The organism is Comamonas sp. w2-DMI (genome assembly GCF_040187735.1).
GTDB classification, from domain to species: Bacteria; Pseudomonadota; Gammaproteobacteria; order Burkholderiales; family Burkholderiaceae_C; genus Comamonas; species Comamonas terrae.
This window is the reverse complement of the sequence record NZ_JBANEL010000005.1, coordinates 1-56,236: the sequence shown is the minus strand read 5'-3', so window position 1 is coordinate 56,236 and position 56,236 is coordinate 1. Positions and strand designations below refer to the sequence as shown.

Below are 56,236 nucleotides of genomic sequence, written 5' to 3'. Positions count from 1 at the left end.
ACGCGGCGGCGGCAGCAAGGATTTCCACGGCCTCGCCCTGCAGGGCGAAGTGCTGGATACGCGCGCGCTGGCCGGCATCGTGAGCTATGAGCCCAGCGAGCTCGTCGTGACCGTCATGGCCGGCACGCCGCTGGCCGAGCTGGAGGCCGCGCTGGCCGCACAGGGCCAGTGCCTGGCTTTCGAGCCTCCGCATTGCGCTGCCGGGGCCACCGTGGGCGGCATGGTGGCTGCCGGCCTGTCCGGCCCGGCGCGCGCCAGCGTGGGCGCGGTGCGCGATTTCGTGCTGGGCCTGGAGATGGTCAACGGCCGCGGCGAGCTGCTGCGCTATGGCGGCCAGGTCATGAAGAACGTGGCCGGCTACGACGTCTCGCGCCTGATGGCGGGCAGTTGGGGCACGCTGGGCCTGATCACCGAGGTCAGCCTCAAGGTGTTGCCCGTGGCGCCGGCCGAGGCCACGCTGCGCTTTGCCTGCTCCCAGCAGCAGGCCCTGCAGTGGCTCAACCAGTGGGGCGGCCAGCCCCTGCCGCTGAATGCGAGCTGCTGGCTGCAGGAGCCCGGCCAAACCGAGGGCACGCTGTACCTGCGCCTGCGCGGCGCCCGGGCCGCGGTGCAGGCGGCCTGCCGGCGCTTGATCGGCGAGTGCGGCGGAGAACCGCTGCCCAACGACCAGGTGGCGGCCGACTGGGCGGCCTGCCGCGAGCAGGCCCTGCCCTGGTTTGCCGAGCGCTCTGCCGACTGCTGCCTGTGGCGCCTGTCGGTGCCGCAGACGGCGCCGGTGCTGGCGCTGCCTCCGGACTGCACGGGGCCGTTCATCGAATGGCACGGCGCACAGCGCTGGGTGCAGGCGCCGCGCGGCCTGGGCGCGCCGCTGCAGGCGCTGGCGGCTTCCGTCGGCGGTTCGGCGACGCTTTTCAGGGCTGAAAGTGCTGGCCAGATCAGCGCAGCCCCCGTTTTCGATGCCGCAGCGGGATCGGCCCTGGCCATCCTGCATCAGCGGCTCAAGCAGGCCTTCGATCCCGAGGGCATTTTCAACCGCGGCCGGCTGGCCAGCGCCTGGTAGGCGTCTTGCAGCCCTTGTCATCCCTGCCCATGCGCCGCCTGCACCTGCTGACCGACAGGCACCGCACCGGTGCCAGCAACCGCACCCTGGGCCTGCTGCTGGCCTTCAATGCGGGGGCGGTGAATGCCGGCGGCTTTCTGGTCGTGCATTTCTATACCTCGCACATGACGGGCGTGGTATCGCTGCTGGCCGACAACCTGGTGCTGGGCAACACGGCGCTGGTGCTGGGGGCCATCGGAACGCTGCTGGCCTTCATCTGCGGCGCGGCGGCGACGGCCGTGCTGGTCAACTGGGCGCGCCACCGCCAGCTGCGCAGCAGCTATGCGCTGCCCCTGCTGCTGGAGGCCGGCCTGATGCTGGTCTTCGGCCTGCTGGGCGCGGCCACGCTGGCCTGGTCCACGCCGTTCACCGTGCCGCTGACGGTGCTGCTGCTGGCCTTCATCATGGGCCTGCAGAACGCCACGGTGACCAAGATGTCGTCTTCCCAGATCCGCACCACGCACATGACGGGCGTGATCACCGACCTCGGCATGGAGCTGGGGCGCGCCATGTACTGGAACCGCAACGGCAGCCCGCCCGAGCGCCAGATCCATGCGAACAAGGCGCGGCTCAAGCTGTTCGCCGGCCTGCTGGGCATGTTCATGCTTGGCGGCGTGGCGGGGGCCGCGGGCTTCAAGCACCTGGGCTTCGTGTTCGTGGTGCCGCTGGCCGTGGTGCTGTGCGTGCTGTCGCTGCCGCCCCTGTGGGCCGACCGTGCCCGCCTGCCGCCGCCGCTGGGGCGGATGCCGCGATCCCGGTCCGAGCCGTCCAACCCATAACAAAGAACGGATCCCACCATGCAAACCCAACTCGCTCCCGAATACAGCGCCACGCCCGAAGGCCAGGAGGCCGAGGCCATTTTGCGCAAGTGCGTGCACTGCGGCTTCTGCACGGCCACCTGCCCGACCTACCAGATCCTGGGCGATGAACTCGACGGCCCGCGCGGCCGCATCTACCTGATCAAGCAGGTGCTCGAGGGGCAAAAGCCCACGCGTGCCACGCAGCAGCACCTGGACCGCTGCCTGACCTGCCGCAACTGCGAATCCACCTGCCCCAGCGGCGTGCAGTACGGCCATCTGGTCGACATCGGCCGCAAGATCGTGGACGAGCAGGTGGAACGTCCCTTGGGCGAGCGCGCGCAGCGCTGGGCGCTCAAGGAGGGCATGAACTCGCCGCTGTTCGCGCCGGCGCTGCAGCTGGGCCGTGCCGTGCGCGGCCTGCTGCCCGAAGCGCTGGCCGAGAAGGTGCTGCCCGCCCAGGAGACCGGCGCCTGGCCCGTGCGCGAGCATGCGCGCAAGGTGCTGCTGCTGGCCGGCTGCGTGCAGCCCGCGATGATGCCGCGCATCAACTACGCCACGGCCCGCGTGCTCGACGCCGTGGGCGTGCAGACCGTGATTGCCGACAAGGCCGGCTGCTGCGGCGCCGTGAAGTTCCACCTCAACGACCAGGACGGCGGCAAGGCCCAGATGCGCGCCAACATCGACGCCTGGTGGCCGCTGGTGGAAAGCGGCGCCGTGGAGGCCATCGTGATGAATGCCTCGGGCTGCGGCGTCACTGTCAAGGAGTACGGCCATCTGCTGCGCCTGGAGCCGCAATACGCCGACAAGGCCGCGCGCATCAGCGCGCTGACGCGCGACCTGAGCGAGCTGCTGCCGCAGATGCTGCCCGAGCTCGGCGAAAAGCTGCGGGGCCGCGTGCAGGCACCGTCCGCGCCCGTGGCCTACCACCCGCCCTGCACGCTGCAGCACGGCCAGAAGCTGCGCGGCGGCGTGGAAACGCATCTGCGCGCCCTGGGCTTCGACGTGCGCGTGGCGCGCACCGAGTCGCACCTGTGCTGCGGCTCGGCCGGGACGTACTCGGTGCTGCAGCCCGAGATCTCGCACCAGCTGCGCGACCGCAAGATCGCGGCGCTGGACGAGCCCTTCGCGCCCGAAAAGCCGGCGGCGATTCTCTCGGCCAACATGGGCTGCATCGTCCACCTGCAAAACGGCACCGACGTGCCGGTGCGCCACTGGATCGAGGTGCTCGACGAGGCGCTGATAGGCGTGTAACCGGCATCAGCATGCCAATGCTGGCATGATGCAGGGTTTTGTTTCCCCAAGCCCACGGGCTTTGCCATGACTGAAATCATTTCTGAACCACAAGAACAGAAGGCCGTGTCCGAAGGCCAGGCACAGGTCCAGGCTGCGGCGCAAGACCTGCCGCAAGGCGGCGAGGCCGGTGCCCGCCAGCGCGCGCGCCGCGGCGGCCGAGGCCGCAAGAACAATGCGCAGGGTGCGCCGGCACAGGCTGCCGCCGGCACCGCAGCCGCTGCGCGTCCCCCGCATCCCGTGCTGGCCCAGCTGGCCCAGTGGCATCCGGCACTGTTCGGCGAACAGCTGCTGCCGCTCAAGCGCGGCATCTTCGAGGACCTGCTGGCAGCCCATCCCGAGCTGGACAAGGAAGCGCTCAAGAGCGCACTGCAGCAGCACACGCGCTCCGGCCGCTACCTGGCCGCCATGGCCAGCGGCCAGCAGCGCCACGACCTGGACGGCAAGCCGGTGGAAGCCACCCTGCCCGAGCATGTGCACCATGCGCTGATCGAGGTGTTCCGCCGCCGCCAGCAGCGCTCGCCCGAAGACCTGACGCCCAAGCTGCGCAACCGCATCATCATGGCCTACGAGGCCTCGGGCCTGTCACGCGAGGAGTATGCCGAGCGCGTGCATGGCAAGGACGAAAAGACCAATGCACTGGTGGCCGAGGCCCTGGCCGAAGCCGATGCCCGCGCGGCCAAGGACGAAGCCCTGCTGCGCGCCTACACCCTCAGCGGCCAGTCTTCGGAAACCGCGTTTGCCGAGATGTACGGCATGAACCCGCGCCAGGTGGCGCAGCAGCTGGAACGGGCTCGCCGCCGCCAGCGCAGCTGAGCCCTGCGGCCGGGCTTGTCGGCATGCCCCTGCGGCGCGCCGGCAGCCATTCCACATCCGGCATGCATATGCAAGGCAAGAGTCTTTTGCCATAAGCAATGCATGCCGCCACATCCGGCCATGCGCCTGCGGGTGGAAAATCCCGCCCGCGTTGCAATGGATCGCTTCCATGCCGTCTGGCCCCCCTGCGGAGGCGCAGGCGGCTTTGCGCGTGGAGCAGGCGCGCATCTGGGAGCAAGAATCAATGTGGCTGGGTTTATCGCTGTTTTACGTCGGGGCCGTGCTGTTCCTGAACGGCCTGTGGATGCTGGGGCGCATCGCCGACAAGGAAATCTGGGTCATCAACATCTTCACGGGCGTGGTGTCCCTGTGCATAGGGCTGGCCAGCATTTTCGGCCCGGAAGCCAATGCAGAGACCGTCAAGAGCGGCGCGCTGACGCTGCTGTTCGCCTTCACCTATCTGTGGGTGGCGTTCAACCGCTTCACGGGGGCGGACGGCCGCGGCCTGGGCTGGTTCAGCCTGTTCGTGGCCGTCACGGCCGTACCGGTCGCGCTCGATACCCTGGCCGACGCCAGCACCGGCCTGGACTGGTGGATGGGCGTCAATTGGGCGGCCTGGGCCGTGCTGTGGGCGCTGTTCTTTGTCCTGCTGGCGCTGAGAAAGCCCATCGACCGCTTCACCGGCGTGCTGTGCATCGCCCAGGGCATTCTGACGGGGTGGGTGCCCGGCTATCTGATCCTGGCGGGAAGATTGGGCTGACCCCCTGAGGCGCTGCGCGCCTTGCCCCCTGGAAGGAGGCGACGCCCTTGCAGCGGGGCGCCCTTGCTCGGCGTCTCTGGTTGGGGTTGTGCCTGTTCAAGCTTGCCTTCTTCTGCCCAGGGCCGCCAGCAGCGCGGCGGCCATGATGCAGGCGCCGCCCAGCAGCGTGCGGGCCGACAGCGTCTCATGGGCGATCAGCACCGAGGACACGCTGGCGAACGCCACTTCCGAGAGCATGACCACCGAGGTCACGCTGGATGGCAGATGGGCCGCGCCGAACTGCAGCGCCCAGTTGCCCAGCATCAGCAGCACGGCCAGCGCCAGGGCAATGCCCAGCCAGTCCTGGCGCACGGCCGGAAAAGCCGGTACCAGGCCGGCGCCGTGGGCCGTCAGCGCCGTGCCAAGGCCCATGGCCATGCATCCGGCGAACATGACCAGCATGCGGGCCTGGCCCGGGATGGCATGCAGGCGGCGCAGCAGCACATTGGTCAGCGCAAACATGAAGCCGCCGAACACGGCCAGCGCATCGGCCAGGGACAGGCCTTGCATCAGCCCGGCCGGCGAGGCGTCGGCCGGCAGCAGCACCAGCAGCACGCCGCCGAAGGCCAGCACCAGGCGCAGCAGCGCCATCGGGGTGGGGCGCTCGCCCAGGATGGCCCAGGCCAGCAAAATGGCCCAGGCCGGCATCAGATAGAACAGCAGGATCACACGCACCACGTCGCCCACGGTCACGGCCCAGTTGAAGGCCACGTTGTTCAGGCCCGAACTGGCCGCCAGCAGCAGGAGCACGGGGTATTGCAGCGCCTGCCGTAGGCTGGACGGGCGCAGCGCGAGCAGGCCGACCAGCAGCAGGCAGTACATCAGCGCCGTGGCCCATAGCGGATGCAGGCCTGCGCCATGCATGGCGCGGAACGGCCACCAGGACAGGCCCCAGATGAAGGCATTGAACAGCAGTGCGAAGACGGGCAGCGGACTGTGCATAAAGCATGAAAAATGCATCCGGCGCTTGCCTGGCAAGCGCCGGATGCTATTGAATCGGAAGAGCGCGGCCCAAGCCGCGCCGGTCAGTGGCAGTCGCGGCGCGCGATGTCCAGCAGGCGCGCAACCTCCATCGGGTGCTCGCGGCAATTGCGGCGGTGCCAGATGCCGATCAGCAGCATGATGCCGGCCACCACCAGGCCGAACACGGTGATCGCGCCAAAGGCCGTGAGGCCGAACTTGGTCGAGAGGCTGTAGAACGCGCCCATGGCCAGGATGGCGGCCTGCTCGTTGAAGTTCTGCACGGCGATGGAGCGGCCCGCGCCCATGAGGTTGTGGCCGCGGTGCTGCAGCAGCGCGTTCATGGGCACGACCAGAAAGCCGCCCAGGCCGCCGAGCAGGATCAGGAAGGGCACGGCCACCCAGAGGCTGTGGATGAAGATCATGCACACCACCAGCAGGCCCATGCCGATGCCCAGCGGAATCACGCTGGTGGCCGTGTCCAGGCGCATGCGCATGGAGGCCACCACGGCGCCGATGGCCGTGCCGATGGCGACCACGCCGACCAGGGCCGAGGCCTGGGTGGTGCTGTAGCCCAGGGCGGCCGCGCCCCAGGCCAGCACGATGTAGCGCAGATTGCCCGAGGCGCCCCAGAACAGCGTGGTGGTGGACAGCGAGATCTGGCCCAGCTTGTCGGCCCACAGGCGCTGGCTGCAGGTCCAGAAGTCGGGCAGCAGGCCGACGATGTTGGCCGCCAGGCTCTTGTCCGGGTCCTGGCGCACCGGGCGCAGGGGCACGCCGGTCAGCGGAATGCGCAGGTTGAACCAGGCGGCGATGGCGTAGACGGCGATCAGCACCATGATCGCGGCTTCGGCCGGCGTATCGATGCCGGTGTCGATATAGGGGAAGTCCAGCGACAGCAGATGGTGGGAGATGGTCGGCCCCACGAGCTGGCCGCCGACCAGCACGCCCAGGATGATGGAGGTGATGGTCAGCCCCTCGATCCAGCCGTTGGCCTTGACCAGCTGCGAGGCCGGCAGCAGCTCGGTCAGGATGCCGTACTTGGCGGGCGAGTAGGCCGCCGCGCCCAGCCCGATGACCGCATAGGCGAGCAGCGGATGGTTGCCGAACAGCATCATCAGGCAGCCGATCATCTTGATGGCGTTGCTGATGAGCATGACGCGCCCCTTGGGCAGGGCATCGGCAAAGGCGCCGACAAAGGGCGCGAGCACCACATAGAACAGGGCGAACATGGGCACCAGGGCAGCACGTTGCCACTCGGGAGCGCCATTGGCTCGCAACAGCTCCACGGCGGTCACAAACAATGCGTTGTCTGCCAGCGAGCTGAAAAACTGCGCCGACATGATGGTGTAGAAACCGCGCTTCATGAATAAGCTGAAAGCGGCACCGGCAGGGCCGATGCCAGGGAGTATGGCAAGTGACTGGCGGTTATATCACGCAGGCTGCGGCCGGTGGTGCCAGAATCCCGTGGGTCCGACTGAGAAAAAAGCATGCCTCGCCCCATTACTGCCACCATCCACCCTGCAGCCCTGCGCCACAACCTGGAGCGGGTCCGCCACGCGGTACCCGACGCCAAATTGTGGGCCGTGGTCAAAGCCAACGCTTATGGCCACGGTATCGAAAACGTGTTCGAGGCGCTGCGCGCCGCGGACGGCTTCGCCATGCTGGACCTGGCCGAGGCGCAGCAGGTGCGCAGCCTCGGCTGGCGCGGCCCCATCCTGCTGCTGGAAGGCGTGTTCGAGCCGCGCGACCTGGAGGTATGTTCGCGCCTGGGCCTGTGGCATGCCGTGCACTGCGACGAGCAGATCGACTGGCTGGCCGCGCACAAGACCCAGGTGGGCCACCGCGTCTTCCTCAAGATGAACAGCGGCATGAACCGCCTGGGCTTCACGCCCGAGCGCTACCGCTCAGCCTATGCGCGCCTCAATGCGCTGCCGCAGGTCGACGAGATCTCGTTCATGACCCACTTCAGCGATGCCGACGTGGACCATGGGCTGGACCGGCAGCTGGCGGTCTTCCATGCCACCACGCAGGACCTGCCTGGCGAGCGCAGCATCAGCAACAGCGCGGCCACCCTGCTGCGCGGCGACGCGGCCGAGGTGCGCTGCGACTGGGTGCGCCCCGGCATCGTGCTCTACGGCAGCTCGCCCGACTTTCCCCGGCACGACATGGCCGGCTGGCAACTGCAGCCTTCCATGACGCTGTCCTCCAGGGTCATCGGCGTGCAGATGCTGGGCGCGGGCGATACCGTGGGCTATGGCTCGCGGTTCAGGGCCGAGGGCCCGCTGCGCATGGGCGTGGTGGCCTGCGGCTATGCCGACGGCTATCCGCGCCACTGCGACACGGGCACGCCGGTGCTGGTCGACGGCGTGCGCACGCGCACGCTGGGCCGGGTCAGCATGGACATGATGGCCGTGGACCTAACGCCCGTGCCCCAGGCCGGCATGGGCAGCGAAGTCACGCTGTGGGGCCGCGCTGCCGGCGGCGCGGTGCTGCCCATCGACGAGGTGGCCGCCGCTGCCGGCACCCTGGGCTACGAGCTGATGTGCGCCGTGGCGCCGCGCGTGGCCAAGGTGGTGGAAGGCGAAGGCCGCTGACTGCGGGCATGCCGCCTGCCCATTCCCTTGATCCATTGGAAAAAAAGCCGTGCGGCTGATGGCTGCACGGCTTTCCCGGTGGCGCCAACGCGGCGTCAGAACGCGTGAGAGACCCCGACGCCGAACGCGGTGCCCGAATCCGCGCCGCGCTCGTAGCTCTTGCGGCCCAGGCTGGCGTAGAGCGTGGTGCGCTTGGACAGCGCATAGTCCGCGCCCAGCGAGTAGAAATGGTTGGTCTGGTCGCCCGAGCCGCTCAGGCGCTGGCGGCCGTAGCCGGCCTTGAAGGTCGTGGCGCCCACCTGGTAGGTCGCGCCCAGCGTGGCGGCGCGCGCCTTGCTGATGCCGTCGGCCGTGCGGCTGTAGTCGTAGGCGGCCATCACGGCAGCCGCGCCGAAGCGGTATTTGCCGGCCACGAAACTGTCCTTGTCGCCGCTGCCGTTGCGCTCGAAGGCGAGCATGCCGGCCAGCGCGCCCTGGTCGTAGTTGAGCGAGGCCGAGTAGCCGCGGCCCTGGTGGCCCGTGGCCTCGGTGCGCTCGGGCGAGCCGCTCAGGTGCAGCGTGAAGCCGGCCACCGTGGGCGAATCGTAGAAGATGCCGTTGGCCATGCGCCCGTACTCGGCAAAGCCGTTGTTGCTCGCGCGGTCCGTCGGGGTCAGGTAGTGCCACTGGTACCAGGCGGGCGAGGAGATGCGGTTGAAGTTGGCCCAGGGGTCGAACTGCCAGTCCTGCGACCACATGGCCGACAGTGCGCGGCCGATGCGCACATGGCCGAAGCCGCCCTGCAGGCCCACGGTGGACTCGTCATGCCAGAAGGGCTTCTTGCCGAAGTCCTCGGTCAGGCCGGTGTCCAGGTCGAAACGGGTGCTCAGCCGGAACGTGGCCTTGAGGCCGCCGCCCAGATCTTCCGTGCCGGCAATCGCCAGATTGCTGCGTTGGATGGTGCCCAGCTCGCTGGTCTTGTCAAAGCTTCTGAACACGCCGGCATCGAGCAGACCGCTGATGCTGACCTGGGATTGGGCCGAGGCGGGCAGGGCCGTGGAAAGAAGGGTGGCACAACCGAGAGAGAGGCAAATACTCCAACGCATCCTGGGAAAACTCCTTGATGGAAATGGCGGCATGGCAGCAGCGCAGCCTGCGCGGCGCGGCCTGTGCGCATGCCTGTGGCGATGATGGATGCCGCCGGTCAGCGACTGCGGCGGCGAGGGAAGGGCGTGGCTTTCCGGGAGGAAAGGCCAGCCCGCAAGGCAACCGGGGCATGCAAGGCGCGGCCGCTGGCTGCGCTCCCCGGTCAAAAAAGTACGCCCCTGCAAGAGGGGCGGTGCGACCGATTATAGAGAGCAGCTGCTCACATCGTCATGGGCACAGACCCTAGGGCTGTGCGCGGGCGTGCCGCTGACCTCGGGATACAGCCGGCGCCGCGCCGGCCCTGCGGTTGCGGGGAAACCCCGTTGACCCCTGGCAAGGCGTTTTCTACATTGGCTGCAAATGAAATACAAATTTCATAAAAATGAGTCAATGAAATTTGGATGTCATCCAGCGGGGTATCACCCCTTCCTCTGCGTCCCAACCCAGGAGTTGCCATGGCTGGCCCCGCACTTTCCTCCGGACCTGATTCCCCCCGCGTCGCCGAGCTCGACCGGGCGCTCGACCAGATCGGCGTCACCCGATCGCACCACACCATCATCTTCCTGATCCTGATCGGCTGCCTGTTCGACGCGTTCGAGCAGAACGCCGTCGGCATCGTCGGCCCCATGCTGCGCGAGCAATGGGGGCTGACGGCCGCCGACATCGGCATGCTCAACACGGCCACCTTCGCCAGCGCGGCCGTCGGCCGCATCCTGTCGGGCCTGATCGCCGACCGCTGGGGCCGCCGCACCATGCTGACGGTCGACCTGCTGCTGTTCACCATCGGCGCGGGCATCTGCGCCGCGGCGCCCAACCTCACGGTCATGGCGCTGGGCCGCGTGGTCGTGGGCTTCGGCCTGGGCGGCGAGATCGCCATCGCCGTCACCATGCTGGCGGAGTTCTGCTCCACCAAGTTCCGCGGCACGGCCGTGGGCCTGGTGAACGTGGGCGCCGGCGGCCTGGGCAACTTCCTGGCCCCCGGTTTCGGCCTGCTGGTGTTCACGCTGTTCCCCGGCGACAACGCCTGGCGCTGGCTGTTCGTCGCGCTGATGGTGCCGGCGCTGCTGGGCGCCTTCTACCGCCGCTACATCCCCGAGACGCCGCGCTTTTTGCTGTCGCAGGGCCGCATCCGCGAAACCAACGTGGTGCTGTCCAAGCTGGCCTGCGGCCGCCTGTCGGCCCGGAACACGCCGGTGACGCCCTTCCTCACCGACGACGGCAAGGCCCCCTCCGCGGCCGCCAAGGCCAAGGTGCGGGTGACCGAGATCTTTCGCGGCGCGCTGGCGCGGCGCACCATTCCGCTGTGTGTCACGATCTGGATGGCCTATGGCGCACAGATCTCGGTGCTCACGCTGATGCCCACCATTCTCGTCAGCCTGGGCTATACCGTGTCCAAGAGCCTGCTGTTCACCATGATCATGCAGGGCGGCAGCCTGCTGGGCGCCATCGCGGCCTCGGCGCTGGGCTTCAAGTTCCCGCGCAAGCGGGTGCTGACGGCCGGCGCGGTCTGCGCCGGCGTGGCGGCCCTGGTCATCGGCTTCGCGGCCAAGAGCATCGCCATGCTGCTGGTGGCCGGCGCCATCTTCCAGTTCTTCGTGCTGCTGCTCAACACCACCATCTGGATCTTCGCCCCCGAGCTGTACCCGACGCGCGTGCGTGCCTTCGGCACGGCCTTCATCCTGGCCACCGGCACGGCCGCCGGCGCCTGCATGCCGCTGGTGGCGGGCCGCCTGCTCGAGAGCGCAGGCATAGCCGGCGTCTTCGGCATGGTCGCCGTGATGTACGCGGTCTTCGTGCTCAGCATCCAGAGCGTGCCCGAAACCTACGGCCGCTCGCCCGATGCCGAGCCGCTGCTGGCCGAGGAACCCGACGCCGCTCCGCGCACCGCCTGATTCCCGGCTTACTGACGACTTTTGCCCATGCCCAATATTTTGCTCATCAACCCGAACTCGTCCCAGGCCACCACCGACATGATGGTGCGCATCGCGCAGGCCGATGCGCCTGCGGGCTTCACCGTCGTCGGCATCACCGCCAACGGCGGCCCGTCGATGATCGTGAACGAGGCCGAGTTGGCCGCCGCGGCCGTCGAGGTCGAGCGCGCCTGGCGCAGCGCCGATGTGCCGCATGCCGGCGTGATCATCAGCGCCTTCGGCGATCCCGGCATCGACCAGGTGCGTGCGCTCAGCGGCGCCACGCCCGTGGTCGGCATCTGCGAGGCCTCGATGCTGGAGGCCGCCGAGGGCGGCCGGCGCTTCGGCGTCGCGACGGTGACGCCCGACCTGGTCGATGCCATCGATGCCAAGGCCCGCCAGCTGGGCCTGGGCGAGCTCTATACCGGCGTGCAGCTCACGCCCGGCGATCCGCGCGCCCTCGCGGCCGAGCCCCGCATCCTGGAGGACGCGCTGGCCATGGCCACGCAGGAGTGCCTGGACGACGGAGCGCAGGCCGTGATCATCGGCGGCGGCCCCCTGGGCCAGGCCGCGGTCAGCCTGGCCCGGCGCTTCGACATGCCGCTGGTTGCGCCGATCAGCGCCGCGGTGCGCCGGCTGGGCCGGCAACTGGCCGTCAGCGCCTGAGGCTATTTCGCGGCTGGCGCCGCGTGCGCCGGCACTTCAGCTTTTTTCAAGCCGTGCCGCCGCCCAGACGCGGTTCATCTCGTTGCAGAACGGCTGGGCGCAGGGCGCGCGGCCCTGGTACTGGCAGCCTTCGGTGGTGCACAAATGGGTGCGGTGCTCGCCCAGCGGGCGGCGCTCGCCGGGCACGGCGTTGGCGGCCTGGGCGGCTGCCATCATCAGCCACGGATCGCTCTTGTTCTGCAGCAGCTGCTGCACTTCCTGTGCCAGCGCCGGCGCTGGAGCGAACAGCGGCAGGCCCGCACTGCCCGGCGCCATGGGCGTGGCGATGTTCGCGGATGCTGCCCCCACGGGCGCGGACTGGAACTCCAGCCATAGCAGCGCACTGGTACGCGCGCCCGCCGGATGGTCCTGGGGCTGCAGCACCAGGGCCATGGGGCCCGAGGCCGGCAGCGGCGTGCCTTCGGGCCAGGGCAGGCGCAATGCGGGTGCCGTTGCTGCTGCCTGCGGCGCGCTGTCTGCAGGCGTTGCTGCCCCCATGGACAGGGCCCAGGCCGGGGGCACCTGCAAGGTCAGCGAAAAGCCGCGCTCGCCCTGAGGGGTGAGCAGCGTGCCCTGCTGCACCCACCAGTTCTGCAGCGGCGGCATGGCAGGCGCGGTAGGGGCTGCAGCGCAAGAAGAGGGCGCGGCGGCGGCCTGCAGCGCAGCCGCCAGTGTGGGCGACAGTGCCGCGGCCGTGCGCAGCGCCGAGGCCTGGGCGGCACCGCCGGACTCGGGGCCTTGCTGCGCCGCCGCCTGGGTCTGCGCCTGGGCGAGCGCCTGTATCAGCGCCGCCGAGCCGGGCTGGGCCGCGAGCAGCTGCAGCGGCTGGCCCTGCACGGCGATCTGCTGCAGCAGGACCTGCAGCCATTGCTGCAGCGGGGCGGAGAGGCCTTGCGCGGGCCAGGCCGGAGCCAGGGGCTGGCCCGGTGCCTGGATCTGCAGCGCAAGCTGGGCGATCAGCTGCTCGAAGGCCTGCAGGCGCAGCTCCTGCAGCGCCTGGGCCGACCATTGGACGCTGGTGGCCGCAGGCATGGCGGCGGGGGCAGAAGCCGGCGCCGGTACGGCCGCGGCCGGCGGCACCGTGCCCGCCACGGGCGTGGCCGCGGCAGGCGCAGCGGGGTCAGGCACATTCCCCAATCCGGCGGGCAGCGCGGTCGCGGGTGCAATGGGGGTGCTCATGTATCGAAACCGATAGCTGCTTGCGCTTGTACTGCCTGGGCTGCAGGCCTTTTTGGCCTGAAATCAGGCCTCGGCCGGGTAGAACAGCCGGCGCGTGGGCGTGCTCTGCACGGCCTTGGCGATGGCGCCGATGTGGTCGGGCGTGGTGCCGCAGCAGCCGCCGACGATGTTGACCAGGCCTTCGGCCGCGAACTCGTGCACCAGGCGGCTGGTGACCTCGGGCGTCTCGTCGAAACCGGTGTCGCTCATGGGATTGGGCAGGCCGGCGTTCGGATAGCAGCTGATGAAGGTCTCGGGCGCGGCCTTGTTCAGCTCCTGGATGTAGGGGCGCATCAGCGCCGCGCCCAGCGCGCAGTTCAGGCCGATGGACAGCGGCTGCGCATGGCGCACGCTGTGCCAGAAGGCCGTCACGGTCTGGCCCGACAGGATGCGGCCCGAGGCGTCGGTCACCGTGCCGCTGATCATGATGGGCAGCACCTCGCCGGTCTGCTCGAAGGCCTCGTCCACCGCGAACAGCGCGGCCTTGGCGTTGAGCGTGTCGAAGATGGTTTCGACCAGGATCACGTCGGCCCCGCCCTCGATCAGCGCCAGCGTCTGCTCCAGGTAGGCGGCGCGCAGCTGCTCGAAGCTCACGTTGCGCGCGCCGGGGTCGTTCACGTCGGGGCTGATGGAGGCCGTCTTGGGCGTGGGGCCCAGGGCGCCGGCCACATAGCGCGGGTGCTCGGGCGTGCTGTACTTGTCGCAGGCCGCGCGCGCGAGCTGGGCGCTCTTGAGATTCATCTCGTAGGCCAGGTCGGCCATGTGGTAGTCCTCCTGCGCGATGCTGGTCGCGCCGAAGGTATTGGTCTCGATCAGGTCGGCGCCCGCGGCCAGGTACTTCTCGTGGATGTCGCGGATCACGTCGGGGCGCGTGAGCGACAGCAGCTCGTTGTTGCCCTTGACGTCGTGGGCGAAGTCCTTGAAACGGTCGCCCGCGCCGTCGGGGCCGCCATAGCCTTCGCCGCGATATTGGGCCTCGCCCAGCTTGAAGCGCTGGATCATGGTGCCCATGGCGCCGTCGAGGATGACGAGGCGCTTGGCAAGAGTGGCGGGCAGTTCTCGGGCCCGGGTGTAGGCGGGCTTGCGGGCGGAAAGGGTATGCGGCTGGCTCATAGCCTGCCATTGTAGGAAAGCAGGCCGCCGGTACGCCTTCGTTGTGGGTAAACCAGTTGTGCCCGGCAGGATGGCTACGGCTGCTCCGCCGGATAGCGGGCCTTGGCCATGCGGAAGGTCAGGTTCCAGCGTTCGCTGCCCAGCAGCGGGTGCAGGCCGTCCCTGAGCGGGCCGACGCCGTGGTAGGCCAGGCGCGTGGGCCCGCCCCAGACCACCACATCGCCGTGGGCCAGCGCCAGGCGCCGCACCGGGTCCTGGCGCCTGAGGCCGCCCCAGAGGAACGTGCAGCCCAGGCCCAGCGACACCGACACAATCGGCGCGGCGAAGTCGGCTTCGTCCTGGTCGCGGTGCAGCCCCATCCTGGCGCCGGGCCGGTAGCGGTTGATCAGGCAGGCATCCGGCGCAAAACCCGCATAGCCGGCCGCATGCGCCGCCGCCCGGGCCTGGCCTGCAAGAAACGCGGGCATGGCGGGCCAGGGCTGCCGGGTCAGCGGGTCCACGGCGCTGTAGCGGTAGCCGCCGGCATCGCTGATCCAGCCCCAGTCGCCGCAGCTGGTCACGGCCACGGACATGGACTTGCCACCGGGCACCTGCATGATTCTGAACGGCGATGCGGCCTGCAGTGCTTGCACTTCGGCAATCCATTGCCCGGCCTGTGCCGTGGCAAAGCCGCGCAGCAGCAGGGCGCCCTCGTCCAGCCGTTCGGGGGCGCAGGGCTGGGCATCGGTATCGAACAACGGGAGAGTCATGAGGCTTGGACGGGTGGACGCCATGATTGTGCGCCGCCTAGAATGGCGGTCCTAGCGGGATAACCGAAGCTCTGCCTCGAAACCCGGTGTGTTCGACCACCACGGTCGGCCGCCGGGGCCTGCGGACCCGGTGCGCGGCCGGTTTCGCATGGAGCAATCATGAGCGCGCGCGTCTGGCTGCTGGCCCTGGCGACCTTCGTCACGGGGCTGGCTGAAAACATCACCGTCGGCATATTGCCGGCACTGGCCCAGGGCCTGCAGGCTCCGTTGGGCATCGCCGGCCAGCTGACCACGGCCTTTTCCTTGAGCTTTGCAGCGGTCGCGCCCCTCGCGTCCCGGTTCGCCAGCCGTTGGGAGCTGTGCCGCCTGCTGTGCGCGGCGCTGGGCTTTTTCATCGCCTGCAATCTTACCGCCGCGCTGGCAAACGGCTATGCGCTGCTGCTGGCCGCGCGCATCGGCATGGCCGCGGCCAGCGCACTCACGTGCCTGGTCGCCACGCTGATGGCCACGCGCATGGTGCCGCCGCGGCAACGGGGCCGCGCCATCGGCGTGATCTTCGTGGGCATCAGCGGTTCGCTGGTGCTGGGCGTGCCGGCCGGCATGCTGGTGTGCGAGTGGCTGGGCTGGCGGGCTGTGTTCGCGGGACTGGCGGCGCTGGTCGGCGCCATGCTGCTGCTGGCGCGGCCGGGCCTGCCGCGCTTTCGCGGCAGCGAACGCATTGCGGCTGCGGCCTATCTGCAGCATCTGCGCGACGCGCGGCTGGCCAGCGCGCAGGCCGTCTCCATCCTCATGATCGGCGGGCATTTCACGCTGTTTGCCTACCTGGCACCCTATGCGCAGCAGGTGGTGCAGATCCCTGCCGCCTGGCTGGCGCCGGTGTTCGGTGCTTTTGGTATCGCAGGCGTTGGGGGCGGCTATCTCGGCGGCTGGGTCGCCGATGCGCTGGGCCCGCGCCGCGCCATCGTGGCCGTGCCGCTGCTGTACCTGGCCAGCCTGCTGGCGCTGCCCTGGTGCGTTGGCACGTTACCGGGCTTCGTGCCCGCGATGATGGCCTGGGGCTGCGCGAGCTGGATGATTTCGCCCGTGGTGCAAAGCTATCTGGCTGCGAGCGGGCCCGAGACGGCCCAGGCCGGCATGGGCCTGAACCTGTCGGCCATGCACCTGGGCGTGGGGTTGGGCACGGCAGTGGGCGGCATGGTCATTGCCGCAGCGGCGCTGGAGCAGTTGCCGTGGGCCGGCGCCCTGCTGGCTGCGGCGGCGCTTGGCTGCGCGGTCTGGTCGGTGCGCCGGCCACAGCGCCGGGCACTGGCGGCCGGCTAGGCCGCCGCTGCCTTTTACCTGGCCTGTGCCTGGGCGAATGCCAGCATGGCCTGCAGCATGCGCTGCATGGTGGGCTGGATGCGCGCGGCGACTTCGGGCAGGTAGTCGAAGGGCATGTGCTCCTGCATGTAGCTGGACTGCGTCATCTCGAGCTGCACGGCATGGAAGCCCTGCTCGGGCTGGCCGTAGTTGCGCGTGATGTAGCCGCCCTTGAAGCGGCCGTTGAGCACGCTGGTGTGGCCGGGCGCCTGTTTCGCGATGTCCAGCAGCTGCTGGGCCAGCGCGGGATCGCAGCTCTTGCCGTCGGCCGTGCCCAGGTTCAGGTCGGGCAGCTTGCCCTCGAAGAAGCGCGGCAGCACTGAGCGGATGCTGTGCGCGTCCCACAGCATGGCCACGCCGTGCTCGCGCTTGATGCGGTCCAGCTCGGCGCGCAGCTGGCCGTGGTAGGGCTGCCACCAGGCCTCGCGGCGGCGTGCGATCTCGGCTTCGTCCGGCTCGTCGGCCTTGTTCGCATACAGCGGCGTGTCGTCGAAGGTGTCGACGGGGCACAGGCCCGTGACGCTCTGGCCCGGATAGAGGCTGGCGCCGTCGGGCGGACGATTGAGGTCGATCACATAGCGCGAATGCGTGGCCACGAGGAGGGATGCGCCCAGGGCCTTGGCGAAGTCGTAGAGCGCGGGCATGTGCCAGTCCGTGTCATGGACTTCGCGGCCCTCGGGCGTGAGCTTGGCGGCAATGTCGGCCGGCACATGGGTGCCGGTATGGGGCATGGAGACCAGCAGCGGGGCCGTGCCCTGGTGGAAGATGAAGGGGGGGGATGGATGGGCTCATGGGAGGAGCGTCTTTCTCGAAAAATCAGGCGGACTGTAGCAGCTGGCTGCGCGCCTGGATGAATGCATGCTTGGCGACTTCATGGCCGCTGTGGCGGCCCTGGCTCACGCGCTGGCAGCCGCCCACCCAGACATCGGCAATCGCCGAAGTGCGGTGGCTGGCGAACACATGGCCGGCATGGGCGCTGTCGGCCGGCAGGCCGGCCAGTGCCACATGCTCGGCGTCCAGCACGACGAAGTCGGCCTGCCGGCCCACGACGAGGCCGGCCACTTCACCCGGCGCCACGCGGCCCGAGGCCTGGGCGCCGCCGGCCACGGCCTGCAGCGTCATGGAGGTCGCCACCTGAGGCTGCAGCCCGCCGCCCAGCACATTGCGCTGGCGCAGGTGCAGGCGCTGGCTGTATTCCAGCATCAGCAGTTCCTCGGCCGCGTTCACCGTGGCATGGCTGTCCGAGCCCACGCCCCAGCGGCCGCCGTTCTTCAGCCACAGCGGCATGTCGAAGATGCCATCGCCCAGGTTGGCCTCGGTCGTGGGGCAGATGCCGGCCACGGCGCCGCTGCGGGCGGCGCGCGCATATTCGTCGGGCGTCATGTGGGTGGCGTGGATCAGGCACCAGCGCGCGTCGACCGGCGCATGCTCCATCAGCCACTGCACGGGGCGCCGGCCGCACCAGGCCAGGCAGTCGTCGACTTCCTGGGTCTGCTCGGCGATATGGATGTGCACGGGCGCCTGCGGCAGCATGGCGTGCAGGCCGGCCACGGCCGCCTGCAGGCTGTCGGGCGGCACGGCGCGCAGCGAGTGCGGGGCCAGGCCCAGGACAGCGCCCTGCGCATGCGTGGCGGGCGCCAGGTGCTGCAAAAGAGAGAGCATGCTGTCCGTGCTGCGGATGAAGCGCGCCTGGTCCTCGCGCGGCGGCTTGCCGCCGAAGCCGCTGGTCTGGTAGAGCACGGGCAGCAGCGTCATGGCGATGCCGGCCTTGCGGGCCGCGCGCAGCAGCGCCAGCGATAGCGTGGCGTCGTCCGCATAGGGCCTGCCGCCCGCGTCGTGGTGCACGTAGTGGAATTCGCAGACCGAGGTGTAGCCGGCCTCCAGCATCTCCAGGTACAGCCAGGTGGCAATCGCCTCCAGCGCCTCGGGTGTCATGCGGTTGGCAAAACCGTACATCAGGTTGCGCCAGCTCCAGAAGCTGTCCTGCGCCTGGCCGCGGAATTCGGTCAGTCCGCCGAACGCGCGCTGGAAGGCGTGCGAATGCAGATTGGGCATGCCCGGGATCACCGGGCCTGCGGCCCGGATCGCACCCTCGGCCTCGCCGGCCTCGCCGCTTTGCGCATCCACATCGGTAAGCACCTCGGTTAGGCGGCCGTTCTGGTCCCAGCTCAGCAGGACATTGCGCGCCCAGCCCGTGGGCAGCAGGGCGTCTTCGGCAAACAGGGTGCGCGGGGCGAAGGTGGATGCGGTCATGGCGGTCGGCTCGAAAGAGGGCGGTGAAAATCAGGCAGCAGCGGGTTCCGCCTGGGCCATGGCGGCCAGCAGGGCCTGGACAAAGCGCGCGTTGTCCTGCTCGGTACCGATGGACACGCGCAGGAAATGCTCGAAGCCCGGCTCCTTCCAGGGCTTGACGATCACGCCCTGGCGCAGCAGCGCCTCGGTCACGGGGCCGTTGGGCCGGCCGATGTCGAGGAACAGGAAATTGGCCACCGAGGGCGCGATGCGCAGGCCGCGCAGCGGGCCGCCGGGCGCGGCCAGGGCCTGCAGCTCGTGGCGCAGGGCCTCGCGCAGCGCCACCGTGGTCACCACGCCGGCGCGCATGTGCGTGGGGTCGCTCCAGGCCGCCAGTGCCGCGCGCTGGGCTGCCAGGTTCACGTTGAAGGGCGAGCGCACCTTGTCCAGCAGGCTGGCGAAGGCGGCGCTGTCGGCCATGCCGTAGCCCACGCGCAGCCCTGCCAGGCCCCAGGCCTTGGAAAAGGTGCGCAGCACGATCCACAGGCCCTGGCGCGCGGCCAGCATGGCCAGCACGTCGGGGTAGTCCTCGTCATGCAGCGCGTATTCGTAATAGGCCTCGTCCACCACCAGGATGGTGCTGGCGGGCGTGGCCTCCAGCACGCGCGCGAACTGCGCCACATCCATCATGCAGCCCACGGGATTGGACGGGTTGGGCAGGAAGGCGATCTTGGGCGCCCGGGCCAGGGCCGCGCACCAGGCATCGATGTCGAAGCCCAGTTCGGCGTCGAGCTCGAGCAGCTCCACCTGGGCGCCCATCATCTTCGGATAGATCTCGTGCAGGCCGAACACGGGGCGCTGGGTCACGACCCGGTCGCCGGGCGAGAGAAACACCTCGCAAAGAATCTTGATCAGGTCTTCCGAGCCGTTGCCGAACACCAGGCGGTTTTCCTCGATGTCCATGCGTGCGGCGATCGCCCGGCGCAGCGCCGTGCAATGGGCGTCGGGGTAGTTGCCCACATCGTCGGCCAGGCCGGCCAGGGCCTGGCGCACGGCCGGGCTGACGCCGAACGGGTTTTCGTTGCTCGCCAGGCGCGCGATGTCGGTCACGTCGTAGCGCGCGCGCACGGCTTCGTTGGACAGGCCTGCGTTGTAGGCGGGCAAGGGGCGCGCCTCGGGGCGCGCCAGGGAGGCGATCAGAGCGTCAGTCATCAGTCGAAAACCTTTCCTGGATTCATCAGGCCCAAGGGGTCCAGCGCCTGCTTGATGGCGCGCATCGCGGCCAGTTCCTCTTGCGTGCGGCTGGCTTGCAGATAGGGCTTCTTGTGCAGGCCTATGCCGTGCTCGGCCGAGACGCTGCCCTGGAATTCGCCCACCAGCCGGTAGAGCTCGGCCTCCACGGCCTCGATGGCTTCGGGCGTGCCGCCCACGGTCTTGCCGTCCACCGAGACGTGCAGGTTGCCGTCGCCCACATGGCCGAAGTACAGCGCATGCTTTTGCGGCCAGCGCGCGCTGAACGCGGCTTCGCAGGCCTGGGCGAAGCGGCCGATGTCGGCCTGGGGCAGGCTCACGTCGAAGTTGATGGCCGGATGCATGTTGTTGTTGAGCTCGGCCGGCGCCTCGCGCAGCTTCCACAGCGCCTGCGCCTGGGCCACGGACTGGGCGACGATGGCGTCCACGACTTCGCCGGCCTCCATGGCCTCTTCCAGCACCTGCTGCACGTCGCCCTGCAGCTGGGATTCGTTCTTGCCGTCCACGTTGATCAGGGCCAGCAGCGGATGGCGTTCGGCGAACGGCGCGCCGAGCTGCAGCCAGGACAGCGAGGCCTGCACAAAGCTGTCCCACATCAGTTCGTAGGCAGCCACGCCGTTGCCGAAGTGCGATTGCATGCGCGCCAGCACGGCCAGGGCCGCGTCGAAATCGGGCATGGCCACCAGCGTGGTGGCCGTGGCCTGCGGCGCGGCGCGCAGGCGCAGCAGCACGCGCGTGACCACGCCCAGCGTGCCTTCGGCGCCGATGAAGAACTGCTTGAGGTCGTAGCCCGTGTTGTTCTTGATCATGGGCCGCAGCATGGGCAGCACCGTGCCGTCGGCCAGCACCACTTCCAGGCCCAGCACCTGCTCGCGCATCATGCCGTGCTGCAGCACGCCGTTGCCGCCGGCATTGGTGGAGACATTGCCGCCGATCTGGCAGCTGCCGCGCGCGCCCAGATCCACGCCGAAGACCATGCCCGCGGCCACGGCCGCTTCCTGCACGGCCTGCAGCGTGACGCCGGCCTGCACCTGCATCAGGCCGGCGCGGGTGTCGGTGTTCTCGATGGCGTTCATGCGCTCCAGCGACAGGGCGATGGCGCCCTGGCTGGGCACGCCGGCGCCGGCCAGGCCCGTGAGCCCGCCCTGGGGCACGACGGCCACCTTGTGCACCGTGCACAGGCGCAGCGCCGCGCTGACCTCTTGCGTGCTGCGCGGGCGCACCAGGGCCAGGGGGCGCTGCGGCGGCGTGCCGCTCCAGTCCGTGTGGTAGCGCTCGGGCACGTCGGCGCCGCGCTGCGCCACGTCGGCGCCCAGGGTGGAAATCAGTTCATCGAGGAATTGTTCGTGTGACATCGGTCAGCCTTTCAGGCTCCCCGGATTCAGGCCTTGGCGCTGCTCTGGGCGACTATGCCCTGGCGCACCACGGTGCAATCGGGCTTTTGGCCGAACCAGTAGGCCAGCTCGGCCGCATGGCGCACCGGCCACAGCACGAAGTTGGCGGGCCGGCCCGCGGCGATCAGGCCCTGCTCGTGCTGCAGGCCCAGGGCCCGCGCCGCGTGGCGGGTAATGCCGGCCAGGGCCTCGGGCACCGTGAGCCTGAACAGCGTGCAGGCCATATTGGCCATGAGCAGCAGGCTCAGGGCCGGGGAGGTACCCGGATTGTGATCCGTGGAAACGGCCATCGGGACCTTGGCGGCCCTCAAACCGTCGATGGGCGGCACTTTTGTGTCGCGCAGCGTGTAGAAGGCGCCGGGCAGCAGCACGGCCACAGTGCCCGCATCCCGCATGGCGGCGATGCCGTTCTCGGACAGGTGCTCGATATGGTCGCAGGACAGAGCGCCATAGCGCGCGGCCAGCGCCGCGCTCTCCATGTTCGACAGCTGCTCGGCATGCAGCTTCACGGGCAGGCCCAGCGCCTGTGCGGCCTGAAAGACCTGCTCGGTCTCGGCCAGCGAAAACGCGATGCGCTCGCAGAACACGTCCACGGCGTCGACCAGGCCTTCGGCGGCCAGCGCGGGCAGCATCTCGCGGCAGACCAGGTCGATGTAGTCTTGGCTTCCTTGAGGTTTGCCAGCGTACTCGGGCGGCAGCGCATGGGCGCCGAGAAAGGTGGTGCGCACGGTCACGCCGCGCAGCTCGGCGAGGCGCCTGGCCACGCGCAGCTGCTTGCGCTCGTGCTCCAGCGAAAGGCCGTAGCCGGATTTGATCTCGATGGCGGTCACGCCCTCGGCCAGCAGCTGGTCCAGGCGCGGCAGGGCCTGGGCGATCAGCTCTTCCTCGCTGGCCTCGCGCGTGGCCTTGACGCTGGAGACGATGCCGCCGCCGGCCCTGGCCACTTCCTCGTAAGTGGCGCCGGCCAGGCGCATGGCGAATTCGTTGGCGCGCTCGCCGCCATAGACCAGGTGGGTATGGCAGTCGACCAGGCCCGGCGTGGCCAGGCGGGCGCCGCCCTCATGGGCGGGCAGGCCGGCGTAGATGGCGGGAACCTGGTCCTGCGGACCGACCCAGGCGATACGGCCCTGCTGCACCACGATGCAGGCCGGCTGCCCGTCGGCCACCGGCACATCGGCCGCGAACAGCTCGGGCGCCAGGCGCAGGTCCAGCCAGCGGCCATCGGCGGAAGTGGCGGGCGGGGCGGCTTGCATCATGGTGTGGATTCCTTTGTAGATTCTGAATTGATAGCTGCTGGCGCCTGCTGTATCCATATTTCAATATGGATTCGTACTGATTTGTACATCCTTCATGTATTGCCAGCTTCTGTTTGTATAGCGCTGCTGCTCTTTCAGCCGGCCTGCGCGAGGCGGACCAGCACCAGCCGGCTGGACGCATCGCAAGGCAGCAGGGCCAGGGCCTGCCCGGCGGCATCCCACCACAGGCCCTGTCCTGCATGCAGCAGCGTTTCGCCCTGGGCAAAGCAGCCCTGCAGCACCATGCACAGGCCGGCGGCGCTGCGGCCGGGCTGAACCTCGGCCTCATGGATGCCGACCTGGGCCGACCACTGGCCGCGCCGCGTCATGACGTTGAAATCGGTGGACGTGCCGCCCAGCAGGTGGCAGTCCAGCGCCGCATCCCCTGAAAACGCAAACGGCTGCCAGCGTTGCTGCAGCGCGTGATCGATGCCCGCCGCCGTGCTGACGAGCTGAACCCCGTCGCCGTCCAGCAGCATGATCTGCCGGTCTATGCCCGGGAAGGCCGAGAACGGCCCGTCCTGGGCAATCGTGGCCACGCTGATGCGCCAAGCAAAGCTGTCCATGCCCGCTCCCGGCGGAAAACACACGATCTCGCGCGTGCTGCCGCCCCCGTTCTTCCACGGGCTGGGCGCAATCTGGTTCAGGTCAAAACGTTGCATGGAAAGCAATTTGTAGAGGTGAGCTATAGATCAATCCACCTAAAACTGACGCGGCCTAGCTCAGAGACACCGAGCAAGAGCCGCCTCGCAGCGAAGGTGTCGTCCCCCTCCCGCGCAGCGAGAGAGGGGGAAGGCGCGTAAGCGCCTCAGGGGGTGACGTTACTTCACCATCGGCAGGTTCAGCCCGTGGCGCCTGGAAGCCTCCACCGCCATCTCGTAGCCCGCATCCGCATGGCGCATCACGCCCGTGGCCGGATCGTTCCACAGCACGCGGCCCAGGCGGGCGGCGGCCTCGTCGGTGCCGTCGGCCACGATGACCACGCCCGCGTGCTGGGAGTAGCCCATGCCCACGCCGCCGCCGTGGTGCAGGCTGACCCAGGTGGCGCCGCCGGCGGTGTTGAGCAGGGCGTTGAGCAGCGGCCAGTCGGAGACGGCATCCGTGCCGTCCTTCATGGCTTCGGTCTCGCGGTTGGGGCTGGCCACGGAGCCGCAGTCCAGGTGGTCGCGGCCGATGACGATGGGGGCCTTGAGCTCGCCGTTCCTGACCATCTCGTTGAAGGCCAGGGCCGCCTTGTGGCGCTCGCCCAGGCCCAGCCAGCAGATGCGCGAGGGCAGGCCCTGGAAGGCGATGCGCTCGCGCGCCATGTCCAGCCAGCGGTGGGTGTGCTTGTTCTCGGGGAACAGCTCCTTGATCTTGGCGTCGGTCTTGTAGATGTCCTCGGGGTCGCCCGACAGCGCCACCCAGCGGAACGGGCCCTTGCCCTCGCAGAACAGCGGGCGGATGTAGGCGGGCACGAAGCCGGGGAAGTCGAAGGCGTTCTTCACGCCTTCGTCGAACGCCACCTGGCGGATGTTGTTGCCGTAGTCCACCGTGGGAATGCCCATGGCCTGGAAGTCCAGCATGGCCTGCACATGCTGGGCGCAGCCTTGCGCGGCGGCTTTCTTCAGCGTGGCGTGCTGGGCGGGGTCGGCCGCGGCGGCGTTCCACTGCTCCACGGTCCAGCCCACGGGCAGGTAGCCGTTGATCAGGTCGTGGGCCGAGGTCTGGTCGGTCACGATGTCGGGACGGGGGCCGCCGGCCTTGGCGCGCCGGACCAGCTCGGGCAGCACTTCGGCGGCGTTGCCCAGCAGGGCGATGGAGACGGCCTCGCCCTTTTCGGTGTGGTGCTGGATCAGGGCCAGCGCGTCGTCGATGTCCCTGGCCTGCTTGTCCACATAGCGGGTGCGCAGGCGGAAGTCGATGCTGCTCTGCTTGCACTCGATGTTCAGCGAGCAGGCGCCGGCCAGGGTGGCGGCCAGCGGCTGGGCGCCGCCCATGCCGCCCAGGCCGGCCGTGAGGATCCACTTGCCGGTCAGGTCGTTGTTGTAGTGCTGGCGGCCGGCCTCGACGAAGGTCTCGAAGGTGCCCTGCACGATGCCCTGGCTGCCGATGTAGATCCAGCTGCCGGCCGTCATCTGGCCGTACATGAACAGGCCCTTCTGGTCCAGCTCGTTGAACTTCTCCCAGGTGGCCCACTTGGGCACCAGGTTGGAATTGGCCAGCAGCACGCGCGGTGCGTCGGGATGGGTCTTGAACACGCCCACGGGCTTGCCCGACTGGATCAGCAGCGACTCGTCGGCCTCCAGCTTCCTGAGCTGGGCCAGGATCTCGTCGAAGCATTCCCAGTTGCGCGCCGCGCGGCCGATGCCGCCGTAGACCACCAGGGCCTTGGGGTTCTCGGCCACGTCGGGGTCCAGGTTGTTCTGCAGCATGCGGTAGGCGGCTTCGGCCAGCCAGTTCTTGCAGTGCAGCGTGGAGCCGCGGGGAGCGCGGATGACGCGGCTGGCGTCGTAGCGGGGATCCTGTGCGGCTTGGAGGATGGCGTCGTTGGCGTTCATGGTCGTGTCCTTCAGGGAAAAGGTGGGATGGGGTCGGCCGGCCGGCGGGTTCAGGCGGCGGAGGCGGATTTCAGGTAGGCGGCATTGCGGCCGCTGGCGAGCGTGGGGGCGGGCTGTTCGGCCGGGTAGATCATGCGCTCGGGCACCTGCATGGTCTTCCTGGCCAGCGGGTAGTAGACGAGCGAGGTGACGACCAGGCTCACGATCCAGGAGATGTCGGCGCCGCCCATGGCCCTGGCCAGCGGGCCTTCGTACATGGCCTGGTTGATGAACGGGATCTGCACGACGATGCCCAGCACGTAGCTGAACAGGGCCACGCCGTTGTAGGCGCCGTAGCGGCCCTGGCTGTCGTAGAGCGCGGGAATGTCCACTTTCTCCCGGGACACCAGGTAGTAGTCCACGAGGTTGACGGCGCTCCAGGGCACGAACACGGTGAGCAGCAGCAGCACGAAGTTCTTGAACGTGGCCAGGAAGTGCGAGCTGGCCAGCAGGGCCACCAGCACCGTGACCAGCACGAAGCCCAGGATGTAGGCCAGGCGGGTGGCGGGCGAGAACTGCCGCTTGTCGTTGAAGGCGCTCACCGTGGTCAGCATGGTCATGAAGCCGCCATAGGCATTGAGGCAGTTCACCGTGAGCTTGCCGGTCACGATGACCAGGTAGATCACCACGGCCAGCGGGCCGGCCAGCTCGCCCAGGAAGCCGACCTGGTTCTTGATGAAATTGGCGCCCAGCGCCGCCACCAGCGCGCCGAAGCTCATGGCCAGCTGGGCGCTGATCACGCTGCCGCCGAAGGTGCTCCAGAAGGTGGCTGCGGCAGAGGTCTTGCTCGGCAGGTAGCGCGAGTAGTCGGCCACATAGGGCGCGAAGGTCATCTGCCAGCCGGCCGACAGGGCCATGGCGGTCAGGAAGCTGGTCCAGGTGAAGGGCTTGAGGCCGAAGGCGCTGGCCACCTCGTACTGGTGGCACAGCTGCCAGGCCAGGTAGCCGAAGCCCAGTATGCCGACCACGGTGGAGATGCGGCCCACCACGTGGATCAGCCGGTAGCCGACGATGGCGACCAGGGCCGTGAGCGCGCCGAAGATGGCGATGCCCGCGGCGGGGCTGGTGAAGCCGAACATCAGGTTGATGGCCTGGCCCGAGAGCACCGTGCCGGTGGCCGCAAAGCCCAGGTACATCAGGATGACCAGCAGCAGCGGCAGGGCCGCGCCCTTGACGCCGAACTGCACGCGGCTGGAAATCATCTGCGGCAGGCCCAGGCGCGGGCCCTGGGCCGAGTGCAGGGCCATGACGATGCCGCCGAGGATGTTGCCGACCAGCAGGCCGAGGATGGCGGTCAGCGCCTCGGCGCCGAAGACCACGGCCAGGGCGCCGTCGACCACGGCGGTGATCTGCATGTTGGCACCGAACCAGAGGGTGAACTGGCTGGAGGGCGAGCCGTGGCGCTCCCGTTCCGGAACCATGTCGATGGTTCTTGTTTCGATATGGCCGGTTGCCACCGGCGCGCTTGTCTCAATGCTCATGGGATGGATGCTCCGTCAGTCCCTCAGGTGCTTTTGTATGCATACAACTTCTAGGTAATTCATCTAGAGTTGTATAGACCAATTTTGTGTTTTACTCCGGGCACCGTCAATCGTCTATACCGCTTTTCTGATCCGAACAAACCCTATGCGTAGTCCTACTCGTGCGACCTCCCCGGCGGCCGTTCCGGCGTTCCAACGTATCAAAGACTATGTGCTGCAGCAGATCCAGAGCGGCACCTGGCAGGAGGGCGACGCCATTCCCAGCGAGGCGGCCCTGGCCCGGCAGTTCGAGGTGGCCCGCATGACGGTCAACCGCGCGCTGCGCGAGCTCAGCGACGAGCAGACGCTGACGCGCGTGCAGGGCTCGGGCACCTTCGTGGCCCAGCAGAAATACCAGTCCACGCTGGTCCAGCTGCGCAACATCGCCGACGAGATCGCGGCGCGCGGCCATGTGCATCGCGGGGAGCTGCACAGGCTCGAGCGCTGCCGCGCCGACGCGGCCCTGGCACGGCAGTTCGAGCTGTCCCCGGCCCAGCCCCTGTTCCATTCGGTGGTGGTGCACTTCGAGAACGACGTGCCCATCCAGGTCGAGGACCGCCATGTCAATCCCGCGGTCGCGCCCGACTACATGGCCCAGGACTTCGGCAGCCAGACGCCCAATGCCTATCTGATGCGCGTGGCGCCGCTGCAGGGCGTGCAGTTCTCCATAGAGGCCCGCATGCCCGCCGCCGACGTGGCCGAGCTGCTGCACATGGAGGTTGGCGAGCCCTGCCTGGTGCTGCGCCGCACCACGCGCTCCCAGGGGCAGGTGGCATCGGTGTCGGCGCTGTGGCATCCGGCCTCCCGTTATCGCTTTACCGGAAGTTTCTGAGCCGGCTTCAAGGCGCTGTGCTCGGCAGGATGCGCTGCAGCGCGGCGGGCCAGTCGGTTTCCAGCGCCCACAGGCGCATGGTCTCGATGTCGGGGGCCAGGTAGCGGTCCTTGTCCAGGTAGGCGACCTTGCTGCGGATCAGCGCGTACTGCGCTTCCATCAGCGCCGAGCTCTTGAGGCGGCGGTCGAAATCCATGCCCTGCACGGCGGCCATGGCTTCCACGCCCACGACCACGGCCGTGTTGCTGGCCATGTCGGCCAGGCGGCGCGCGCCATAGGTGGCCATGGAAACATGGTCCTCCTGATTGGCCGAGGTGGGCAGGCTGGTCACGCTGCTGGGGTTGGCCAGGCACTGGTTCTCGGCAGCCAGCGCGGCTGCCGTGACCTGGGCGATCATGAAGCCCGAGTTCACGCCGCTGTCCTCGATCAGAAAAGCCGGCAGGCGCGACAGGCCGGTGTCCAGCAGCAGGGCCATGCGGCGCTCGGAAATGGCGCCGATCTCGGCGATCGCCAGCGCGATGATGTCGGCCGCGAAGGCCACGGGTTCGGCATGGAAGTTGCCGCCCGAGATCACGTCGCCGTTGTCGAACACCAGCGGATTGTCGGAGGCGGCGTTGGCCTCCGTGGCCAGCACGCGCGCCGCATGGCTGAGGTTGTCCAGGCAGGCGCCCATGACCTGGGGCACGCAGCGGATCGAGTACGGGTCCTGTACGCGGCCGCAGTTGGGGTGCGACGGGTCGATGGCGCTGCCGTCCAGCAGCTCGCGCACCGCGGCGGCCACGGCGATCTGGCCGATCTGGCCGCGTGCCTCATGGATGCGCGCATCGAAAGGCTTGACCGAGCCCTGGATGGCTTCCAGCGTCAGGCAGCCGGCCACCAGGCCCGCGGCCAGCAGGCTTTCGGCCTGGAACAGGCCGGCCAGCGCCAGCGAGGTGGACACCTGCGTGCCGTTGAGCAGGGCCAGTCCTTCCTTGGGGCCGAGCACGAAAGGCTCGCGGCCGATGTGCTGCATGGCCTCGCGGCCCGATACCGTTTTGCCGTCGACCTTGGCCTGGCCCTCGCCGATCAGCACGCAGGCCAGGTGGGACAGCGGCGCGAGGTCGCCCGAGGCGCCCACCGAGCCCTTGGCGGGAATCACGGGCAGCACGTCGGCATTGGCCAGGGCCAGCAGCGCGTCGACCAGTTCCGGGCGGGCGCCCGAGTGGCCGCGCGCCAGGCTCACGGCCTTGGTGGCCAGGATCAGGCGCACCACATGGTCGGGCAGGGGCTCGCCCGTGCCCACGCTGTGCGAGAGCACCAGGTTGCGCTGCAGCTCGGCCAGGCGGTCATGGGCGATCTTGGTCGAGGCCAGCTTGCCGAAGCCGGTGTTGATGCCATAGACCACCTGGTCCTCATCCACGATGTGCTGCACATGGGCCTGGGCGGCGCGCATGGCGTCGTAGGCGCTGGCGGCCATGCTCAGCTGCACGCCGCCGCCCTGGATGGCGCGCAGCTGGGCCAGCGTGACCTGGCCGGGACGCAGTTCCAGCGTGGAAGTGGACAGTCCGGAAGTGGTGTGGAGGTTCATGGCTATACCTGTCTATACAGTTGAGAAGTCAAAAAAAACCGCGCAGTCCTGTTCTACAGCGTTCTTCAGCCGCCGTGTACCGGGTCCGTGCGGAAGCGCTACCGAGCCGGTAGCGCATGCCCGGGTGCACGCAGTGCACCCAGGTAATGGGAACGCCGCGCAGCCAGGTGCGGCGTGTCAGCATGAGGCAGGGCTGGTCGGCCGCCATCTGCAGCCAGTGCGCCTGCTCTGCCGTGGGCAGGATGGCGTCGACCACATGCTCGATCTGGTCGTACTGCACGTTGCGCACCAGATAGACCGAGGGCTGCACGGCCGAGAAGTCCTGCTCCATGAAGTCCGGCACCAGGCGCGGGTTCACGTAGCGGTCCTCGAGCTGCACCGGCACCTCGTTCTCGAAATGCACGCCCTGCAGGTGGAAGACCGAAGCGCCCACCGCCAGATCCAGCGCCGCTGCCACCTCGGGCGAGGCCGATGCGCGGCGCATGCTGATGAGCTCGAAGCGGTGGTCGTGTCCGCGCTGGGTGATCTCCTCGCCGATGTTGGCGATGCGCAGCAGCGTGGACTGGGGCTTTTCCTCGGCCACGAAGGAGCCCACGCCGGCCACCCGCACGATCACGCCCTGTTCGGCCAGCTCGCGCAGCGCGCGGTTGACCGTCATGCGGGCCACGCCGAATTCCTGCACCAGTTCCTGCTCGGAGGGCACGCGCGCGCCGGCCGTCAGCGAACCGTTGCCGATCTTCTGCAGCACGTGGTCCTTGACCTGCTGGTACAGCGCGACGGGCACGTCGCGGCCGGAACGGGCAGCGGAGCGGGAGGGAGCGGCACGGGAAGTCATGGGTTCAGGCAGAGTTGCAACAGCGCTAGTGTGCTGCAGCCGCAAGGGCTTCGGCGCGAATCTCCTCCGTCAGCCGGGCCTTGAGCTCCATGAATTCCGGCGAAGTCTTGACGGTGTAGTGGCGCGGATGGGGCAGGTTCACGGCGATGTCGGCCTTGATGCGGCCGGGCCGGGCGCTGAAGACGGCCACGCGGTTGGCCATGAAGATGGCCTCGTCGATATCGTGCGTGACGAACATCACGGTCTTGCGCTCGGCCTCCCAGATGCCCAGCAGCAGCTCCTGCATCACCACGCGGGTCTGGTTGTCCAGCGCGCCGAAAGGCTCGTCCATCAGCAATATCCTGGGATCGTTGGCCAGCGCCCGGGCGATCGCCGTGCGCTGCTGCATGCCGCCCGACAGCTGCTTGGGGAAATGGTTCTCGAAGCCGCGCAGGCCCACCTTGGCGATGAAGTAGTCGCTGCGCTCCTTCTGCTCGGCCTCGGGCACGCCTTTTTCGCGCAGGCCGAAGCGGATGTTCTGGGCCACGGTGAGCCAGGGAAACAACGTGTAGCTCTGGAACACCATGCCGCGGTCGGCGCCGGGGCCGTCGATGGCCTGGCCGTCCAGCAGCACCTGGCCCGTGGTCGGGAAGTCCAGCCCCGCCACGATGCGCAGCATGGTCGACTTGCCGCAGCCCGAGGGGCCGAGGATGGTGACGAAATCGTTTTCGCGCACCTCGAAGTCCACGGGCAGCAGGGCCTGGGTCTGGGTACCTTTATGGCTGGTGAAGGTGCGCGATACACCTTGAATGGACAACAGATTCATCACAATTCTCCGAAGTGCCTGGCGCTATCCACGGCGTATGAAACCGGCGTGGCCCAACGCAGGGACACCGAGCAAGAGCCGCCTCGCAGCGAAGGTGTCGTCCACCTCCCGAAGAGAGAGGGGGAAGCGGCGAAGCCGCTCAGGGGGGGCATCTCCATCACAGCGTGCTCCACTCGAACATGCGGCGGTTGATCGTCTTGAAGATGAAGTCGGACACCAGGCCGATGAGGCCGATGACGATGATGCCGAAGATGATCTGGCCGGTATTGAGCAGCGCCTGGCTGTCGGTGATCATGTGGCCTATGCCCGAGGACGAGCCGATCAGCTCGGCCACGATCACGTAGGTCCAGGCCCAGCCCAGCACCAGCCGCAGCGTCTCGGCAATGCCGGGAGCGGCACCGGGAATCAGCACGCGGCGCACGATGCCGGTGTTGCTGGCGCCCAGGGTGTAGGCGGCCTCGACAAGGTCCTTGCGCGCGCCGCCCACGGTGACGGCCACCATCAGCGTGATCTGGAACACCGAGCCGATGTAGATCACCAGCAGCTTCTGTGTCTCGCCCACGCCGGCCCACAGGATGAGCAGCGGGATGAAGGCCGAGGCCGGCAGGTAGCGGCAGAACGAGACAAAAGGCTCGAAGAAGGCCTCGACGGGCTTCCAGGCCCCCATGGCGATGCCCAGGGGCACGGCCACGACGGAGGCCAGGATGAAGCCGCCCATGACGCGCCACACCGTCATGCCTATGTCGTTCAGGAAGTCGTACTCGGTGAACAGCGTCACGCCCTCGCGCACCATGGTCATGGGGCTGGCCAGGAAGGTGGGCGAGACGAAGCCGCCCAGCGTGACGATGGCCCAGACCACGACGAAGAGCACGAAGAAGCCGGTGCCCAGCACCCACTTCATCGTGGGGCTGACGGGCTCCAGCGGAGCCATGCGACGTTTGCGCGCCGGGGGTGCGGAAGGCGTTATCACCTTGGTCATGGTGGGGGGTGCAGAGTGAACAGAAGGGGATACCGCTTCCATGGCGACCTCTCGCTTACTTGATGAAGCTGGCGTCGTACATGACGCTGTAGTTCTCGGGGATGCTGCGGATCACGCCGGCTTCCTTGAGGATGACGGCCGATTCCTTCATGAAGGGCACGAGGTCATTGGCGAAGAACTTCTGGTTGGCGTCCTTGTCCGACCATTTGAGGAAGGAAGCCGACTTGCCGAACTGCTCGCCGCTTTGCTTGACGGCCGCGCCCATGATTTCGAAGCTCTTGTCCTTGTCGGCGCCGATCATGGCCACGGCATCGAAATAGGACTGGGCCAGGGCCTTGGCCGCGGGCGCATTGGCCTTGAGCCACTTGGGGTCGCAGCCCACGGTGTCCATCACCATGGGGTAGTCGATGGTGGTGGCCAGGATCTTGCCGGCCGAAGGATTGGCGCGCACGGTGGACAGATAGGGCTCATAGGTCATGGCCGCATCGTTCTGCCCCGAGACAAAGGCCTGGGCTGCGGGCTGGGGCTCCAGCGACACGGTCTTCACGTCCTTCATGCTCATGCCGTTCTTGTGCAGCATCCAGGCCAGGCCGAAGTAGGGCGCGGTGCCGGGCGCGCTCACCGCCACCGTCTTGCCCTTGAGGTCGGCAAAGCTCTTGACGTCGTTGCGCACGGCAATGCCGTCGGCGCCGTAGGACTTGTCCATCTGGAAGATCTGCACGATGGGCACGCCGTTGGTGTTCCAGGCCACATGGGTCTCGATGGTGGTCGCGGCGCACTGGATCGCACCCGAGGCCAGGGCCAGGTGGCGGTCCTTCTGGGGGATCATCTTGAGCTCGACGTTCAACCCGTTCTTCTTGAAGATCCCGGCCTTGTCGGCCAGGGTCAGCGGCGCAAAGCCGGTCCAGCCGGACATGCCCAGCACGATCTTGGTTTCCTGGGCTCCGGCCTGCGGCGCGGCGGCCGCCAGGCAGGCGGAAACCAGTGCCATTTGCAGTGCGCCCGGCCAGGCTGGAATGCGACGCAATGGGTTTGTCGATGTCATGGGCCCCTCCTCGTTCAGGGTGTGCAGCAAGGTTGCAGAAATGGGTTTGTCGGCCTGGCAGCCAGTGCGGACAACGCAGTGTGTTTTTGTTGTGCAGGCATGTATATACAGGCTTACCCGAGACTGACAGCAAGCTCAGGGTTAACCGGTAGAACTGCCGGCCGACGCAGCTGTTTGAGCAAGCGGCGTGCCAATTTGCCGCGGCCTTTGCTGCACCCGAGGAGGCCGCCGCAGCGAAGGCGAAAAAGAGGTCCTGCCGGCAGCGCCAGGCACTATTGCGGTGCGATCACGCTCCTGGCCACGCCCAGGAAAGGTGCAATCAGCGGCGAGGGATGGGTGCCGGGCACCGCGAGCACCACGGGCTGTCGGGCGACCCTGCCCTTGATGCGTTTGCAGACCAGGCGCTTGCCGTCATGCGTACGGTCCACGGCCGGGCGGGTGGTCAGAATGCTGACGCCATGGCCGTTGGCCACCATGGAGCGCAGCAGCTCTATCGACGAGAACTCGTAGGCCACGGTGGGGGTGACGCCGGCTTCGCGGAACAGCGACAGAAAGTACTCCCGGCTCTGCGGCAGATTGATCAGCAACAGGGGTGAGCGGGCCAGCTCGGCCAGGCTCACGCTGGCCGCCGCTGCCAGCGGATGGCGCTGTGGCAGCAGCACATAGGGCGGCAGGGCCGCCACGGCCAGGGTGCTCAGGCCCGGCCTCTCCAGACCCAGCCCGTACTGGAGCGCCGCATGCAGCTCGCCCTGCTCGACCTTGCGCGTGAGCGAGGCGATGTCGCCCTCGACCAGTTCCAGCCGGATGTCGGGGTGGCGCTTTTGCATCTGGGCCAGGATCTGCGGAATCCACAGCGGTCCCAGCGTGCTCAGAAAGCCCAGCCGCAGCACGCCCGACAGGCTGGGCCGGCGGCGCTCCTGCAGCTTTTCGGCGGCGGCCAGCAGGGCCATGGCCTCCTGGCTGCGGCTCGCGCCCGCAGCCGTCAGGTCCAGTCCCCTGGCATGCCTTCTCACGAACAGCGCTTCCTTCCATTGCTGCTCCAGATCGGCAATGGCCTTGGAGATCGACGGCTGGGAAACGCCCAGGGCCTGTGCGGCCCTGGAGGTGCTGCCGTGGCGCGCGGCGGCCACGAAGTATTCGAGCTGGCGCAGGCTGATATGAATCAATTTTTCGAATCCAATGCATGGGAAATGAATATTTTCCTTTGATTCCGTATGGGCGCAGCATGGCTTCCTCTTTCCAGACGAACCACGCCAAGCCATGACCGCTGCAAAATCCCCAACCAAGCCGCTTCCGCTGGACGGCATCCGCATCCTGGACTTCACGCGCGTGCTGGCCGGGCCCCTGTCCACGGCCTTGCTGGCCGACCTGGGCGCGCAGGTGGTCAAGGTGGAGCCGCCCCAGGGCGACGACTACCGCGCCATCGGTCCCATGAGGAACGGCCAGAGCGCGCTGTTCACCGTGATGAACCGCAACAAGCAGAGCCTGGTGCTGGACCTCAAGCATCCGCAGGCCGTGGCCCTGGTGCACGAGCTGGCGCAGCAGGTCGACGTGGTGGTCGAGAACTTCCGTCCCGGCGTGGCCGAGCGCCTGGGCATCGGGCCCGCGGCGCTGCGCGCGCTCAATCCCCGGCTGGTCTATGTGAGCGTCTCGGGCTTCGGCCAGACCGGGCCGCTGGCCCATCGCCCGGCCTACGACATCATCGTGCAGGCCATGAGCGGGCTGATGGAGGCCACGGGCGAGCCCCAGGGCGCGCCCACGCTGGTGGGCGAAGCCGTCAGCGACGTGGTGGCCGGGCTGTTTGCCTCGTGGGCCACGCTGGCCGCGCTGCTGCAGGCCCGGCGCACGGGGGAGGGTCAGCATGTGGACGTGTCCATGTTCGATACCACGCTGAGCTTTCTGGCGACTTCCATGTCGCGCTACCTGTTCACGGGCCAGCCCGCGCGGCGCGTGGGCAACCGCCACCCGCTGTCGGCACCGTTCGGCGTTTACCGCGCGCGCGACGGCCACTTTGCGCTGGCCGTGCTCAACAAGAAGCTGTTCGACGCCACGGTGCAGGCCATGGACTTGCCGCAGCTGGCGGGCGACCCGCGCTTTGCCACGGACGAAGCCCGCTCGGCCCACGAGCCCGCGCTGCGCGCTGCGCTGGAGGCCTGGGCTATGCAGCACGAGGTGGCCGAAGTCGTGGCCAGGCTGGAGGCCGCGGGCGTGCCCGTGGCGCCGATCTGGAACATCGCGCAGGCGCTGGAGTCCGCGCAGACCCAGGCGCGCGGCCTGCTGCGCGAGGTCGAGGACGAGCGCCTGCCCGGCCTGCGCCTGCCCACCCAGCCCGTGCACTTCGGCGGCGCGGCTGCCAACCGTGCGCAGCGCGCGCCGGCGCTGGGCGAGCACACCGAGCTGCTGCTGTCGAGCTGGCTGGACCGCAGCGGCGAAGCCATCGCCGCCTTGCGCGAGGCCGGCGCCCTGGGGTCTGTTGCGGCTACGCATTGACGATTGACCCGGCAAATCCATTTTTTCACCTTTGCGAGCGAACGATATGAACTTTCCGAGACTGGGCAGCACCGAGGACGACCAGGCCATTGCCGATGCCGTGGCGCGTTTTGCCGAAGAAACCCTGGCCCCCGTGGCCCGGGCCATGGACGAAGAGGCGTTTTCCGCCACCCGCCATGTGCCGGGCCTGGCGGCGCTGGGCGTGATGGGCATGAACCTGCCCGAGTCCGTGGGCGGCCCGGGCGTCACGCCCACGGCCATGCTGATGTCGCTGGTGGCCATCTCGCGCGCCTGTGCGGCCACCTCGTCGATGATCGGCGCCCATTACCTGGGCACGGATGCGGTCCACCTCGGCGGCAGTGCCGAGCAGCAGGCGCAGTGGCTGCCGCGTTGCGCCAGCGGCGAGTGGCTGGCCGCGTTCGCGCTGACCGAGCCGCGCGGCGGCTCCCACCCCGCGGACATGCGCACCCGCGCCGTGCGCGAAGGGGACGAATACGTGATCACGGGCGTCAAGCACTTCATCTCCAACGCGGCCGAAGCCGCCTTCATGGTGGTCTTTGCCAAGACCGACATGGACGCCGGCGCGCGCGGCGTCAGCGCCTTCATCGTGCCGCGCGAGCTGCCGGGCATTCAGGTGTCCTCGCCCGAGAAGCTCATGGGCATACGCGGCGGCCATGCGTTCGAAGTGTCGCTGGACGGCGTGCGCGTGCCCGTGGCCAACCGGCTGGGCGCCGAGGGCACGGGCTTCAGGACCGCCATGAAGGTGCTGGACAACAGCCGCCTGGACGTGGCCGCCACCGCGCTGGGCATTGCCGAGGCCGCGCTCCAGGCCGCGGTAGCCTGGGCCAACCAGCGCCTGGTCGGCGGCGAGCCCATCGCCACCAAGCAGGCCATTCAGTTCAAGCTGGCCGAGATGAAGCTGCGCCTGGAGGCGGCCTGGGGCCTGACCATGCAGGCACTGGCCCTGCGCCAGGCCGGCCGGCCCTTCACCCAGCAGTCGGCCATGGCCAAGCTCTACGCCTCGGAAATGGCGGGTTTCGTGACCGACGAGGCGCTGCAGATCCACGGCGGCTATGGCTACACGCGCGAGATGCCGCTGGAGCGCTATGTGCGCGATGCGCGCATTCTGCGCATCTACGAGGGCTCGTCCGAGATCCAGCGCACCATCATCGCGCGTTCCGTGCTGGGCGGCTGATTCCGGACCCGCAGCCAGGGGAGGGCAGGCGGTGCATTTGCTGGTGTAATCGATGGCATGGAAAAACGCTCTTCCACTTCGCTGCACGGAAAGATCCTCACCGAGATCGAGCAGAACATCCTCAGTGGACGCTGGCCGCCCGGCTACCGCATTCCGTCGGAGATGGAGCTGACCGCGCATTACCAGTGCTCGCGCATGACGGTCAACAAAGTCCTGACCCAGCTGGCGCAGGCCGGGCTGCTGGAGCGCCGGCGCAAGGCCGGCAGCTTCGTGACCCAGCCGCACACCAGCTCGGCCGTGCTGGACATTCCCGACATCCGCCAGGTGGTGCTGGGCATGGGCAAGGAATACGGCAGCCGGCTGCTGAGCCGCAAGCAGCGCCGCAGCACGCGCGACGACATGCAAGCCATGCGCATGGACAAGGCAGGCCCCGTGGTGCACGCGGTCTGCCTGCACATGGCGGGCGCGCGGCCCTTCTGCCTGGAGGACCGGCTGATCAACCTGGAGTCCGTGCCCGACGCGGGCCGGGAAATGTTCACCGAGCAGAGCCCGAGCTCATGGATGGTCAGCCATGTGCCCTGGAGCTCGGCCGAGCACCGCATCCGCGCCGAGGCCGCAGGCGAGGACAACGCGCAGCTGCTGCAGGTGGCGCCGGGCTTTCCCTGCCTGGTGATAGACCGCCGCACCTGGGCGGGGCGCCTGCCGATCACCTTTGTGCGCATGACCTATCCGGCCGACCTGTACGAGCTGGTTGCGCATTTCTCGCCGTCCACCATCGCCGCCTAGCCCTGCCCCTGGCGCCGCCGGCGGCGAGCGGCATATCCCGGCGCGCCGCAGATGCATGGGGACGGGCGCACAATATGGCCCTCCGAATGGCGCATGCCCGTCCCTGCGGCGGCACTCCGTTGCGCTGAGATATACAAGAAATCGGCCTCCAACCCTTGTGTGGAGAGCGCAATAAGCTATCAAATCAAGAGTCATCCCGGTGTCCCCTGAGCAATCTGTCCTGCAAGCTGTCTTCGGCTACGAGCAATTCCGCGGCCCGCAGCAGGCCATCGTCTCGCATGTGATCGCCGGCGGGGATGCGCTGGTGCTCATGCCCACGGGCGGCGGCAAGTCGCTGTGTTACCAGGTGCCGGCCATCGTGCGCCAGCAGCAGGGCAAGGGCGTGGCCATCGTGGTGTCGCCGCTGATCGCGCTCATGCACGACCAGGTGGGCGCGCTGGAGGAGGCCGGCGTCAGCGCCGCCTACCTGAATTCCACGCTCAGCTACGACGAAACCCAGGACGTGGAGTGGCGCCTGCAAAGCGGCGACATCACCATGCTCTACGCAGCGCCCGAGCGCCTGAACACGCCGCGTTTCCTGGGCCTGCTCGACGACCTGCACGCCCAGGGCAAGCTGTCGCTGTTCGCCATCGACGAGGCCCATTGCGTGAGCCAGTGGGGCCATGACTTCCGCCCCGAATACCGGGCGCTGACGGTGCTGCACGAGCGCTATGCGGGCGTGCCGCGCATCGCGCTCACGGCCACGGCCGACGCGCTCACGCGCGCCGACATCATCGAGCGCCTGCACCTGGAGGCCGCGCAGCAGTTCATCAGCAGCTTCGACCGGCCCAACATCCGTTACCGCATCGTCGAGAAAAAGGACGTCACGAACCAGCTGCTGCGCTTCATCGAGCGCGAGCACGAAGGCGAGGCCGGCGTGGTCTACTGCCAGTCGCGCAAGCGCGTGGAAGAACTGGCCCAGACGCTGGCGCAGAACGGCATCCATGCCTTGCCCTACCACGCGGGCCTGCCGGTGGAGATGCGCCAGCAGCACCAGGACCGCTTCCTGCGCGAGGACGGCGTGGTGATGTGCGCCACGATCGCCTTCGGCATGGGCATCAACAAGCCCGACGTGCGGTTCGTGGCCCATGTGGACATGCCCAAGAACATCGAGGGCTACTACCAGGAGACCGGCCGCGCGGGCCGCGACGGGCTGCCGGCCGAGGCCTGGATGGCCTACGGCCTGTCCGACGTGGTCAACCAGCGCCGCATGATCGACGAAAGCCCGGCCGAGGAAGGCTTCAAGCAGGTCATGCGCGGCAAGCTCGACGCGCTGCTGGGCCTGGCCGAAGCCACGGACTGCCGCCGCGTGCGCCTGCTGGCCTACTTCGGCGAGCAATACGGCGCCGGTCCGCAGGACGACGGCCGGCCGCTGCAGGCCGTGGCCGGGGCACGCAGGCTGCAGTGCGGCAACTGCGACAACTGCCTGGAGCCGCCGGCCCTGTGGGACGGCACGGACGCGGCGCGCAAGCTGCTGTCCACCATCTACCGCGTGCACGAAACCAGCCGGCTCACCTATGGCGCGGGCCACATCATGGACGTGCTGCGCGGCAAGCTCACCGACAAGGTCGCGCAGTACGGGCACGACAAGGTCTCGACCTTCGGCCTGGGCAAGGACTATTCGGAGCCCCAGCTGCGCGCCGTCATGCGCCAGCTGCTGGCCACGGGCGCCCTGGGCCTGCACAAGGTGGTCAGCGAAAACAGCGGCCATGTGTTCGACACGCTGTGCCTGACGCCCGGCTCGCGGGCCGTGCTCAAGGGCGAAGTCACCGTGCAGCTGCGCGAAGCCGTGGCCGCATCGCGCAGCAAGGCCACGCGCCGCGGCAACCAGCCCAATGCGGCGGCGGCCAACCTGGGGCCCGATGCCCAGGTGCGCTTCATCAACCTCAAGGCCTGGCGCGCCGAAGTGGCCAAGTCCCACAACCTGCCCGCCTACGTCATCTTCCACGATGCCACGCTGGCCGCGATTGCCGAACTCAACCCGCAGTCGCTGCAGGACCTGCAGGGCGTGAGCGGCATGGGGGCCAAGAAGCTCGAGGCCTATGGCGCGGAGGTGCTGAGGGTGGTGGCGCAGGGGTAAGGGCGGCGGCGCGGCTGCGCCGCCTCCACAATTTGCACACAATTGCTCGACAGGGCGGAAAGATTGCATGGCCACACTGCGCCCGCATACTTTCCGGAGCCCTTCCTGCTGTGATCAATACCGCTCAACTGCTGGCCGACGAGGCCCAATACTGCTCGTTCGGCGACACCGTCCACTACGTCAATCCTCCCAAGATCTTCACCGGCTGCGAAGGCAGCTACATGTACGACGACGCGGGCACGCCTTATCTGGACCTGCAGATGTGGTATTCGGCCGTGAACTTCGGCTACAAGAATCCGCGCCTGGAAGCCAAGATGATCGAGCAGCTCAAGGAGCTGCCCCAGGTTGCCAGCCAGTACCTGCACCCGACCAAGATCGAGCTGGCCAAGTTCATCGCCCAGGACGCCGAGAAGAAGTGGGGCCACAAGGGCCGCGTGCACTTCAACGTGGGCGGCGCCCAGGCCATCGAGGATTCGCTCAAGGTCGTGCGCAACGCCAGCAACGGCAAGAGCCTGATGTTCGCCTTCGAGGGCGGCTACCACGGCCGCACGCTGGGCGCTTCCAGCATCACCTCGAGCTACCGCTACCGCCGCCGCTTCGGCCACTTCGGCGACCGCGCGCAGTTCATTCCCTTCCCCTATCCGTTCCGCCGCCCCAAGGGCATGACGGCCGAGGAGTATTCGGACCAGATCGTGCGCGAGTTCGCGCGCAAGTTCGAGAACGAATACCACGCCATCTGGGACCCCAAGACCAACCAGTGCGAATACGCGGCCTTCTACGTGGAGCCCATCCAGGGCACCGGCGGCTACGTGGTGCCGCCGCCCAATTTCTTCAAGGGCCTGAAGAAGGTACTGGACGACCATGGCATCCTGATGGTGGTCGACGAGATCCAGATGGGCTTCTGGCGCACCGGCACGCTGTGGTCGGTGGAGAACTTCGGCGTCAACCCCGACGTGCTGGTCTTCGCCAAGGCGCTGACCAACGGCCTCAACGCCCTGTCGGGTCTGTGGGCGCGGGAGGAGCTGATCAACCCCACGGTCTTCCCGCCGGGCTCGACCCACTCCACCTTCGCTTCCAACCCGCTGGGCACGGCCCTGGGCCTGGAAGTCATGAAGATGACCCACGAGATCGACTTCGGACGCCAGGTGCGCGAATCGGGCGCCTACTTCCTCGAAGGCCTCAAGGAGCTGCAAAAGCGCCACAAGGAAATCGGCGACGTGGACGGCCTGGGCCTGGCGCTGCGCGCGGAGATCTGCACCGATGACGGCTTCACGCCCAACAAGGCGCTGCTGGACAAGATGGTCGACATCGGCCTGGAAGGCGGCCTGGAGTACCAGGGCCAGAAACGCGGCCTGGTGCTGGACGTGGGCGGCTACTACAAGAACGTGATCACCTTCGCGCCGTCGCTGATGATCACGCGCGCCGAGATCGACGAAGCCATGGTGCTGCTGGACCAGCTGCTGACCAAGGCAAAGCAGGCATAACACCCCCTGAGCGGCTGCGCCTGGGCGGCCCCGCCGCTTCCCTCTCTCTTCGGGAGGGGGGCATACGGGCAGCCGGGGACGCCCTCGCTGCGGGGCGGCGGGGCCGCCCAGGCCCTTGCTCGGCGTCTCTGGTTTGGGTCGTGCCAGTTTTAAATACTGCAGTCGTGCGCAGGCATGCCAAGAAACTGAATACGAAAAGGTGCAATGGCGACGGAGAATTTCCGCAACCAGCTCGAACCCGCCGGCCTGCTGCGGCAGTTCGCAGACCATCCGCCCGAGGGGTTTGCGCTGCTGCAGGACTGGCCGGCGCCGGCCTTCACGGCCCCGTTCGACCTGCTGACCACCGCAGATGACGCGCTCAAGGCGCGTCTTTTGTCATTGCCGGGCGGTTCATGGCTCAGCCGCAAGCTGCGGCTGCCAACCGATTTCGTCGGCACCACGGTCAGCGAGTATGCGCTGCTGCCGCGCGGCCAGGATGCGGCGGCCCAGGCGGCCGCGCTGCGCGAGCATGCGGGCCGCAGGCAGCTGACCATCGTCAAGGACCTGCCCCAGGACTCGCCGCTACTGGCTGACGGGGACAACGACCATGCGCGCGCACTGGCCGATGCGCTGGCCGGGGCCGGCTTCATCCTGGTCGAGGGGCAGGCCCTGGCCTATGTGCCCATGGACTTTGCCAGCCTGGACGAGTACCTGGCACGGCTGTCCAAGAGCCGCCGCAGCAATCTGCGGCGCAAGCTCAGGAGCCGCGCGCAGCTGAAGATAGCGCGCATCCCCACGGGCGAGGCCTTTGCCGGCGACGCGCGCGTGGATGCGTATTACGCGCTGTTCGAGGCCGTCTACGCGCAAAGCGAGATCCATTTCGACAAGCTCACGCGCGGCTTCTTCGCCGGCCTGCTGCGCGACGCCGGCAACGGCGGCATCGTCTTCGAATACCGCGACGCGGCCAGCGATGCGCTGCTGGGCTGGAACCTGTGCTTCGAGCATGGCGGCCGGCTGATCGACAAGTACATAGGCCTGTCCTATCCGGCCGCACGCGAGGCCAATCTCTATTTCGTGAGCTGGATGGTCAATCTCGAATACGCGCTCGAGCGCGGCCTCACGCACTATGTGGCCGGCTGGACCGATCCCGAGGTCAAGGCCCAGCTCGGTGCCCGCTTCACGCTCACGCGGCATGCGGTGTTCATCCGCAATCCGCTGCTGCGCGCGCTGGGGCGGCGCTTCGCCGGGCATTTCGAGAGCGACAGCCAGTGGAAGGAGCCGGCATGACAGGGCAAACGGCGATGCCGGATGTGGAGTTTCTGCCGTCGCAGCGCCCCGTGGTGCTCGATGTGGACGGTTCGGTGGGCCATCTTCCGGCCGAGCTGCGCCTGCCGCTGGGCCCGTGGCAGGAGGGCGTGCGCTTCGGTTGCGGCCTGGCGCGCTTTGCGCAGTTCGGCGCCGAGCTCAATGCCGCCCTGCCGCGGCACCATGGCACGGTGTTCATGGGCAGCGGCGACTTCCACCATTTCTCCTGGCCTCTGATCGAGCGCTGCATCGCGCAGCAGGGCTTTGCGCCGGAGCGGCCGCTGCGCGTGGTGGTGCTGGACAACCATCCGGACAACATGCGCTTCCCCTGGGGCGTGCATTGCGGCTCCTGGGTGCGGCGCGTGGCCCTGCATCCGGCCGTCTCGCAGGTGCACGTGGCCGGCATCACCTCGGGCGACATCGGTCGCAAGCATGCCTGGGAGAACTACTTGGCGCCGCTGCGCGCGGGCAAGCTCACCTACTGGAGCTGCGGCGTGGACACGGGCTGGGCGCGGCGCGTGGGGGCGGGCAAGGCCTTCCGCAGCTTCGCCAGCGTGGCCGAGCTGGCGCAGGCGCTGGCGCGCCACCTGAACGCCTGGCCGCAGGACACCTATCTGAGCATAGACAAGGACGTGTTCGCGCCGGAGGTGGTGCGCACCAACTGGGATCAGGGCCGCATGCTGGAGAGCGAGGCCCGGCGCATCATCGAGGCCCTGCGCGGCCAGATCGTGGGCAGCGACGTCACGGGCGATGTCTCGTCCTGGCGCTACACCACCTGGTGGAAGCGCCTGCTGAGCGCCGGCGACGGCCAGGACACCGAGATCGACCCGGGCACGCTGGCGGCCTGGCAGGCCGGCCAGCACGCGTTCAACCAGCGGCTGTTCGCGCAGATCGCTGAAGCGGCCGGCACGGCCGCAGACAATGACACGGCCTAGACAAGAACAATCCGCGACCCCACTGGCCCATTGAGGAGGAGACACCATGATCGACCGGCTGACAGAAAACCTGCTGCGACGCGCTTTCGAGCCGCTGGTCAGGCAGGGCCAGTTGGACGTGGTGCTGCCCTGGGGCCGCGAGCTGCGCTTTGGCGATGGGGGCGAACCCCGGGCGCGCATACGCTTTGCCGACCGGCGCGCCCTCTGGGCGCTGCTGCGCGACCCGGACCTGAACTTCGGCGAGATGTTCATGCAGGAGCGGCTGGTGGTGGAGCAGGGCACGGTATACGACGTGCTCGAGCTCGTGCTGCGCGGCGCGCGCGAGGTGCCGGTGCCGGCCAGCGTGCGCATGCTCGATGCCTGGCGCATGCGGCTGCGCCCGTTCCTGCAGAACAACCTGCGCGGCAGGTCGCGCGCCAACGTGGCGCACCACTACGATCTCGACGACAGGCTGTACCAGCTGTTCCTGGACCCGGAGCGCCAGTATTCGTGCGCCTACTTCGAGCGCGGCGACGAGACGCTGGAACAGGCCCAGCAGGCCAAGATGCGCCATATCGCGGCCAAGCTGCTGGTGGCGCCCGGCCAGCGCGTGCTCGATATCGGCTGCGGCTGGGGCGGGCTGTCGCGCTACCTGGCCGAGGTGGCCGGCGCCGGCCATGTGACGGGCGTGACGCTGTCGACCGAGCAGCTGGCCGGCGCCCGGCAGCGCGCCGCCGCCTCGTCCTGCGCGGCCCAGTTGGAATACCGGTTGCAGGACTACCGCGACATCGATCCGGCGAAGGACGGCCGGTTCGACCGCATCGTCTCGGTAGGCATGTTCGAGCATGTGGGCACCCAGTTCCACGATGCGTTCTTTCGCCAGTGCCGCGAGCTGCTCAGCGACGACGGCGTGATGCTGCTGCACTTCATCGGCAACAGCGACGTGCCCGATTTCAACAATCCCTGGATAGAGCGCTACATCTTTCCGGGCGGGCATATCCCGTCCATGTCGGAGTTCACGCCGGCCATCGAGCGCGCCGGCCTCGTGATCTGCGACATCGAGGTGCTGCGCCTGCACTATGCGCGGACGCTGCGCATCTGGCGCGAGCGCTTCCTGGCCCGGCGCGCGGAGGCCAGGGCGCTGTACGACGAACGCTTTTGCAGGATGTGGGAGTTCTACCTGTCCATGTCCGAGACGGCGTTCCGCTACCAGGACATCGCCATTTTCCAGATCCAGCTCGCACGCCGCCAGGAAGCCGTGCCGCTCACGCGCGACTACATCGGGCAGCGCGAAACGCAGCTGCGCGAGCGCGAGCAGGCGCTGTCGCGCTATTGAAAAAGGTGCTGCCTGCGCTTGTGCCGGCTCACATTTGTCAATGAATGCATTGGAATTCAAGCATCGGCAAGCGCTGATTGCTCCAGAATCTGAAGCAGGCCGGCAAAGCGCCCGTCATCCAGCCACGGGCTGTTGCTGATGGCCAGCAGCCGGCCCGCCCAGTCGCGGGCCTGCTCCACAGGGTCGTGGCGGGCCGCGTCCAGCACATGGTCGTAGCGGCCGTAGTCGGTCAGCACGTGGACGAAGGGCAGGGACAGGCCGCTGCCGTCGCCCCAATGCGCGCGCAGCAGCGCGTCGCGCGCCGCGCTGCGCGGCAGGCGCAGCAGGATCACGGGCCAGGTGCCCCGGGCCGGGCGCGGCGTCCGCGACGACTTCGAGGCCCGGGATGGCGGCCAGTTGCGCACTGCGCCGCTGCGCCTGCCCGGCGGCCTGCTGCTGGAAGGCGGCAAGGCGCTCCAGCGCCCGGCAGCCCACGCGCCGGCGCCAGCGGCCCAGCGGGTGCTGGGGAATGAAGTCGTCGAAATCGTCGCCCGCGGCTTGCACCCAGTCATGGCGTGCCAGCGATTGCTGCAGCGGCGCGCCATAGGCCAGATGCAGGCCCGCGGGGCGGTAGAGCGCGGCATAGCCTGCAAGCTCCACGCTGCGGCGCAGCTCCCACCAGGGGCTGGGCCGGACGGTGGCGGCGCTGGTGGCGCGCAGCGCCTCGCGCACAGCGGCGTCGCGCGCGGTCAGCACGCCGCCCTCGAAGGTGGTCAGGCCCTTGCCCACGGCCAGACTGTAGAAGCCGATGTCGCCCAGCGTGCCTGCGGGCCGGTCGTTCGGCTGCGGTCCGAATTTGGCCCCCAGCGCCTGGGCGGCATCCTCGACCACATAGGCGCCCACGGCATGTGCGCGGTCCATCGCCATGGCCACGTCGGCCACGCGGCCGCACAGATGCGTGGGCAGCACGGCCAGCGTCCGTTCGCTGCACAGCGCGCGCAGGGCCTGCGGGTCCATGTCGAGCGCGTCGGCGCGCAGGTCGCACAGGCGCAGCCGGAGCCCGCATTGCGCCACGGCCAGGGCCACGAGCGGGCAGGTATAGGCGGGGGCAATGACTTCGCTGCGTCCGGGGGCCAGCGTTTTCAGCGTGCGCAGGGCCACCATGAGCGCCGAGGTGCCCGAGCATTCGAGCTGGACCTGGTGGGGCAGGCCCAGCCACTGCGCGAGCCGTCCGGCCAGATCGGCATCGCCCCAGGGCCGCAGGTCCGCCAGCCGCAGCGGCAGGCCCGCGGTCGGCGGAACCGTGGCCGGCCTAGCCATGGCGACGGGGGGCGGGCGGATGCTCCATGAGGTGTGCCGCACCCGCGCTGGCCGAGCCCGCGCCGGGATTGCCGCCCGCATGGCCGGCCGCATCGCCGTGTTCATCGGCCTCGCGGGTTTCGCTGACGGCCAGGCAGGCAATGCCGGCCACGATGAAGCCGCAGCCCATGATCTGCGGCCAGCCGATCTGCTCGCTGAACAGCCAGTGGGAAACCGCCAGCACCGAGATGATCTCCAGGTGCGAGGCCGCGAACGCCGGGCCTATGGGCGCGCGCTGCAGCAGGCTCATCCAGGTGAAGAAGGCGCCGATGTAGCCCACGAAGGCGCCGTAGATCCAGGGCTGGCCGAACACGCGCAGCAGCCAGGCCGTCGACATCTCCAGCGGCAGGGCCGATTCGCCCGCGTACTTGAAGCTGATCTGGGCCAGGGTGTCGAAAGCCATGAGCACCAGAAAGCCGATGATGTAGAAACGCTTCATCTCAGTGCAGCCCCACCACCGCCACGCCGATGGAGACCAGCACGATGCCGGCCACGCGCATGGGCGCCAGCTTTTCCTTGAACAGGATGCGGCCCAGGATCATGATGGCCACGATGTTGATCGAGCCCAGCAGCACGCCGTCGGACAGCGGCACCAGCGACAGGAATGCCAGCCAGGCCAGGAACTCGGCCACATAGCAGGCGCCGCCGATCCAGATCCAGGGCCGCGAGAGCATGAAGCGCCAGCGCGCCATGCCTTCGCGTTCGCCGGGCTCGCTGGCGGCGGCCTTGAAGGCCAGCTGTCCGCCGCTGTCCACCAGCACGTTGACGATCCAGAGCGTGACGACCAGGGGCGAAAGCTCACTGCCCATGGACTTCGACCTTGAGCGGGGCGGCAGTGCGCGCGATCTGCGCGACGAACTCGTTCATCTTGGCAATCACGGTGCGGCGCTCGCGGTCGATGGTGATCATGTGGTAGCAGTTGTCGAGCAGCACCAGCTCCACATGGGCGTTGCTGGCGCCGCGCACGATGTCCTGCGCGTTGCCGACCGCAGAGATGTCGTCCTCCCTGGCATGCACCACGAGGCAGGGCGAGCGCAGCCGGCCCAGGCGCGAGCGCACGTGGGCCGAGAGGCGGCGCAGCTCGATGATGGACCACCAGGGGTTGCCGGGCAGGCCCGCGGCGCTGCTGTCGCCGCTGTGCATCTGCTCGACGATGCGCGCGCGCAGCGCCTCGTCCTTGATGCCGTAGGGCGGAGCCTCCATGAAGACGTTGTTGCGGCCGATGCCGAGCAGCCGGAACAGCGGCAGCAGAAAGGCCAGCCGCGTGTAGAAGGGAATGCTCCAGCCGTCGTAGCGGAAGGTGGTCGAGAGCGCGCACACGCCGGCCACGTCTTCCGGGCGGTCCTCGGCCACGGCCAGCGACAGCAGCGCGCCCATGGACAGGCCGCCCACGACCACATGGTCCACATGGCCGCGAAAGCGCTGCAGGCCCGAGGCCACGCTGGCCAGCCAGTCGCCCCAGCGGGTGTCGACCAGGTCCTCCATGGTGCCGCAGTGGCCGGCCAGCTGCACCGCATAGACGGTGAAGCCCTGCCTGTTCAGGCCCTTGCCCAGCACGCGCATCTCGGCGGGCGTGCCCGTGAGGCCGTGCACCAGCAGCACGCCGGTGCGGGCATGGCTGCCAGAGCCCGGCATGACGAATTCATGGGGCGTGAGGCACAGGCTTTCCAGCCCGGCCGTGTTGTCGCTGTCCTGCAGCTGAGCGAAGCCTTGGGCCATGTCGTTCATGCCGGCTGCTCCAGTCCCAGCAGCGTGCGTTCCAGCAGGGCGGTGGCCTGGCCGAAATGCGTGAAGCGCGCATGTGCGATGCCCTGGCTTTCGCAATAGTCGACGAGCTTGTGCTTGGCCAGCACGAAGTCGGCCTTGCCCGAGACGCAGAAGTCCGAGCTGCCGTCGCCGATATAGAGCACGCGGCCGTGCATGGCCTGCTGCTCGGCCAGGCGCTCGCACTTGCAGTTGCCGCTGGCGCGCGCGCAGCGCGCGCTGGCCCAGGGCGATTCCAGGCGCCATTGGCGCTCGCCGGTCTGCACCAGATGGTTGGCAATGACTTCCAGGTCGCCCAGGCCGTGGCGGCCCAGTACATGGCGGATCGCATAGTCGATGCCGTCGCTGACCACCTGCACCTTGACGCCGTGCAGCCGGGCCTCGGCCACGAAGCCCACGAATTCGGGATCGATGGCTATGGTGTCCAGATGGGCCTGCAGCTCGCTTTCGCTCATGTCGAGCAGGGCCACCTGGCCCTTCATGCATTCGCGCGAGCCGATGTCGCCGCGCTCCCAGGCATCTTCCAGCTCCTGCCAGCCCGGCTTGCCGAAGCGGTTGAGCAGGGTATCGGTCACGTCGAGCACGCTGATCGTGCCGTCGAAATCGCTCTGGACCATCCAGCCGCCCTGATGGGAGCCGTTGGCCGGGTACAACTGAATGCGCTTATTCATGGAAGCTCACCCTCACGTTCTGGCCCACCTTGGCCTGTGCCGGAGCCTGGTCGAAGCTCAGCACGCACTCGATGACGCGTATGGGGCCGCGTTGGGCGTCATCCTGCAGCCGCGCGGTCCCGTAGACGGGGCTCACGCGCAGCACGGTGGCATTGGGAAATGAGACGGCCGCGGCGCCGCCGTCGCTGTCGGCCACCACGGTGGCATGCATGCCTTCGCGCACCACGTTGGCAAAGCTCTCGTTGAGCTCGGCCCGCACGATCAGCGGACGCTTGGGCAGCAGCACCAGGGCCGGGGCGCCGGGCTGCACATTGGCCCCGGCATGGGTGGCGATGCGCACCACGGTAGCCGCCTCGGGCGCATGCAGCTCGAAGCGTTTCTGCTGCGCGCGCAGCTGTTCCACCTTGCGCTGCGCGACCACCACTTCGGCGGCCGCCACGTCGATTTCGGACTGCGCATCGCGCAGTGCCTGGGCGGCCTCGTCCACGTTCTGCGCATCGGCCGCGCCTTCCCTGGCGGCGGCCTGCCAGCGCGCCAGCGTCTGCTTGAGCACGGGCAGGCGCGCTAGGCGCGCCTTCTGCCGGGCCTGGGCCAGTTGCCATTCGGATTCGGCCACCGACAGGTCGGCGCGTGCGGCGTCGTCGCCCACGCGCAGCAGCAGCTGGCCGCGCTGCACGGCCTGGCCTTCCTTGACGGACAGCTGCTGCACGGTGCCGGCCGCCGCGGCCGACAGCTCCATCAGGCCGCCTTCGACGTCGATCTTGCCGCGCGCCATGGCCACGGGCGCATTGTTCTTGGCCTGCGCCGCGGCGGAAGAGATGGCCGAAGGCGTATCCCGGGAGGGCGAGCAGCCCGAGACCGCGAAGGCCGAGGCCAGGATCAGGGCCGCGGCCAGGCTGCAGGGCAGAGGCTGCGCAACGGGGCTCCGGTCGGCGCGGCGGGAGCGGTAAACATTCATGGGACTTGTTCCTTGAGAGGGCTGGTCTGGCGCCAGTCGCTGCGGATGGCGCCGTCCTCCATGCCCAGCACGCGGTCCGCGTGGCGCACCAGGCGCGGGTCGTGGCTCACGCACAGCACCGTGGTGCCGTGCGTGCGCGCCGCGCGGTGCAGGATGTCGATCACGCGCTGGCCGCTTTCGGCATCCAGCGCGCTGGTGGGTTCGTCGGCGAACAGCAGCTGCGGCTCCTTGGCCATGGCGCGGGCAATGGCCACGCGCTGCTTCTCGCCGCCCGACAGCTGGGCCGGCCGCATGTGGCTGCGGTGGGACAGACCCACCTCGTCCAGCGCCACCTTGGCGCGGCGCAGCGTCTCGCGGCTGTCCAGGCCCATATAGCCCAGCGGCAGCTGCACCTGCTCCAGCGCCGTCAGCGCGGGAAACAGGTTGAAGCCCTGGAACACGAAGCCCGTGTAGCGCAGGCGGAATTTCTCGAGCGCGCGCTGGCCCATGCGGCCCAGGTCCTGGCCCAGCGCCAGGGCCTGGCCGCTGTCGGGCGACTGCAGGCCCGACATCAGCGACAGCAGCGTGCTCTTGCCGCAGCCCGAGGGGCCCGAGATCAGGCTGAGCTCGCCCGGATACAGGGTGACGGAGAGATCCTGCAGCACCTGGACCTGCACCACGCCGCTCAGAAAGGTCTTGCACAGGCGCACGGCCTCCAGGCTGGGCGCCAGATCGGGCTTGAGCGGCGGTGCCATGGCGGCGTGTGCGGCAGTGTTCATGGTGGTCATGCCGTGCCTCTCAGCGCAACAGCGTTGCGGGATCCGCGCGCAGCAGGCTGCGCATGGCGCCCAGGCCGGACAGCAGCGACAGCACGGCCACCAGCACCGCACAGGCCAGCACGGCGGCCAGGTTCAGCGCCACGGGAACGCGGTAGGCCGCGGCAATGCTCAGCAGCACAGCGCTGGCGAGGGCCGCGAGCACAAAGCCCAGGCCGCCGATCCAGCAGGCCTGCTCGACCACGACGCGGCCCAGCGCGCCGCGGCTCACGCCCAGCGCGTTGAGCACGGCGTATTCGCGGGCCGAGCCGGCCACCACGGCCTTGAGTGACTGGCTGGTCACGACCGAGCCGACCAGGCAGACGATGATGGCCATGAACAGCACGCCGGCGCCGCGCCGGTGTCGAGCATCCAGTAGCGCTGCGAGCGGCGGGCAAAGGACTTGGCGGTCCAGGCCTCGTAGGGGCCGAAGCCGGACACGGTATGGGACAGGCGCTGCTGCACGGCCTCGGGCCTGGCGCCGGCGCGCACGCGGGCCACGAAATAGGTGCTGGCATTGCTGCCGGCAATCTCCCGGGCCGTGGCCAGGGAGGCAATCACGTTGGCGCCGCCCAGGCCGCGCAGGCCATCCACGGCGGCCACGATATGCACTGCATGGTTGTTGACCCAGGCCGTGCCGCCTTCGGGCGTGCCCAGCGTGTCGAGGTCGGCCCGGTCCACGATCACGGCACCGGGCTCGCGCAGGCGCTGGCGCTGCCAGGATGTGAGGAGCTGGGTGAACATCATGGAGTCGTCGGCCGTGCTGATGCCCGACAGGTAGATGGAGACGCCGCCGCTGGTTGTATCGGGGCCGGCGCCGTAGTGGGCGGGTGCGGCGGCGCGCCAGTCGCCGTCGATCCAGACATAGGGCTCGACGGCGGCCACGTCGGGGTCCATGCGCACGCGCATTTCCACGTCGCTGCCGATGTTGCGGCCGAAGTTCACGCTCTGCGTGCCCGGATAGCCAACCCAGATGTCGGCGGAGGAGGCCGTCACATAGACCGCGGCGGAGCCGAAGATGCCCAGGACCAGCGCGGCCTGCATGGCCAGCAGCACGCCCGAGAAGCCGACTGCGAAGACCGAGGGAATGAAACGGCGCCACTCGTGCACCAGCGTCTTGCGTGCCAGCGCGATCATTGGCGGGCCTCCGCGGAGGCGGTGCCGCCGGCCGTCTGCTGCAGCAGCGGATCCAGCGGCGCGCCGCCCAGCGCCTTGTACAGCGCGACATAGGCCAGGGACTGCGCGGCCTGGGCCGTGGCCATGTCGCTTTGCGCTTGCAGCAGCGCGCGCTGCTCGTCCATGGCACCCAGGGGGCTGTCCAGGCCGAGCTTCTGGCGCACGCCTTGGGCGCGGACCTGTTGTTGCAGCAGAGTGCCCGTCTGCTCCAGCTGGCGCTGGCGCTCCTGCTGCGCCGCCATCGCGGCCAGCGAGGCTTCCACATCGGCGATGCCATTGAGTACGCTCTGGCGGTAGCCCTTGATGGCGGCCTGCAGGCCCAGTTCGCCGGCATCGGCCTGGGCGCGGCGGCGGCCCCAGTCGAACAGCGGTATGTCGATCTGCGGCCCGAACACGGGCATGTAGTCGGACGTGGTCCTGAAGTTCTGCGTCAGGTTGTACGAGTACAGGATGGAGCCGGTCAGCGTCAGCCGCGGATACAGCGCGGCATGAGCGATGCCGGCATCGGCCGCCGCGCGTTCGACGGCGGCCTCGGCGCTCCGGATGTCGGGCCGGGTGCGCAGCATGTCGGCCGGCACGGCCGCCGGGGGGCGGGCCTGCGGCGCCGGCAGCGCAGCCTGGGCATCGGCGGCCAGCCAGGCGGCGTCAGGGGCCGTGCGGCCCAGCAGCGCGGCCAGGCCATGGGCGGCACGCGCCTGGGCGGCAACGACCTCGGCCAGCTGGCCCGCCGTCTTGCTGCTTTGCAGTTGCTGCTGCTGCACGGCCAGGCTGCTGCCCAGGCGCTGCGTGCGGCGTACCTGCAGCAGGCGCAGCGCGTCTGCATCCAGCGTGCCCAGCTGCGCATACAGCGCGCGCTGGCGCTGGGCCAGGCGGATATCCAGGTAGCGGTGGACCACATCGGCCACCAGGGCCACGCGGGCCGCATGCAGCTGGGCCTGGGCGTCGAGCAGGCCCGCATCGGCCGAGCGCTGCGCGGATTCCGAGGCGCCGAACAGGCCCAGATCCCAGCTCACGTCGATGCTGGCGTGGAAGTACGAGTCGACGGCCGCGATGTCCTGCAGCGTGCGTGCGCCGGCCGTCACGCCGGGCATGTAGGCGGAGTGCGCGGTGCCGGCCAGCAGGCGCTGCTGGCGCACGCGCAGCTGTGCCTGCGCCACGTCCAGGTTCTGGGCCAGGGCTTCCTCGACCAGGGCATTGAGCTGCGGGTCGTTCCAGGCCTGCCACCAGCTGCGCAGGTCGGGCGCCGGCTGGCGGCCGGCATCGGCCGTCTGCTGGCTCCAGTGCGCGGGCACGGAGCGGTCCAGCTCCACGGGCAGGGGCGCGGCGCAGCCGGCCAGCAGCGCGACAGCGCCCAGGCACCAACCGCTTATGCGGGCAAAAGGAACATGGATGGCAGGTTTCACGGCAACGCGACGGGGGCAGAAGGCTGGTGAAAATCCGGACACCAGCAGGCAAAAAGGGAGAGACAAGCCCCCAAGGTCGGTATTGGATAAGGCAAAGCTTGCGCCTCAATGCATGGTTTATGTAGGAAATATGGAGATTGCGCTGTGCTTCTGCGCCGCGCGATTGTCATCCCATAATGCGCCGTGGTACACCGCGACGACCCTTGTGTTGCGGTGTTTTTGATCGGGGCTTGTGCAGGCGGACAGCCGTCCGTGGCTATGGCCGGGCCGGCTGCGGCCCGGGCCGGCTGCGGCCCGGGCCGGCCGGCTTGCGCAAGCCGTGTCGGTGTTATTGCTATGAACTCTTTTGCACAGCCTGCAGCCACGCCCCTGGTGCTGGTCGTCGAGGACGAGCCCGGCATTGCCAGCATCCTGAGCGCCTACCTGGAGCGCGACGGACTGCGTGCGCGCGTGGCCCAGGACGGCGAGGAAGCGCTGCAGCTGTTTCGCCAGCTGCGGCCGGATCTGGTGCTGCTGGACATCCATCTGCCCAAGGTCGACGGTGTCGACGTGCTGCGCGTGATCCGCAACGAAGGCCAGGTACCCGTCATCATGGTCACGGCCCTGGCCGGGGATGTGGACAAGCTGCTGGCCCTGCGCATGGGAGCCGACGACTATGTGGTCAAGCCCTTCAATCCGCCGGAGGTGGTGGCGCGCGTGCGCGCGGTGCTGCGCCGCACCCAGGCGCAGCCGGCCGCGGTGGCGGCTCCGATACGCGTGGGCCCCATAGAGATCGACGAGCAGGCCCACAGCGCCGTGGTGTACGACGCCAAGGGCTTAGCCACGCCGCTGCCGCTGACGCTGACGGAATTCCGGTTGTTGGCCTGCCTGGCCGCCCAGCCGCGGCGCTGTTTCTCGCGCGCCTACCTGATCGAGAACTGCCTGCCCGAGAGCGATGCGCTGGAGCGCGTGATCGACTCCCATCTGTCCAAGCTGCGGCGCAAGCTGCAGCAGGCCGGGCAGGACGGCCTGATAGAGACGGTGCGCGGCATCGGGTACCGGCTATGGCCCTGGGACTGAACCGCATCTGGGTACGCTTCGGCCTGTGGATCACGGCCACGGTGCTGGTCACCATCGCCTCGCTGACGCTGGGCGTGCTGGTGTTCTCTGAGCTGCAATACCGCGACTTCTACAAGAACCTGCCCGCATCCGTGCAGGCCGAACTGGACGAGCTCAATGCCCGCAAGCTGGACGACAGCCCGCGCGCACTGCAGATCTACAGCCAGTACTGGGACGGCGGGGACCTGTATTTCGGCGAACGCTGGTCGCTGCTCATCGGCCTGGCGGTCTGCGTGCCCCTGGGGCTGGGCGCGGGCTTCTGGGTGTCGCGGCGCATCACGCGGCCGCTGGCCTCCATGGTGGAAGTGGCCAAGCGCGTGGAGCAGGGCGACCTGGCCGCGCGCGCCGTCAAGGGCAAGGCCCATGGCGAGATGGCCGAGATGATCGACACCTTCAACGGCATGGTGGACTCGCTGGAGACCCTGGAGAACGAGCGCCGGGCCACGGCGGCCTCCATCTCGCATGAACTGCGCACGCCCCTGACCGTGCTGCAGGCGCGCCTGCATGCGATGTGCGACGGCGTGATCGACGCCAGCCCCGCCGAGATCCGGATGCTGCTGTCGCAGGTCGAGCACCTGGGGCGGCTGGTGGGCGACCTGCACACGCTGTCCATGGCCGATGCCGGCCAGCTGTCGCTGCAAAAGCGCAAGCTCGACCTGGCCGAGCTGGTTGGCGAAGTGGTGGACCAGCTGCACCCGCAGCTGCAGGAGCAGGGCATGCAGCTGTCGCTGACGCTGCCCGTGCAGGAGGGCTCGGGCACCACGGAAATCCGCGCCGACGCCGACCGCATGCGCCAGATCATCTCCAACCTCATCAGCAATGCCATGCGCCATGCGGGCAGCGGGCACTGGCTGGGCGTGGAGGTGGCGACCGAGACCGACGCGCAGCTGGAGCAATGGGTGGTGCTGCGCATCAGCGATGCGGGCCCGGGCCTGCCCGCAGAGCTGCAAAGCCATCCGTTCCAGCGCTTTGCCCAGGCGCCGGGCAAGCGCCGGCGCGAAGGCTCGGGCCTGGGCCTGTCCATCGTGCGGGCGCTGACGGTGCTGCAGGGCGGCACCGTCCACGCCGACAGCTCGGAGCGCGGCGGCGCCCGCTTCAATCTGCGCTTTCCTAGAAGTTGACACCCCCTGAGCGGCTACGCCGCTTCCCCCCAAGGGGACGACGGCCTCGCGGCGGGGCGGCCCTTGCTCGCCGTCCCGCGCTTGGGCCGCGCCAGTATCAAGGGCCTGTTATGTCCCGCTGACGTAGGGATTCATCTTGCGTTCGCGGCCAAAGCTGCTTTCGGGGCCGTGGCCCGGGATGAACACGGTCTGGTCGCCCATGGGCCACAGTCGCTGGACGATGCTGGAGATCAGCTGTTCATGGTTGCCCTGGGGAAAGTCCGTGCGGCCGATGCTGCCGGCAAACAGCACGTCGCCGACAAAGCAGCGGTCGATCTGCGGCGCATGGAACACCACATGGCCGGGCGTATGGCCGGGGCAGTGGCGCACCTTCAGGGTCTCCTGGCCTATGGACACCGTGTCGCCATCGTGCAGCCAGCGCGTGGGGGTGAAGGGCTCCGAGTGCGGGAAGCCGAACATCGCGCCCTGCTGCGGCAATGCCTCGATCCAGAACTGGTCTCCGGGATGCGGGCCGATGATGGGCAGTTGCTGCGCATCGGCCAGCTCGCGCGTGCCGCCCGCATGGTCGATATGGGCGTGCGTCAGCCAGATGGCCTTGAGCTTCAGGCCCAGGCGCTCGACTTCCCAGCCGATCTGCTCGAGGTCGCCGCCCGGATCGATGACGGCCGCGTCCATGGTCTGGTCGCACCAGACCAGCGAGCAGTTCTGCTGGAAGGCGGTGACGGGGATGGTGTGGTATTGCAACATGGGTGACTTGTAATTTTCAGCTAATTGCGTAGCCTCGCTCGGCGAACTCCGCAAGCATGCCATGACAGGCCATGGGCATCAAAAATGCTCGCCCGGACCGTCCCGGCATCCTCCATATGCGCTAGCGCAGATACGACTGCCCCAATCGGGCGCGGTCTGCTACAAAGCGCCTAGCGGGCAAACGCTCCATCGAAGCGGCCCACCCGGTTTCAGGATTTCAGGCCGTGCGTCGTCCGTGCCGCTCACTTCCCGCCAGCCCGCTTCCTCTCCGGAACGGGTGAGACTGCGCCGGATGCAGGGAGCGCCCCACGAGAGACGCAAAGCCTGGTGTGACGATTTCAAAACTCCAGGAGATCTCCCATGCAGACCAGTCCCAGCCCTACGCCGCAGTCCGCCGGCACCCCCCAGCCTAGTGATGCCCAGCGTAGTGAACCCCAGCGCATAGGCGTCCCCAAAGAAACCTTCCCGCTGGAAAAACGTGTCGCCACCGTGCCCGACGTGGTCGAGAAGCTCATCAAGCTGGGCTTTCAGGTCGCGGTCGAATCCGGGGCGGGCGAAGCCGCCCACTTCAGCGACGACGCCTATCGCGCCGCGGGCGCCGAGATCCTGCCCGATGCCGCGTCGCTGTGGGCTGCGTCCGACATCGTGCTCAAGGTGCGCCCGCCGAGCGAGGCCGAGGTGGCG

General features: G+C 68.6%; 49 protein-coding genes and 3 pseudogenes (1 of these 52 cut by a window edge). 21 read left to right on the top strand and 31 right to left on the bottom strand.

Annotation, left to right across the window (positions count from 1 at the left end; translation table 11 throughout):
* The 5 genes from glcE to V8Z74_RS07190 all read left to right on the top strand — a co-directional run.
* Window positions 1–1,060, top strand: partial view of a glycolate oxidase subunit GlcE gene (glcE, locus tag V8Z74_RS07210; RefSeq protein ID WP_349708704.1) — the 3' portion only. The gene continues 98 nt to the left of window position 1, outside the view; only the last 1,060 of its 1,158 coding nucleotides appear in the window; its start codon lies beyond the left edge, outside the window; the stop codon is at window positions 1,058–1,060.
* A 29-nt stretch (window positions 1,061–1,089) separates the two neighbouring features.
* On the top strand, window positions 1,090–1,878 hold the full coding sequence (locus V8Z74_RS07205; RefSeq protein WP_066475044.1) for a YoaK family protein: 789 nt from the start codon (window positions 1,090–1,092) through the stop codon (window positions 1,876–1,878).
* An 18-nt stretch (window positions 1,879–1,896) separates the two neighbouring features.
* On the top strand, window positions 1,897–3,150 hold the full coding sequence (glcF, locus tag V8Z74_RS07200) for a glycolate oxidase subunit GlcF (protein ID WP_349708703.1): 1,254 nt from the start codon (window positions 1,897–1,899) through the stop codon (window positions 3,148–3,150).
* 66 nt (window positions 3,151–3,216) lie between these two features.
* A complete protein-coding gene (locus V8Z74_RS07195) occupies window positions 3,217–4,005 on the top strand; it encodes a ProQ/FinO family protein (protein ID WP_349708702.1) in 789 nt (262 codons plus the stop codon).
* A gap of 244 nt (window positions 4,006–4,249) precedes the next feature.
* Complete coding sequence (locus tag V8Z74_RS07190) at window positions 4,250–4,765, top strand: AmiS/UreI family transporter (protein WP_349708810.1); 516 nt, start codon at window positions 4,250–4,252, stop codon at window positions 4,763–4,765.
* A 96-nt stretch (window positions 4,766–4,861) separates the two neighbouring features.
* Here the strand turns inward: V8Z74_RS07190 and V8Z74_RS07185 are convergent, their stop codons facing one another.
* Together V8Z74_RS07185 and lplT are read right to left on the bottom strand one after the other, a co-directional pair.
* Window positions 4,862–5,746 (bottom strand): DMT family transporter, encoded by an 885-nt coding sequence (locus V8Z74_RS07185; protein ID WP_349708701.1) that lies wholly within the window; start codon window positions 5,744–5,746, stop codon window positions 4,862–4,864.
* A gap of 83 nt (window positions 5,747–5,829) precedes the next feature.
* Complete coding sequence (lplT, locus tag V8Z74_RS07180) at window positions 5,830–7,131, bottom strand: lysophospholipid transporter LplT (RefSeq protein WP_349708700.1); 1,302 nt, start codon at window positions 7,129–7,131, stop codon at window positions 5,830–5,832.
* A 123-nt stretch (window positions 7,132–7,254) separates the two neighbouring features.
* Here lplT and alr point away from each other — a divergent pair, with 123 nt between their 5' ends.
* Window positions 7,255–8,361: an alanine racemase gene (alr, locus tag V8Z74_RS07175; RefSeq protein ID WP_349708699.1), complete on the top strand. Its 1,107-nt coding sequence runs from the start codon at window positions 7,255–7,257 to the stop codon at window positions 8,359–8,361.
* Window positions 8,362–8,456: 95 nt separating this feature from the next.
* Here the strand turns inward: alr and V8Z74_RS07170 are convergent, their stop codons facing one another.
* Window positions 8,457–9,446: a porin gene (locus V8Z74_RS07170; RefSeq protein WP_349708698.1), complete on the bottom strand. Its 990-nt coding sequence runs from the start codon at window positions 9,444–9,446 to the stop codon at window positions 8,457–8,459.
* A 495-nt stretch (window positions 9,447–9,941) separates the two neighbouring features.
* On the opposite strand from V8Z74_RS07170, the gene V8Z74_RS07165 reads away from it, so the two are divergent.
* Complete coding sequence (locus tag V8Z74_RS07165; protein ID WP_349708697.1) at window positions 9,942–11,378, top strand: MFS transporter; 1,437 nt, start codon at window positions 9,942–9,944, stop codon at window positions 11,376–11,378.
* Window positions 11,379–11,405: 27 nt separating this feature from the next.
* Window positions 11,406–12,062 carry an aspartate/glutamate racemase family protein gene (locus V8Z74_RS07160; protein ID WP_066475064.1) on the top strand — a complete coding sequence of 219 codons (657 nt, stop codon included), beginning with the start codon at window positions 11,406–11,408 and terminating at the stop codon, window positions 12,060–12,062.
* 36 nt (window positions 12,063–12,098) lie between these two features.
* Here V8Z74_RS07160 and V8Z74_RS07155 read toward each other — a convergent pair whose 3' ends face one another.
* The 3 genes from V8Z74_RS07155 to alkB form a co-directional block, all read right to left on the bottom strand.
* Window positions 12,099–13,280, bottom strand: a complete 1,182-nt coding sequence (locus V8Z74_RS07155; RefSeq protein WP_349708696.1) for a Fe-S oxidoreductase — start codon at window positions 13,278–13,280, stop codon at window positions 12,099–12,101.
* A 63-nt stretch (window positions 13,281–13,343) separates the two neighbouring features.
* Complete coding sequence (locus V8Z74_RS07150; RefSeq protein ID WP_349708695.1) at window positions 13,344–14,432, bottom strand: homocysteine S-methyltransferase family protein; 1,089 nt, start codon at window positions 14,430–14,432, stop codon at window positions 13,344–13,346.
* 74 nt (window positions 14,433–14,506) lie between these two features.
* Window positions 14,507–15,181: a DNA oxidative demethylase AlkB gene (alkB, locus tag V8Z74_RS07145; protein WP_349708694.1), complete on the bottom strand. Its 675-nt coding sequence runs from the start codon at window positions 15,179–15,181 to the stop codon at window positions 14,507–14,509.
* Window positions 15,182–15,340: 159 nt separating this feature from the next.
* Here alkB and V8Z74_RS07140 point away from each other — a divergent pair, with 159 nt between their 5' ends.
* Window positions 15,341–16,501: an MFS transporter gene (locus tag V8Z74_RS07140; RefSeq protein ID WP_349708693.1), complete on the top strand. Its 1,161-nt coding sequence runs from the start codon at window positions 15,341–15,343 to the stop codon at window positions 16,499–16,501.
* A gap of 14 nt (window positions 16,502–16,515) precedes the next feature.
* On the opposite strand, the gene hutG is transcribed toward V8Z74_RS07140, so the two are convergent.
* The 8 genes from hutG to V8Z74_RS07100 form a co-directional block, all read right to left on the bottom strand.
* Entirely contained in the window at window positions 16,516–17,307 is a 792-nt protein-coding gene (gene hutG / locus V8Z74_RS07135; protein WP_349708809.1) for an N-formylglutamate deformylase, read from the bottom strand.
* A 49-nt stretch (window positions 17,308–17,356) separates the two neighbouring features.
* Window positions 17,357–18,793, bottom strand: a complete 1,437-nt coding sequence (locus tag V8Z74_RS07130) for a formimidoylglutamate deiminase (RefSeq protein ID WP_349708692.1) — start codon at window positions 18,791–18,793, stop codon at window positions 17,357–17,359.
* Window positions 18,794–18,823: 30 nt separating this feature from the next.
* Window positions 18,824–19,984 (bottom strand): histidinol-phosphate transaminase, encoded by a 1,161-nt coding sequence (locus V8Z74_RS07125; protein WP_349708691.1) that lies wholly within the window; start codon window positions 19,982–19,984, stop codon window positions 18,824–18,826.
* Window positions 19,984–21,378, bottom strand: a complete 1,395-nt coding sequence (locus tag V8Z74_RS07120) for an FAD-binding oxidoreductase (RefSeq protein ID WP_349708690.1) — start codon at window positions 21,376–21,378, stop codon at window positions 19,984–19,986. Before V8Z74_RS07120 ends, V8Z74_RS07125 begins: the two co-directional genes overlap by 1 nt.
* 26 nt (window positions 21,379–21,404) lie before the next feature.
* Window positions 21,405–22,673, bottom strand: coding sequence for an imidazolonepropionase (hutI, locus tag V8Z74_RS07115; protein WP_349708689.1), 1,269 nt, complete (start codon window positions 22,671–22,673; stop codon window positions 21,405–21,407).
* 134 nt (window positions 22,674–22,807) lie between these two features.
* Window positions 22,808–23,374, bottom strand: a complete 567-nt coding sequence (locus V8Z74_RS07110) for a HutD/Ves family protein (RefSeq protein WP_349708688.1) — start codon at window positions 23,372–23,374, stop codon at window positions 22,808–22,810.
* A gap of 159 nt (window positions 23,375–23,533) precedes the next feature.
* Window positions 23,534–25,252 carry a urocanate hydratase gene (hutU, locus tag V8Z74_RS07105; protein WP_066475104.1) on the bottom strand — a complete coding sequence of 573 codons (1,719 nt, stop codon included), beginning with the start codon at window positions 25,250–25,252 and terminating at the stop codon, window positions 23,534–23,536.
* A gap of 50 nt (window positions 25,253–25,302) precedes the next feature.
* Window positions 25,303–26,772, bottom strand: coding sequence for a purine-cytosine permease family protein (locus V8Z74_RS07100; protein ID WP_066475113.1), 1,470 nt, complete (start codon window positions 26,770–26,772; stop codon window positions 25,303–25,305).
* 145 nt (window positions 26,773–26,917) lie between these two features.
* Between V8Z74_RS07100 and hutC (V8Z74_RS07095) the strand changes: the two genes are divergently transcribed.
* Window positions 26,918–27,643, top strand: coding sequence for a histidine utilization transcriptional repressor HutC (gene hutC, locus V8Z74_RS07095; protein WP_349708687.1), 726 nt, complete (start codon window positions 26,918–26,920; stop codon window positions 27,641–27,643).
* A gap of 7 nt (window positions 27,644–27,650) precedes the next feature.
* Here the strand turns inward: hutC (V8Z74_RS07095) and hutH are convergent, their stop codons facing one another.
* The 6 genes and pseudogenes from hutH to V8Z74_RS07065 all read right to left on the bottom strand — a co-directional run bounded on the left by hutH (window position 27,651) and on the right by V8Z74_RS07065 (window position 34,040).
* Window positions 27,651–29,210, bottom strand: a complete 1,560-nt coding sequence (gene hutH / locus V8Z74_RS07090) for a histidine ammonia-lyase (protein ID WP_349708686.1) — start codon at window positions 29,208–29,210, stop codon at window positions 27,651–27,653.
* Between the two features lie 65 nt (window positions 29,211–29,275).
* Window positions 29,276–30,045, bottom strand: a pseudogene (hutC, locus tag V8Z74_RS07085) (histidine utilization transcriptional repressor HutC).
* A 25-nt stretch (window positions 30,046–30,070) separates the two neighbouring features.
* Complete coding sequence (locus tag V8Z74_RS07080; protein WP_349708684.1) at window positions 30,071–30,850, bottom strand: ABC transporter ATP-binding protein; 780 nt, start codon at window positions 30,848–30,850, stop codon at window positions 30,071–30,073.
* A 157-nt stretch (window positions 30,851–31,007) separates the two neighbouring features.
* A complete protein-coding gene (locus tag V8Z74_RS07075; protein WP_245633319.1) occupies window positions 31,008–31,829 on the bottom strand; it encodes an ABC transporter permease in 822 nt (273 codons plus the stop codon).
* Between the two features lie 55 nt (window positions 31,830–31,884).
* On the bottom strand, window positions 31,885–32,820 hold the full coding sequence (locus tag V8Z74_RS07070; RefSeq protein ID WP_349708683.1) for an ABC transporter substrate-binding protein: 936 nt from the start codon (window positions 32,818–32,820) through the stop codon (window positions 31,885–31,887).
* 326 nt (window positions 32,821–33,146) lie between these two features.
* Window positions 33,147–34,040 carry a LysR family transcriptional regulator gene (locus tag V8Z74_RS07065; protein ID WP_349708682.1) on the bottom strand — a complete coding sequence of 298 codons (894 nt, stop codon included), beginning with the start codon at window positions 34,038–34,040 and terminating at the stop codon, window positions 33,147–33,149.
* 94 nt (window positions 34,041–34,134) lie between these two features.
* On the opposite strand from V8Z74_RS07065, the gene V8Z74_RS07060 reads away from it, so the two are divergent.
* The 8 genes from V8Z74_RS07060 to V8Z74_RS07025 all read left to right on the top strand — a co-directional run bounded on the left by V8Z74_RS07060 (window position 34,135) and on the right by V8Z74_RS07025 (window position 44,482).
* Window positions 34,135–35,364 carry a CaiB/BaiF CoA transferase family protein gene (locus tag V8Z74_RS07060; protein ID WP_349708681.1) on the top strand — a complete coding sequence of 410 codons (1,230 nt, stop codon included), beginning with the start codon at window positions 34,135–34,137 and terminating at the stop codon, window positions 35,362–35,364.
* 46 nt (window positions 35,365–35,410) lie between these two features.
* Complete coding sequence (locus tag V8Z74_RS07055; protein WP_349708680.1) at window positions 35,411–36,559, top strand: acyl-CoA dehydrogenase family protein; 1,149 nt, start codon at window positions 35,411–35,413, stop codon at window positions 36,557–36,559.
* A gap of 57 nt (window positions 36,560–36,616) precedes the next feature.
* On the top strand, window positions 36,617–37,345 hold the full coding sequence (hutC, locus tag V8Z74_RS07050; protein WP_066475149.1) for a histidine utilization transcriptional repressor HutC: 729 nt from the start codon (window positions 36,617–36,619) through the stop codon (window positions 37,343–37,345).
* A gap of 199 nt (window positions 37,346–37,544) precedes the next feature.
* Window positions 37,545–39,464, top strand: coding sequence for a DNA helicase RecQ (gene recQ, locus V8Z74_RS07045; RefSeq protein WP_066475155.1), 1,920 nt, complete (start codon window positions 37,545–37,547; stop codon window positions 39,462–39,464).
* Between the two features lie 110 nt (window positions 39,465–39,574).
* Window positions 39,575–40,948 (top strand): aspartate aminotransferase family protein, encoded by a 1,374-nt coding sequence (locus V8Z74_RS07040; RefSeq protein ID WP_066475158.1) that lies wholly within the window; start codon window positions 39,575–39,577, stop codon window positions 40,946–40,948.
* A 204-nt stretch (window positions 40,949–41,152) separates the two neighbouring features.
* A complete protein-coding gene (locus tag V8Z74_RS07035) occupies window positions 41,153–42,214 on the top strand; it encodes a GNAT family N-acetyltransferase (protein ID WP_349708679.1) in 1,062 nt (353 codons plus the stop codon).
* Window positions 42,211–43,167 carry an arginase family protein gene (locus V8Z74_RS07030; protein WP_349708678.1) on the top strand — a complete coding sequence of 319 codons (957 nt, stop codon included), beginning with the start codon at window positions 42,211–42,213 and terminating at the stop codon, window positions 43,165–43,167. Before V8Z74_RS07035 ends, V8Z74_RS07030 begins: the two co-directional genes overlap by 4 nt.
* A 46-nt stretch (window positions 43,168–43,213) precedes the next feature.
* On the top strand, window positions 43,214–44,482 hold the full coding sequence (locus V8Z74_RS07025) for a class I SAM-dependent methyltransferase (RefSeq protein WP_349708677.1): 1,269 nt from the start codon (window positions 43,214–43,216) through the stop codon (window positions 44,480–44,482).
* Between the two features lie 56 nt (window positions 44,483–44,538).
* On the opposite strand, the pseudogene V8Z74_RS07020 reads toward V8Z74_RS07025, so the two are convergent.
* The 10 genes and pseudogenes from V8Z74_RS07020 to V8Z74_RS06975 all read right to left on the bottom strand — a co-directional run bounded on the left by V8Z74_RS07020 (window position 44,539) and on the right by V8Z74_RS06975 (window position 52,586).
* Window positions 44,539–45,781 (bottom strand): annotated as a pseudogene (locus tag V8Z74_RS07020) (DegT/DnrJ/EryC1/StrS family aminotransferase).
* The gene (locus V8Z74_RS07015; RefSeq protein ID WP_066475168.1) at window positions 45,774–46,259 is read right to left on the bottom strand and encodes a DMT family transporter; all 486 of its coding nucleotides are present in this window, start codon (window positions 46,257–46,259) and stop codon (window positions 45,774–45,776) included. Before V8Z74_RS07015 ends, V8Z74_RS07020 begins: the two are co-directional and overlap by 8 nt.
* A 1-nt stretch (window position 46,260) precedes the next feature.
* The gene (locus tag V8Z74_RS07010) at window positions 46,261–46,629 is read right to left on the bottom strand and encodes an EamA family transporter (RefSeq protein WP_349708676.1); all 369 of its coding nucleotides are present in this window, start codon (window positions 46,627–46,629) and stop codon (window positions 46,261–46,263) included.
* Complete coding sequence (locus tag V8Z74_RS07005) at window positions 46,619–47,548, bottom strand: alpha/beta hydrolase (protein ID WP_349708675.1); 930 nt, start codon at window positions 47,546–47,548, stop codon at window positions 46,619–46,621. The genes V8Z74_RS07010 and V8Z74_RS07005 overlap by 11 nt, the downstream gene beginning before the upstream one ends.
* A complete protein-coding gene (locus V8Z74_RS07000) occupies window positions 47,545–48,255 on the bottom strand; it encodes an MtnX-like HAD-IB family phosphatase (RefSeq protein WP_349708674.1) in 711 nt (236 codons plus the stop codon). Before V8Z74_RS07000 ends, V8Z74_RS07005 begins: the two co-directional genes overlap by 4 nt.
* Complete coding sequence (locus V8Z74_RS06995; protein WP_083526560.1) at window positions 48,248–49,213, bottom strand: HlyD family secretion protein; 966 nt, start codon at window positions 49,211–49,213, stop codon at window positions 48,248–48,250. The genes V8Z74_RS07000 and V8Z74_RS06995 overlap by 8 nt, the downstream gene beginning before the upstream one ends.
* Entirely contained in the window at window positions 49,210–49,971 is a 762-nt protein-coding gene (locus V8Z74_RS06990; protein ID WP_066475421.1) for an ABC transporter ATP-binding protein, read from the bottom strand. The genes V8Z74_RS06995 and V8Z74_RS06990 overlap by 4 nt, the downstream gene beginning before the upstream one ends.
* Window positions 49,972–49,990: 19 nt before the next feature.
* A complete protein-coding gene (locus V8Z74_RS06985) occupies window positions 49,991–50,344 on the bottom strand; it encodes an ABC transporter permease (RefSeq protein ID WP_349708673.1) in 354 nt (117 codons plus the stop codon).
* Window positions 50,308–51,144 (bottom strand): hypothetical protein, encoded by an 837-nt coding sequence (locus V8Z74_RS06980; protein ID WP_349708672.1) that lies wholly within the window; start codon window positions 51,142–51,144, stop codon window positions 50,308–50,310. Before V8Z74_RS06980 ends, V8Z74_RS06985 begins: the two co-directional genes overlap by 37 nt.
* Complete coding sequence (locus V8Z74_RS06975; protein WP_245633321.1) at window positions 51,141–52,586, bottom strand: efflux transporter outer membrane subunit; 1,446 nt, start codon at window positions 52,584–52,586, stop codon at window positions 51,141–51,143. The genes V8Z74_RS06980 and V8Z74_RS06975 overlap by 4 nt, the downstream gene beginning before the upstream one ends.
* Window positions 52,587–52,922: 336 nt before the next feature.
* On the opposite strand from V8Z74_RS06975, the gene V8Z74_RS06970 reads away from it, so the two are divergent.
* Together V8Z74_RS06970 and V8Z74_RS06965 are read left to right on the top strand one after the other, a co-directional pair.
* Window positions 52,923–53,645, top strand: a complete 723-nt coding sequence (locus V8Z74_RS06970; RefSeq protein WP_066475193.1) for a response regulator — start codon at window positions 52,923–52,925, stop codon at window positions 53,643–53,645.
* Window positions 53,630–54,805 (top strand): sensor histidine kinase, encoded by a 1,176-nt coding sequence (locus V8Z74_RS06965; RefSeq protein ID WP_066475202.1) that lies wholly within the window; start codon window positions 53,630–53,632, stop codon window positions 54,803–54,805. Before V8Z74_RS06970 ends, V8Z74_RS06965 begins: the two co-directional genes overlap by 16 nt.
* A 108-nt stretch (window positions 54,806–54,913) precedes the next feature.
* Here the strand turns inward: V8Z74_RS06965 and V8Z74_RS06960 are convergent, their stop codons facing one another.
* Window positions 54,914–55,552: an MBL fold metallo-hydrolase gene (locus V8Z74_RS06960; protein ID WP_349708671.1), complete on the bottom strand. Its 639-nt coding sequence runs from the start codon at window positions 55,550–55,552 to the stop codon at window positions 54,914–54,916.
* A gap of 360 nt (window positions 55,553–55,912) precedes the next feature.
* On the opposite strand from V8Z74_RS06960, the pseudogene pntA reads away from it, so the two are divergent.
* Window positions 55,913–56,236 (top strand): annotated as a pseudogene (gene pntA / locus V8Z74_RS06955) (Re/Si-specific NAD(P)(+) transhydrogenase subunit alpha); the annotation flags it as partial.

Coding starts and splice junctions, on each gene's coding strand:
- V8Z74_RS07035 (WP_349708679.1), top strand. CDS start 41,153: ATGGCGACGGAGAATTTCCGCAACCAGCTCGAACCCGCCGGCCTGCTG.
- V8Z74_RS07120 (WP_349708690.1), bottom strand. CDS start 21,378: ATGTCACACGAACAATTCCTCGATGAACTGATTTCCACCCTGGGCGCC.
- V8Z74_RS07140 (WP_349708693.1), top strand. CDS start 15,341: ATGAGCGCGCGCGTCTGGCTGCTGGCCCTGGCGACCTTCGTCACGGGG.
- V8Z74_RS07030 (WP_349708678.1), top strand. CDS start 42,211: ATGACAGGGCAAACGGCGATGCCGGATGTGGAGTTTCTGCCGTCGCAG.
- lplT (WP_349708700.1), bottom strand. CDS start 7,131: ATGAAGCGCGGTTTCTACACCATCATGTCGGCGCAGTTTTTCAGCTCG.
- V8Z74_RS07205 (WP_066475044.1), top strand. CDS start 1,090: ATGCGCCGCCTGCACCTGCTGACCGACAGGCACCGCACCGGTGCCAGC.
- V8Z74_RS07070 (WP_349708683.1), bottom strand. CDS start 32,820: ATGGCACTGGTTTCCGCCTGCCTGGCGGCCGCCGCGCCGCAGGCCGGA.
- V8Z74_RS07055 (WP_349708680.1), top strand. CDS start 35,411: ATGAACTTTCCGAGACTGGGCAGCACCGAGGACGACCAGGCCATTGCC.
- V8Z74_RS06980 (WP_349708672.1), bottom strand. CDS start 51,144: ATGATCGCGCTGGCACGCAAGACGCTGGTGCACGAGTGGCGCCGTTTC.
- V8Z74_RS07150 (WP_349708695.1), bottom strand. CDS start 14,432: ATGAGCCAGCCGCATACCCTTTCCGCCCGCAAGCCCGCCTACACCCGG.
- V8Z74_RS07185 (WP_349708701.1), bottom strand. CDS start 5,746: ATGCACAGTCCGCTGCCCGTCTTCGCACTGCTGTTCAATGCCTTCATC.
- alr (WP_349708699.1), top strand. CDS start 7,255: ATGCCTCGCCCCATTACTGCCACCATCCACCCTGCAGCCCTGCGCCAC.
- hutI (WP_349708689.1), bottom strand. CDS start 22,673: ATGATGCAAGCCGCCCCGCCCGCCACTTCCGCCGATGGCCGCTGGCTG.
- V8Z74_RS07130 (WP_349708692.1), bottom strand. CDS start 18,793: ATGACCGCATCCACCTTCGCCCCGCGCACCCTGTTTGCCGAAGACGCC.
- V8Z74_RS07155 (WP_349708696.1), bottom strand. CDS start 13,280: ATGAGCACCCCCATTGCACCCGCGACCGCGCTGCCCGCCGGATTGGGG.
- V8Z74_RS07010 (WP_349708676.1), bottom strand. CDS start 46,629: ATGGGCAGTGAGCTTTCGCCCCTGGTCGTCACGCTCTGGATCGTCAAC.
- V8Z74_RS07000 (WP_349708674.1), bottom strand. CDS start 48,255: ATGAATAAGCGCATTCAGTTGTACCCGGCCAACGGCTCCCATCAGGGC.
- V8Z74_RS06970 (WP_066475193.1), top strand. CDS start 52,923: ATGAACTCTTTTGCACAGCCTGCAGCCACGCCCCTGGTGCTGGTCGTC.
- hutH (WP_349708686.1), bottom strand. CDS start 29,210: ATGAACCTCCACACCACTTCCGGACTGTCCACTTCCACGCTGGAACTG.
- V8Z74_RS07160 (WP_066475064.1), top strand. CDS start 11,406: ATGCCCAATATTTTGCTCATCAACCCGAACTCGTCCCAGGCCACCACC.
- V8Z74_RS07025 (WP_349708677.1), top strand. CDS start 43,214: ATGATCGACCGGCTGACAGAAAACCTGCTGCGACGCGCTTTCGAGCCG.
- V8Z74_RS07080 (WP_349708684.1), bottom strand. CDS start 30,850: ATGAATCTGTTGTCCATTCAAGGTGTATCGCGCACCTTCACCAGCCAT.
- V8Z74_RS07110 (WP_349708688.1), bottom strand. CDS start 23,374: ATGCAACGTTTTGACCTGAACCAGATTGCGCCCAGCCCGTGGAAGAAC.
- V8Z74_RS07060 (WP_349708681.1), top strand. CDS start 34,135: ATGACCGCTGCAAAATCCCCAACCAAGCCGCTTCCGCTGGACGGCATC.
- V8Z74_RS07125 (WP_349708691.1), bottom strand. CDS start 19,984: ATGACTGACGCTCTGATCGCCTCCCTGGCGCGCCCCGAGGCGCGCCCC.
- V8Z74_RS06965 (WP_066475202.1), top strand. CDS start 53,630: ATGGCCCTGGGACTGAACCGCATCTGGGTACGCTTCGGCCTGTGGATC.
- V8Z74_RS06995 (WP_083526560.1), bottom strand. CDS start 49,213: ATGAATGTTTACCGCTCCCGCCGCGCCGACCGGAGCCCCGTTGCGCAG.
- alkB (WP_349708694.1), bottom strand. CDS start 15,181: ATGACTCTCCCGTTGTTCGATACCGATGCCCAGCCCTGCGCCCCCGAA.
- hutU (WP_066475104.1), bottom strand. CDS start 25,252: ATGAACGCCAACGACGCCATCCTCCAAGCCGCACAGGATCCCCGCTAC.
- V8Z74_RS07005 (WP_349708675.1), bottom strand. CDS start 47,548: ATGAACGACATGGCCCAAGGCTTCGCTCAGCTGCAGGACAGCGACAAC.
- V8Z74_RS06990 (WP_066475421.1), bottom strand. CDS start 49,971: ATGAACACTGCCGCACACGCCGCCATGGCACCGCCGCTCAAGCCCGAT.
- glcF (WP_349708703.1), top strand. CDS start 1,897: ATGCAAACCCAACTCGCTCCCGAATACAGCGCCACGCCCGAAGGCCAG.
- V8Z74_RS06985 (WP_349708673.1), bottom strand. CDS start 50,344: ATGGCCATCATCGTCTGCCTGGTCGGCTCGGTCGTGACCAGCCAGTCA.
- V8Z74_RS07015 (WP_066475168.1), bottom strand. CDS start 46,259: ATGAAGCGTTTCTACATCATCGGCTTTCTGGTGCTCATGGCTTTCGAC.
- V8Z74_RS07075 (WP_245633319.1), bottom strand. CDS start 31,829: ATGACCAAGGTGATAACGCCTTCCGCACCCCCGGCGCGCAAACGTCGC.
- V8Z74_RS07195 (WP_349708702.1), top strand. CDS start 3,217: ATGACTGAAATCATTTCTGAACCACAAGAACAGAAGGCCGTGTCCGAA.
- V8Z74_RS07190 (WP_349708810.1), top strand. CDS start 4,250: ATGTGGCTGGGTTTATCGCTGTTTTACGTCGGGGCCGTGCTGTTCCTG.
- V8Z74_RS07100 (WP_066475113.1), bottom strand. CDS start 26,772: ATGAGCATTGAGACAAGCGCGCCGGTGGCAACCGGCCATATCGAAACA.
- V8Z74_RS07170 (WP_349708698.1), bottom strand. CDS start 9,446: ATGCGTTGGAGTATTTGCCTCTCTCTCGGTTGTGCCACCCTTCTTTCC.
- hutC (WP_349708687.1), top strand. CDS start 26,918: ATGCGTAGTCCTACTCGTGCGACCTCCCCGGCGGCCGTTCCGGCGTTC.
- V8Z74_RS06960 (WP_349708671.1), bottom strand. CDS start 55,552: ATGTTGCAATACCACACCATCCCCGTCACCGCCTTCCAGCAGAACTGC.
- hutC (WP_066475149.1), top strand. CDS start 36,617: ATGGAAAAACGCTCTTCCACTTCGCTGCACGGAAAGATCCTCACCGAG.
- V8Z74_RS07165 (WP_349708697.1), top strand. CDS start 9,942: ATGGCTGGCCCCGCACTTTCCTCCGGACCTGATTCCCCCCGCGTCGCC.